The organism is Streptomyces sp. NPDC048462, assembly GCF_043200175.1.
Taxonomy (GTDB): domain Bacteria; phylum Actinomycetota; class Actinomycetes; order Streptomycetales; family Streptomycetaceae; genus Streptomyces.
Window position 1 is genome coordinate 1 of sequence record NZ_JBICXG010000014.1, and the last position, 56,535, is coordinate 56,535.

51 protein-coding genes and 2 pseudogenes (1 of these 53 only partly in view) are annotated in these 56,535 nt (G+C 70.0%); 36 read left to right on the forward strand and 17 right to left on the reverse strand.

Features of this window, described 5'->3' with window-relative positions; translation table 11 throughout:
- Positions 1-111: 111 nt before the first annotated feature.
- The 8 genes from ACGFU6_RS22925 (at position 112) to ACGFU6_RS22960 (ending at position 7,008) form a co-directional block, all read left to right on the forward strand.
- Positions 112-756 (forward strand): HAD family hydrolase, encoded by a 645-nt coding sequence (locus tag ACGFU6_RS22925; protein WP_393613387.1) that lies wholly within the window; start codon positions 112-114, stop codon positions 754-756.
- A 42-nt stretch (positions 757-798) separates the two neighbouring features.
- A complete protein-coding gene (locus tag ACGFU6_RS22930; protein ID WP_393613389.1) occupies positions 799-2,001 on the forward strand; it encodes an MFS transporter in 1,203 nt (400 codons plus the stop codon).
- Positions 1,970-3,142: an acetoin utilization protein AcuC gene (locus ACGFU6_RS22935; RefSeq protein WP_393613391.1), complete on the forward strand. Its 1,173-nt coding sequence runs from the start codon at positions 1,970-1,972 to the stop codon at positions 3,140-3,142. Before ACGFU6_RS22930 ends, ACGFU6_RS22935 begins: the two co-directional genes overlap by 32 nt.
- Positions 3,143-3,233: 91 nt before the next feature.
- Positions 3,234-4,049 carry a phosphatase gene (locus ACGFU6_RS22940; RefSeq protein WP_393613392.1) on the forward strand — a complete coding sequence of 272 codons (816 nt, stop codon included), beginning with the start codon at positions 3,234-3,236 and terminating at the stop codon, positions 4,047-4,049.
- Positions 4,050-4,177: 128 nt separating this feature from the next.
- Positions 4,178-4,390, forward strand: coding sequence for a helix-turn-helix domain-containing protein (locus ACGFU6_RS22945; RefSeq protein WP_158072253.1), 213 nt, complete (start codon positions 4,178-4,180; stop codon positions 4,388-4,390).
- Between the two features lie 110 nt (positions 4,391-4,500).
- Positions 4,501-4,599, forward strand: coding sequence for a 30S ribosomal protein bS22 (locus ACGFU6_RS22950; RefSeq protein ID WP_003948845.1), 99 nt, complete (start codon positions 4,501-4,503; stop codon positions 4,597-4,599).
- Positions 4,600-4,839: 240 nt separating this feature from the next.
- Complete coding sequence (locus tag ACGFU6_RS22955; protein WP_393613394.1) at positions 4,840-5,937, forward strand: NAD-dependent epimerase/dehydratase family protein; 1,098 nt, start codon at positions 4,840-4,842, stop codon at positions 5,935-5,937.
- 15 nt (positions 5,938-5,952) lie between these two features.
- Positions 5,953-7,008: a lysophospholipid acyltransferase family protein gene (locus tag ACGFU6_RS22960; protein ID WP_393613396.1), complete on the forward strand. Its 1,056-nt coding sequence runs from the start codon at positions 5,953-5,955 to the stop codon at positions 7,006-7,008.
- A gap of 149 nt (positions 7,009-7,157) precedes the next feature.
- Here ACGFU6_RS22960 and ACGFU6_RS22965 read toward each other — a convergent pair whose 3' ends face one another.
- The 3 genes from ACGFU6_RS22965 to ACGFU6_RS22975 form a co-directional block, all read right to left on the reverse strand.
- Positions 7,158-8,369, reverse strand: coding sequence for a DUF5667 domain-containing protein (locus tag ACGFU6_RS22965; protein WP_393613398.1), 1,212 nt, complete (start codon positions 8,367-8,369; stop codon positions 7,158-7,160).
- A 224-nt stretch (positions 8,370-8,593) separates the two neighbouring features.
- On the reverse strand, positions 8,594-9,370 hold the full coding sequence (locus ACGFU6_RS22970; RefSeq protein WP_024490754.1) for an ECF subfamily RNA polymerase sigma factor, BldN family: 777 nt from the start codon (positions 9,368-9,370) through the stop codon (positions 8,594-8,596).
- 330 nt (positions 9,371-9,700) lie between these two features.
- Positions 9,701-10,654 carry an HAD family hydrolase gene (locus ACGFU6_RS22975; RefSeq protein WP_393613400.1) on the reverse strand — a complete coding sequence of 318 codons (954 nt, stop codon included), beginning with the start codon at positions 10,652-10,654 and terminating at the stop codon, positions 9,701-9,703.
- A 148-nt stretch (positions 10,655-10,802) separates the two neighbouring features.
- Here ACGFU6_RS22975 and ACGFU6_RS22980 point away from each other — a divergent pair, with 148 nt between their 5' ends.
- The 11 genes from ACGFU6_RS22980 to ACGFU6_RS23030 all read left to right on the forward strand — a co-directional run bounded on the left by ACGFU6_RS22980 (position 10,803) and on the right by ACGFU6_RS23030 (position 26,589).
- A complete protein-coding gene (locus ACGFU6_RS22980) occupies positions 10,803-11,078 on the forward strand; it encodes a glutaredoxin family protein (RefSeq protein ID WP_393613401.1) in 276 nt (91 codons plus the stop codon).
- Positions 11,079-11,350: 272 nt separating this feature from the next.
- On the forward strand, positions 11,351-12,121 hold the full coding sequence (locus ACGFU6_RS22985) for a redox-sensing transcriptional repressor Rex (protein ID WP_123525295.1): 771 nt from the start codon (positions 11,351-11,353) through the stop codon (positions 12,119-12,121).
- Complete coding sequence (locus tag ACGFU6_RS22990; RefSeq protein ID WP_393613402.1) at positions 12,118-13,608, forward strand: glutamyl-tRNA reductase; 1,491 nt, start codon at positions 12,118-12,120, stop codon at positions 13,606-13,608. The genes ACGFU6_RS22985 and ACGFU6_RS22990 overlap by 4 nt, the downstream gene beginning before the upstream one ends.
- Positions 13,605-14,591 carry a hydroxymethylbilane synthase gene (hemC, locus tag ACGFU6_RS22995; protein WP_393613404.1) on the forward strand — a complete coding sequence of 329 codons (987 nt, stop codon included), beginning with the start codon at positions 13,605-13,607 and terminating at the stop codon, positions 14,589-14,591. Before ACGFU6_RS22990 ends, hemC begins: the two co-directional genes overlap by 4 nt.
- A complete protein-coding gene (locus ACGFU6_RS23000; RefSeq protein WP_393613405.1) occupies positions 14,588-16,255 on the forward strand; it encodes a uroporphyrinogen-III synthase in 1,668 nt (555 codons plus the stop codon). Before hemC ends, ACGFU6_RS23000 begins: the two co-directional genes overlap by 4 nt.
- A 120-nt stretch (positions 16,256-16,375) precedes the next feature.
- Positions 16,376-17,371, forward strand: a complete 996-nt coding sequence (hemB, locus tag ACGFU6_RS23005) for a porphobilinogen synthase (protein ID WP_393613407.1) — start codon at positions 16,376-16,378, stop codon at positions 17,369-17,371.
- Positions 17,372-17,722: 351 nt separating this feature from the next.
- Positions 17,723-18,394: a hypothetical protein gene (locus ACGFU6_RS23010; protein WP_393613409.1), complete on the forward strand. Its 672-nt coding sequence runs from the start codon at positions 17,723-17,725 to the stop codon at positions 18,392-18,394.
- Positions 18,391-20,475, forward strand: a complete 2,085-nt coding sequence (locus ACGFU6_RS23015; RefSeq protein ID WP_393613410.1) for an N-6 DNA methylase — start codon at positions 18,391-18,393, stop codon at positions 20,473-20,475. Before ACGFU6_RS23010 ends, ACGFU6_RS23015 begins: the two co-directional genes overlap by 4 nt.
- Positions 20,476-20,513: 38 nt before the next feature.
- Positions 20,514-22,124, forward strand: coding sequence for a type I restriction-modification system subunit M (locus ACGFU6_RS23020; protein WP_393613411.1), 1,611 nt, complete (start codon positions 20,514-20,516; stop codon positions 22,122-22,124).
- Positions 22,124-23,347, forward strand: a complete 1,224-nt coding sequence (locus ACGFU6_RS23025) for a restriction endonuclease subunit S (protein WP_393613412.1) — start codon at positions 22,124-22,126, stop codon at positions 23,345-23,347. Before ACGFU6_RS23020 ends, ACGFU6_RS23025 begins: the two co-directional genes overlap by 1 nt.
- A complete protein-coding gene (locus ACGFU6_RS23030) occupies positions 23,344-26,589 on the forward strand; it encodes a type I restriction endonuclease subunit R (RefSeq protein WP_393613413.1) in 3,246 nt (1,081 codons plus the stop codon). Before ACGFU6_RS23025 ends, ACGFU6_RS23030 begins: the two co-directional genes overlap by 4 nt.
- Before the next feature lie 193 nt (positions 26,590-26,782).
- Here ACGFU6_RS23030 and ACGFU6_RS23035 read toward each other — a convergent pair whose 3' ends face one another.
- The 4 genes from ACGFU6_RS23035 to ACGFU6_RS23050 form a co-directional block, all read right to left on the reverse strand.
- Positions 26,783-28,756: a transglycosylase domain-containing protein gene (locus tag ACGFU6_RS23035; RefSeq protein WP_393613415.1), complete on the reverse strand. Its 1,974-nt coding sequence runs from the start codon at positions 28,754-28,756 to the stop codon at positions 26,783-26,785.
- Between the two features lie 110 nt (positions 28,757-28,866).
- On the reverse strand, positions 28,867-29,397 hold the full coding sequence (locus ACGFU6_RS23040) for a HEAT repeat domain-containing protein (RefSeq protein WP_393613417.1): 531 nt from the start codon (positions 29,395-29,397) through the stop codon (positions 28,867-28,869).
- A gap of 49 nt (positions 29,398-29,446) precedes the next feature.
- Positions 29,447-29,842, reverse strand: coding sequence for a hypothetical protein (locus ACGFU6_RS23045; RefSeq protein WP_393613418.1), 396 nt, complete (start codon positions 29,840-29,842; stop codon positions 29,447-29,449).
- A 145-nt stretch (positions 29,843-29,987) separates the two neighbouring features.
- Positions 29,988-30,758 (reverse strand): DUF4232 domain-containing protein, encoded by a 771-nt coding sequence (locus ACGFU6_RS23050; RefSeq protein WP_393613420.1) that lies wholly within the window; start codon positions 30,756-30,758, stop codon positions 29,988-29,990.
- A 330-nt stretch (positions 30,759-31,088) separates the two neighbouring features.
- On the opposite strand from ACGFU6_RS23050, the gene ACGFU6_RS23055 reads away from it, so the two are divergent.
- Together ACGFU6_RS23055 and ACGFU6_RS23060 are read left to right on the forward strand one after the other, a co-directional pair.
- Complete coding sequence (locus ACGFU6_RS23055; protein WP_393613421.1) at positions 31,089-32,480, forward strand: helix-turn-helix domain-containing protein; 1,392 nt, start codon at positions 31,089-31,091, stop codon at positions 32,478-32,480.
- 405 nt (positions 32,481-32,885) lie between these two features.
- Entirely contained in the window at positions 32,886-33,917 is a 1,032-nt protein-coding gene (locus ACGFU6_RS23060) for a MarR family transcriptional regulator (RefSeq protein ID WP_393613423.1), read from the forward strand.
- A 29-nt stretch (positions 33,918-33,946) separates the two neighbouring features.
- On the opposite strand, the gene ACGFU6_RS23065 is transcribed toward ACGFU6_RS23060, so the two are convergent.
- Complete coding sequence (locus ACGFU6_RS23065; protein ID WP_393613424.1) at positions 33,947-34,429, reverse strand: MarR family winged helix-turn-helix transcriptional regulator; 483 nt, start codon at positions 34,427-34,429, stop codon at positions 33,947-33,949.
- Positions 34,430-34,515: 86 nt separating this feature from the next.
- Between ACGFU6_RS23065 and ACGFU6_RS23070 the strand changes: the two genes are divergently transcribed.
- On the forward strand, positions 34,516-35,388 hold the full coding sequence (locus ACGFU6_RS23070; RefSeq protein ID WP_393613426.1) for a haloalkane dehalogenase: 873 nt from the start codon (positions 34,516-34,518) through the stop codon (positions 35,386-35,388).
- A gap of 37 nt (positions 35,389-35,425) precedes the next feature.
- Here ACGFU6_RS23070 and ACGFU6_RS23075 read toward each other — a convergent pair whose 3' ends face one another.
- Entirely contained in the window at positions 35,426-36,223 is a 798-nt protein-coding gene (locus tag ACGFU6_RS23075; protein WP_393613428.1) for a DUF4253 domain-containing protein, read from the reverse strand.
- A 232-nt stretch (positions 36,224-36,455) separates the two neighbouring features.
- Between ACGFU6_RS23075 and ACGFU6_RS23080 the strand changes: the two genes are divergently transcribed.
- Positions 36,456-37,673 carry an MFS transporter gene (locus tag ACGFU6_RS23080; RefSeq protein ID WP_393613429.1) on the forward strand — a complete coding sequence of 406 codons (1,218 nt, stop codon included), beginning with the start codon at positions 36,456-36,458 and terminating at the stop codon, positions 37,671-37,673.
- On the opposite strand, the gene ACGFU6_RS23085 is transcribed toward ACGFU6_RS23080, so the two are convergent.
- Together ACGFU6_RS23085 and ACGFU6_RS23090 are read right to left on the reverse strand one after the other, a co-directional pair.
- Positions 37,651-37,890 carry a DUF397 domain-containing protein gene (locus tag ACGFU6_RS23085; RefSeq protein ID WP_393613431.1) on the reverse strand — a complete coding sequence of 80 codons (240 nt, stop codon included), beginning with the start codon at positions 37,888-37,890 and terminating at the stop codon, positions 37,651-37,653. The two genes, ACGFU6_RS23080 and ACGFU6_RS23085, sit on opposite strands and share 23 nt — an antisense overlap.
- Positions 37,887-38,495 (reverse strand): annotated as a pseudogene (locus ACGFU6_RS23090) (DUF5753 domain-containing protein); the annotation flags it as partial. The pseudogene ACGFU6_RS23090 and the gene ACGFU6_RS23085, both read right to left, overlap by 4 nt.
- Between ACGFU6_RS23090 and ACGFU6_RS23095 the strand changes: the two are divergent.
- The 3 genes and pseudogenes from ACGFU6_RS23095 to ACGFU6_RS23105 all read left to right on the forward strand — a co-directional run bounded on the left by ACGFU6_RS23095 (position 38,470) and on the right by ACGFU6_RS23105 (position 40,020).
- On the forward strand, positions 38,470-38,793 hold the full coding sequence (locus tag ACGFU6_RS23095) for an ATP-binding cassette domain-containing protein (protein ID WP_393613433.1): 324 nt from the start codon (positions 38,470-38,472) through the stop codon (positions 38,791-38,793). The pseudogene ACGFU6_RS23090 and the gene ACGFU6_RS23095 sit on opposite strands and share 26 nt — an antisense overlap.
- 20 nt (positions 38,794-38,813) lie before the next feature.
- Positions 38,814-39,473: pseudogene (locus ACGFU6_RS23100) on the forward strand (ABC transporter permease); the annotation flags it as partial.
- 301 nt (positions 39,474-39,774) lie between these two features.
- Positions 39,775-40,020, forward strand: coding sequence for an ABC transporter permease (locus tag ACGFU6_RS23105; RefSeq protein WP_393613659.1), 246 nt, complete (start codon positions 39,775-39,777; stop codon positions 40,018-40,020).
- Between the two features lie 66 nt (positions 40,021-40,086).
- On the opposite strand, the gene ACGFU6_RS23110 is transcribed toward ACGFU6_RS23105, so the two are convergent.
- Positions 40,087-41,511, reverse strand: coding sequence for an ATP-binding protein (locus ACGFU6_RS23110; RefSeq protein WP_393613435.1), 1,425 nt, complete (start codon positions 41,509-41,511; stop codon positions 40,087-40,089).
- A 253-nt stretch (positions 41,512-41,764) separates the two neighbouring features.
- Here ACGFU6_RS23110 and ACGFU6_RS23115 point away from each other — a divergent pair, with 253 nt between their 5' ends.
- From ACGFU6_RS23115 to ACGFU6_RS23125, 3 genes are all read left to right on the forward strand, one after another.
- Positions 41,765-42,376: a DUF6232 family protein gene (locus tag ACGFU6_RS23115; protein ID WP_393613437.1), complete on the forward strand. Its 612-nt coding sequence runs from the start codon at positions 41,765-41,767 to the stop codon at positions 42,374-42,376.
- Complete coding sequence (locus ACGFU6_RS23120) at positions 42,373-42,720, forward strand: DUF5955 family protein (RefSeq protein WP_393613439.1); 348 nt, start codon at positions 42,373-42,375, stop codon at positions 42,718-42,720. Before ACGFU6_RS23115 ends, ACGFU6_RS23120 begins: the two co-directional genes overlap by 4 nt.
- Before the next feature lie 113 nt (positions 42,721-42,833).
- A complete protein-coding gene (locus tag ACGFU6_RS23125; protein WP_393613440.1) occupies positions 42,834-44,102 on the forward strand; it encodes a phosphatidylserine/phosphatidylglycerophosphate/cardiolipin synthase family protein in 1,269 nt (422 codons plus the stop codon).
- A gap of 38 nt (positions 44,103-44,140) precedes the next feature.
- Here the strand turns inward: ACGFU6_RS23125 and ACGFU6_RS23130 are convergent, their stop codons facing one another.
- Positions 44,141-44,557: an ATP-binding protein gene (locus ACGFU6_RS23130; RefSeq protein ID WP_393613442.1), complete on the reverse strand. Its 417-nt coding sequence runs from the start codon at positions 44,555-44,557 to the stop codon at positions 44,141-44,143.
- A gap of 171 nt (positions 44,558-44,728) precedes the next feature.
- Between ACGFU6_RS23130 and ACGFU6_RS23135 the strand changes: the two genes are divergently transcribed.
- On the forward strand, positions 44,729-45,157 hold the full coding sequence (locus tag ACGFU6_RS23135) for a hypothetical protein (protein ID WP_393613444.1): 429 nt from the start codon (positions 44,729-44,731) through the stop codon (positions 45,155-45,157).
- Between the two features lie 328 nt (positions 45,158-45,485).
- Positions 45,486-45,806, forward strand: coding sequence for a hypothetical protein (locus ACGFU6_RS23140; RefSeq protein WP_393613445.1), 321 nt, complete (start codon positions 45,486-45,488; stop codon positions 45,804-45,806).
- A 108-nt stretch (positions 45,807-45,914) separates the two neighbouring features.
- On the opposite strand, the gene argS is transcribed toward ACGFU6_RS23140, so the two are convergent.
- On the reverse strand, positions 45,915-47,696 hold the full coding sequence (gene argS, locus ACGFU6_RS23145) for an arginine--tRNA ligase (protein ID WP_393613447.1): 1,782 nt from the start codon (positions 47,694-47,696) through the stop codon (positions 45,915-45,917).
- A gap of 134 nt (positions 47,697-47,830) precedes the next feature.
- On the opposite strand from argS, the gene lysS reads away from it, so the two are divergent.
- Positions 47,831-49,588 (forward strand): lysine--tRNA ligase, encoded by a 1,758-nt coding sequence (gene lysS, locus ACGFU6_RS23150; protein WP_393613660.1) that lies wholly within the window; start codon positions 47,831-47,833, stop codon positions 49,586-49,588.
- Positions 49,589-49,668: 80 nt separating this feature from the next.
- Here the strand turns inward: lysS and ACGFU6_RS23155 are convergent, their stop codons facing one another.
- On the reverse strand, positions 49,669-50,607 hold the full coding sequence (locus ACGFU6_RS23155) for an ACP S-malonyltransferase (RefSeq protein WP_123525324.1): 939 nt from the start codon (positions 50,605-50,607) through the stop codon (positions 49,669-49,671).
- 334 nt (positions 50,608-50,941) lie between these two features.
- Positions 50,942-51,955, reverse strand: a complete 1,014-nt coding sequence (locus tag ACGFU6_RS23160; RefSeq protein ID WP_393613448.1) for a UbiA family prenyltransferase — start codon at positions 51,953-51,955, stop codon at positions 50,942-50,944.
- A 326-nt stretch (positions 51,956-52,281) separates the two neighbouring features.
- On the opposite strand from ACGFU6_RS23160, the gene ACGFU6_RS23165 reads away from it, so the two are divergent.
- The 3 genes from ACGFU6_RS23165 (at position 52,282) to ACGFU6_RS23175 (ending at position 54,838) form a co-directional block, all read left to right on the forward strand.
- Positions 52,282-53,007: a 4'-phosphopantetheinyl transferase family protein gene (locus ACGFU6_RS23165; RefSeq protein WP_393613450.1), complete on the forward strand. Its 726-nt coding sequence runs from the start codon at positions 52,282-52,284 to the stop codon at positions 53,005-53,007.
- 66 nt (positions 53,008-53,073) lie between these two features.
- A complete protein-coding gene (locus ACGFU6_RS23170) occupies positions 53,074-54,180 on the forward strand; it encodes a sensor histidine kinase (RefSeq protein ID WP_393613452.1) in 1,107 nt (368 codons plus the stop codon).
- Entirely contained in the window at positions 54,164-54,838 is a 675-nt protein-coding gene (locus ACGFU6_RS23175; protein ID WP_393613454.1) for a response regulator, read from the forward strand. Before ACGFU6_RS23170 ends, ACGFU6_RS23175 begins: the two co-directional genes overlap by 17 nt.
- Positions 54,839-54,880: 42 nt before the next feature.
- On the opposite strand, the gene ACGFU6_RS23180 is transcribed toward ACGFU6_RS23175, so the two are convergent.
- A complete protein-coding gene (locus ACGFU6_RS23180) occupies positions 54,881-56,281 on the reverse strand; it encodes a PLP-dependent aminotransferase family protein (RefSeq protein WP_393613456.1) in 1,401 nt (466 codons plus the stop codon).
- A 107-nt stretch (positions 56,282-56,388) separates the two neighbouring features.
- On the opposite strand from ACGFU6_RS23180, the gene ACGFU6_RS23185 reads away from it, so the two are divergent.
- Positions 56,389-56,535, forward strand: the beginning of a protein-coding gene (locus tag ACGFU6_RS23185) for a nucleotide sugar dehydrogenase (RefSeq protein WP_393613458.1). 1,194 nt of this gene lie beyond the right edge of the window; only the first 147 of its 1,341 coding nucleotides appear in the window; the start codon lies at positions 56,389-56,391; its stop codon lies off the right edge, out of view.

Genomic DNA, 56,535 nt, shown 5'->3' on the forward strand with positions numbered 1-56,535 from the left:
AGGGGGGACCCTGTGGGAGAGTAGGACGCCGCCGAACTCCTTTTAATAGTTAAGCCCCGTGCCCTTGTGGCACGGGGCTTTTCTGCGTTCCCGACAGTTTAAGGTCGACACATGCGCTACGAACTGGTCATCTTCGACAACGACGGTGTGCTCGTGGACAGCGAGCCGATCTCCAACACCCTCCTGGCCGCCTACCTCACCGAGCTCGGCCACCCCACCACGTACGAGGAGTCCCTCCGCGACTACATGGGGGCCGCCATGCACCGGGTGCACGACCTCGTCGAGGAGCGCGGCGGGGAGAAGCTGCCCGCGGACTTCGACGACACGTTCCACTCGCGGGTGTTCGCCGCGTTCCGGCAGGAGCTGCGGCCCGTACCCGGCGTCGAGGAGGTGCTGGGGGATCTCGTCGCCGAGGGGGTTCCGTACTGCGTCGCCTCCTCCGGCAGCCACGAGCGGATCCGGGTCGGGCACCGGACGACCGGGCTCGACCAGTGGTTCGAGGAGGAGTGGATCTTCAGCGCCGAGGACGTCGGGCGCGGCAAGCCGGCCCCCGACCTGTTCCTGCACGCCGCCGACCGGATGGGGGTGCCGCCGGAGAGGTGCGTCGTCATCGAGGACAGCCCGCTCGGGGTGGAGGCGGCCAGGGCAGCCGGCATGGACGTGTACGGGTTCACGTCGATGATGCCCGCGGACCGGCTGGCCGGGGTGACCGGGCATTTCTCCGACATGGGCCAGCTGCGGGAATTGCTCGCCTGACGCATCTACCCATGGGTAGAAAGTGGCTCTACGCTCGCGCCCATGACAGATCCACGTTTGCGGCACGGCAGGGCTTCCCTCGCGTTGAGCTTCTTCGTGCAGGGCGTCACCTTCGCTTCTCTCGTGACGCGGATCCCCGCCATTCAGGACCGGTACGGGATATCCGACGGCCTGCTGCCCGTGTTCCTCGCCGCCGTGCCGATCCTGGCCGGTGTGGGCAGCGTGGTCACCGAGAAGGTGGTCGCACGGGTACGGCCGCGCGTGGTGTTGAGGTGGACGCAGCCCGTCGTACTGCTCGCGCTCCTCGGCGTCGGTGCCGGGAGCGAGCTGTGGGCGGCGGCCCTGGCGCTCGGCGTGTTCGGGCTGGCCGTCGGTGCGCTGGACGCGTCCACGAACATGATGGGCGTCAGCCTTCAGCGGGCGTACGGGCGTTCCATCATGCTCGGCTTCCATGCCGCGTACAGCCTGGGCGGGATCGCCGGGGCGTCGATGGCCTGGGCCGGGGCGCACTGGGATCTGTCGCTGCTGGTCTCGTACCTCCCGGTCGTGGTGGTGCTCCTGCCCGTCGCGTTCGTCGGGAGCCGGTGGTACGTCGAGGGGAAGCTGGAGGACGAGGGGCAGGTCGCGGAGAAGGGCAAGGCCGGCTCCGTCTCGTTCAAGCTGCTGATGCCGCTCTGCCTGGTGATGAGCTTCGCGTACATCGGGGACTCGACCGTCTCCAACTGGAGCGCCAAGTACCTGCAGGACGTGCTGGGGAGTTCGGAGCAGCTGTCGACCCTTCCCTACAACGTCTACATGGTGACGACGCTGCTGGGGCGGGCCGTCGGGGACCTCGGGGTGCGGCGGTTCGGGGCGGTCGCCGTGGTGCGGTGCGGGAGTGTGCTGGCCGCGGCCGGGTTCGGTGTGGTGGCTGTCGCCGGCGGGGCCTGGACCGGGATGCTCGGGTTCACCATGCTGGGGTTCGGTCTCTGCGTGATCGTGCCGCAGACCTTCGCGGCCGCGGGGCGGCTGTTCCCCGGTGACAGTGACACCGCGATCGCCCGGCTGAACATCTTCAACTACGTGGGGTTCCTGGTCGGATCACCGCTGGTGGGGGCCATCGGGGACGCCTGGAGCTACCGGGGCGCCATGCTCGTACCGATGGTGCTGGTGCTCGCGATGCTCGTGTACGCCAAATCGTTCGGTACGGAGCCCGCCCGATACGGTGGCGGGCATGAGCGGCCGCGCACAGCTGATGTGGGATGACGCAGTAACGGGATACGACTTCGGGGACAGCCACCCCATGGACCCGGTCAGACTCGCGCTGACGATGGGCCTGGTGCGGGCGTTCGGCCTCGACCGTGCGGTGGACGTGGTGTCGGCCAAGCCCGCCGGGGAGTCCACGCTGCGGCTCGTGCACCGCCCGGACTACCTGGCGGCCGTGCGGGCCGCCTCGGCGGACCCGGTCCACGCCGACCAGAACTACGGACTCGGCACGGTGGACGATCCGGCGTTCGCGGGCATGCACGAGGTGTCGTCGCTGATCGCCGGGCAGTCGGTGGCCGCGGCGGAGGCGGTGTGGCGGGGGCGGACCGGGCACGCGGTGAACTTCACCGGCGGGCTCCACCACGCCATGCCCGCCGCCGCGTCGGGCTTCTGCATCTACAACGACCCGGCGCTCGCCATCGCACGGCTGCTGGAGCTGGGCGCGGAGCGGGTCGCGTACGTCGACGTGGACGTACACCACGGGGACGGCGTGCAGGCGGCGTTCTGGGAGGACCCGCGGGTGCTCACCGTCTCGCTGCACGAGCACCCCCGCACCCTCTTCCCCCAGACCGGCTGGCCGGAGGAGACCGGCGCCGGGCCAGGCGTGGGCGGTGCGGTGAACGTGGCGCTGCCGGCCGGCACGGGGGACGCCGGGTGGCTGCGGGCGTTCCACGCGGTGGTGCCGGAACTGCTCGCGGACTTCAGGCCGCAGGTCCTGGTGACGCAGCACGGGGCCGATACGCACTTCGAGGACCCGCTGGCCCATCTCGCGGTGTCGCTGGACGCCCAGCGGTCGGTGATGGCGGCCTGCCACGACCTCGCCCACGAGTACGCGGACGAGGGGCGCTGGGTGGCGCTCGGCGGCGGCGGTTACGCGGTGGTGGACGTGGTGCCGAGGTCCTGGACCCATCTGGTGGGGATCGCCGCCCACGCGCCCGTGGACCCGGAGTCGGTGATCCCGTCGTCCTGGCGGGACGAGGTCTACGCCAGGACCCGGCAGCTCGGGCCGGCCCGGATGACCGACGGCCGTACCCCGGCGTGGAAGTCGTGGGAGGAGGGGTACGACCCGGCGGACCGGCTGGACCAGGCGGTCCTGGCGAGCCGCCGGGCGGCCTTTCCGCTGCGGGGACTGCTGACCTGACGCCCGGCCGCCGGTGCGGCCGTTACGCCAACTGTGGGGCGTAACCCGGCTTTTGACCCCCGGGCGGTGCGGGTACGGGAGCATCGGCAGGGTGTTGAGCACCGGAGCGCTGCGCGCGCATCTGCTGGCGGCCCGGCTGGCCGGGCCCGTGGCCACCCCGCGGGAGGTGAGTCTGCGAAGCTATCGGCTGTTCGCGGCCAGGGACCCCCGGGTGACGCTCGGGCTCGACCCCGGACGGGGCTGGGGGGAGCTGGACCTGCTCCGTCTCATGGCCGCCAAGTGCGGGGTCTCGGCCGATCCCGCGCACGTATCGGGTCTTGATGTGATCGATCCGGAGCGGACGCTGGCGGGGCTGGACGCCTTCGCGGCCCGGCTGTCGGACGCGGCCCGGCGGCGGGCGCCGGTGCTGTTCGGCACCGGGCATCCGCACCGGCTGCTCGGTTTCTACGCAGCACTGGCAGACGCTTTGTCGTCGGTCGGGTGCACCGTACTCACTCCCGCGCAGGGCCGATGTATCGACATAACGACCCGGTTCGGCGTACGCACGTACAACCTCGACTACGTACGGGGAGTCGCGCTGGTGCGCGAACCCGGCGTGCGGGTGCCCGGTGGTGGTACCGGCGCACACTCCCACTCACCGCTGCCCGTCAGGGTGGTTCTGGAGGCCGTCGCGGAGGGCCGGGGACCGCTGCCGGAACTCGTCGTCGGGGACCACGGCTGGGTCTGCGGGGCAGGTCAGCTGGGCATCGAGGCGATCGGGCTGGCGGATACGGACGATCCGGCGCTGTTCGTCGGTGAGGCCGAGGGGAGGGTCTCGGTCGCCGTACCGGTGGACGACGCGGTGCGGTCCGCCTACTACCTGCCGCTCACGCGCTATGTACTCAATCGGGCGTGTCTGTCACAGTAGGCGGCCGATCGTCTCTCCTCTTCCCCACTCGCATCACCCGCCCCTAATCTGGGGAGTGAGCGCACATCGACGAAGAGTCACCGGAGGGGAAGCCGGTGCGCGTCGCGTGCGGAAGGTACAGGTGGATCATGGCTGCTGACAGCGAGAGGCCTCTCAACGAGGTCAAGTTTCTGACCGTGGCGGAAGTCGCCTCGGTCATGCGAGTGTCGAAGATGACCGTGTACCGCCTGGTGCACAGCGGTCATCTGCCGGCGATCCGGGTGGGCAGGTCCTTCCGGGTGCCGGAGCAAGCGGTTCACGAGTATCTCCGGGAGTCCTTCGTGGGGGTGGGGTCGGCCTGACATTCCCCTCGGATTACGTCCCTCACCCGGTGGCGGGTAGGCTAGGCCGACGTAGGTCGTGTGGGCCCAGACGCCCCGCACCAGTGAAGAAGAAGTGAGCGAGGGTAGTCGTGGGCTCTGTCATTAAGAAGCGGCGCAAGCGGATGGCCAAGAAGAAGCACCGCAAGCTGCTCAAGCGCACGCGCGTTCAGCGTCGCAACAAGAAGTAAGCGAACGCAGTTCGTGAAATCCGCAGCCCTTCCGCCGACAAGGCGGGAGGGCTGCGGTGCTGTGCGGGCGGGGCTCCGCATTCGCCGGGCTTCCGGCACACATTCGGGCCAAGACGCGGGAGAAGGCCGCCGCGCGGGCATCACAGGACAACGTCCACCCGCTACGGTGACCACCGGGGGAGAACCTCTTCGAGGACTCCTCCGACTCACTTCACGGGAGACCGACGGAAGGCGCTGATCTTGGGGAAGGTCGTGCTCGTCACGGGAGCGGCCCGGCAGCTGGGCGGCCGTTTCGTGCGGCGCATCCAGCGTGATCCGGACGTGGACCGGGTGATCGCGGTCGACGCGGTCGCGCCCGGCCATCAGCTGGGGGACGCCGTCTTCGTGAGGGCGGACATCCGCCAGTCCGCCATCGCCAGGGTCCTCGCCGAGCACTCGGTCGACACGGTCGTCCACCTGGACGTCAGCGCGATGGGCCTCGGCGCCCAGGGCCGCACCGCGGTCAAGGAGACCAACGTCATCGGCACCATGCAGTTGCTCGGTGCGTGCCAGAAGGCCCCGGCCGTCCAGCGTCTGGTGGTCAAGTCCAGTACGGGCGTCTACGGTTCCGCGCCGCGCGATCCGGCTGTCTTCCACGAGACCACCCCGCCCAAGTCCCTGCCGAGCGGAGGCTTCGCGAAGGACGCGGTGGAGGTCGAGGGGTACGTACGGGGCTTCGCGCGCCGCAGGCCGGACGTGGCCGTGTGCGTGCTCAGGTTCGCGAACATCCTGGGGCCCGAGGCGGATTCCCCGCTCGCGGACTATCTGTCGCTGCCGGTGCTGCCGACGGTGTTCGGCTACGACCCGAGGCTCCAGTTCGTGCACGAGGACGATGTCATCGACGTACTGGTCATCGCCGCGAGCGAGCCTCGGCGCTCCACGCTGAACAGCGGCACCTTCAACATCGCCGGGGACGGGGTGCTGCTGCTCTCGCAGTGCTCGCGGCGGCTGGGGCGGCCGACGATGCCGGTCCTGCTGCCCGCGGTCACCTGGGTCGGCCAGGCGCTGCGTACCGTCGGGATGACGGACTTCTCGCCGGAGCAGATCCGGCTGCTCACCCATGGCAGGGTGGTCTCCACCGTCCAGATGCGCGAGACCCTGGGCTTCTGGCCCCGGTTCACCACGGTGGAGACGTTCGCGGAGTTCGCCCGCAGCCGGGGACCGGGTCTGCTGCCGCCCGAGACGGTGGGCCGGGCCATCGGCAGACTGGCAGCGATGCCGTTCGCCGGGGGGACCGGCGGGGCCCCGGGCATCACCGGGGCCGGCGACGACACACACCCGACCCCGAGCGGCAGGTAGAGGAGCGCACCGACGATGGCGGATGCCAAGGTCATTCCGTTCGACGACGACCGTTCGCGGTCGGGGGGCTCGCCGCGTGCCGCGCGGCGGCGCGGACCCGGACGCGGCAACGGGTCCGTGAGCGCCCTGCCGGGGCAGCCGGGCGCCGGGCCGCCGTCGGAGAGGCCGGAGGGGCAGGGGGAGCCGGCTGAGGCCGAGGAGGCCGCGGTGGCGGCAGAGGGTGCGGGCCGGGGCGGCTGGGAACGGCGGATCGCGGGCGGACTGGCGTTCCTGCGCCGGCGGGTCACGGGCGACTACGACGTCGACGAGTTCGGCTACGACGAGGAACTCACCGACCAGGTGCTGATGTCGGCGCTGCGGCCCCTGTACGAGAAGTACTTCCGGGTCGAGGTGAAGGGCATCGAGAACATCCCGTCGGACGGCGGGGCGCTCATCGTGTCCAACCACTCCGGGACACTGCCGCTGGACGGGCTGATGCTCCAGGTCGCGGTGCACGACAACCATCCGGCGGGGCGGCATCTGCGGCTGCTCGCGGCGGACCTGGTCTTCATGCTGCCGGTCGTCAACGAGCTGGCCCGCAAGGCCGGGCACACCCTCGCCTGCGCGGAGGACGCGGAGCGGCTGCTGCGGCAGGGCGAGGTCGTCGGGGTGATGCCGGAGGGCTTCAAGGGCATCGGCAAGCCGTTCAGCGAGCGGTACAAGCTCCAGCGCTTCGGGCGTGGCGGATTCGTGTCGACGGCGCTGCGCGCCGGGGTGCCGATCGTGCCGTGCTCGATCGTGGGGGCGGAGGAGATCTACCCCATGATCGGCAACTCCCGGACGCTCGCGCGGCTGCTGGGCACGCCGTACTTCCCGATCACGCCGACGTTTCCGTGGCTGGGGCCGCTGGGGGCGGTGCCGTTGCCGACGAAGTGGACGATCCAGTTCGGTGAGCCGATTCCCACGGACGGGTATCCGCTGGAGGCGGCGGAGGATCCGATGCTGATGTTCAATCTGACGGATCAGGTGCGGGAGCAGATTCAGCACACGCTGTACAAGTTGCTGGTGCAGCGGCGGTCGGTGTTCTTCTGAGTGTGCGTGGGCGCCTGGGCGCGCCCGGGGAGCCGCTCTGTCCTCAATCGCCGGCCGGGCTTGATTGGACGGGCTCGGGTGGTCCGGGGCTGAGGCGTTGTCCTCAATCGCCGGACGGGCTTTGCCTGTGTGCCCGTCCGGCGGGTGGGTCAGGATTCGTTCTTGCTGTCGATCCCCAGGCCTCCGATCAGGCCGGGGATCAGTGGGGGCAGCGTGATGTCCGGCGTGGGCGGCGTGCTCGGGGTGTCGTTCGACGGTTCCGTGGCGTCCGGTGACGGCGGGTCGAAGAGATCGTCCGTGCCGCCTCCGATCAGGCCGTCCGCCGGGGTGCTGCCCGAGTCCGAGGGGCGGGGCGAGGTGCTGCTGCCCTTGCTGCCCTCGTGCGCACCGGCGGCCGAGGAGGACGACGGCGACGGCTTGTGCGACGAGGGTGCCGTACCCGTGCCGTTGCCGGTGCCCGGGTCGGTGGAGCCGGACCGCTGGGATCCGCCGCTCTTCTCCGGGGCGCGGGGGAACAGCGACTGCAGCGGCGCGACTTCCTCGTCTATGGCCGCGAAGACCGAGCTCACCTGGTCACCCAGTTCGGTGAGCTGGACGGGCAGCCGGTCGCGGAGACTGGTCCAGCTCTCGCGGTGCGACCGGGAGAAGGAGTCCAGGGTCTGGATCGGGCCGATGGCGCCGTCCCGCTGGTAGGCGGCGTGGAGCAGCCGGTGGCCCTCGGTGGCGTCGTGCGTCATGCCGTTGAGCGTGCGCCTGACCTCACCGAGCTGTTCGTGGTCCAGATCGCCGGAGCGGCCGCGCTCCATCAGCCTGCGGGCCTCGCTGAGCCGGGTCGATGCCTGGTCCAGGTAGACCTCGCCCCGGCTGGTGTCGCTGCCGGCCAGATTGAGGTGGATGTCTTCCATGCCGCGCTTCAGCCCGTAGAGCGAATCGCCCGGGAGGGCGTCGGAGCTGGCCGCGGCCACTCCGCCGAAGGCTCCCGCGGCCACGCCGACGGTGAGTCCGCCGGCCGCGAGGCCCTTCGTCCAGCGCGATCTGGGGCGCAGTTTGCGGAGTGGGGAGGCCCGGTGGGCCCCCTTGCCCCGTTGTTCGGGCACTGTAGGGGCCGCGGGCGTGCCGCCCGCGGCGAACATGGCCTCCATGGCGGCGACGAGCTGGGCTCGCTGCACCACTTTGACCTCGGGATCCAACGCCGGCTTCGGTAGCTCACCGAGGCCGTTCGCCAAGGCCAACAGCGGTCCGCGGTCGGCCGGTTCGGCCGGTTCCTCGGGCTGTACGGCCGCCGCACCGCGGAGCGACTGCTCCTCCAGGGCCTGGGCGAAGGCGTTCGCCCGCCGGTGTGCCGAGACGTTTGCGATCACTGGCGGCACCTCCTCTCGTCATGACGGTCGACTCCCCTGAGGGTCCGGAAGGTTGCACACCTTGAGCGCATCCACACGATTGAGTGAGTGTCTGCGGACAAGGGGTGACGACAGGGGGCCTGCAACCGGCACAACGAGTGGCGCGGCACTTGGGTTACGCACGAAGGATGATCGGACCAGTGCGTGATGAACGTATCGCCGAGAGTGATTCGGCTCGGGTGGGATCAGCGGGCATCGTCCGGAAGGAGCCGGGCGAGAGTGCGGACGGCGCGGTACTGCAGGGTCTTGATCGCGCCCTCGTTCTTGCCCATCACCCGGGCGGTCTCGGCGACCGAGAGCCCTTGCAGGAAGCGCAGGGTCACGCACTCCTGCTGCTGGGGGTTGAGTCGGCGCACGGCTTGCAGCAGTGCGGCATTGGAGAGGGACTCCAGGACGGAGTCCTCGGGGCTGCGCTCGACCTCGTTGGCGTCGAGCATTTCGCCGGTGGTCACTTCCAGCCGGAACCGACTGGATTTGAAGTGGTCGGCGACCAGGTTTCGAGCGATTGTGACCAGCCAGGCGCCGAAGTCTCGGCCCTGCCAGGTGAACGTGGAGATACGCCGCAGGGCGCGCAGGAAGGTCTCACTGGTGAGGTCCTCCGCCGTCGCCTTGCCGCCCACGCGGTAGTAGATGTAGCGGTACACGGTGTCGCTGTACTGGTCATAGAGGCGGCCGAAGGCGTCAGCCTCACCGGCCTGTGCGCGCTCGACGAGATCCATCATGCGCGCGCTGTCGCTGTCAGCTGTCGGCCGACGAACGGTGGACGTGGTCGTTGCGCCGCGGTTGCTGCGTCTTCCGACCGCCGCACCGCGTTCGGCCAGGGCGTAGCAAGGGCCGGCAGGTGCAGGGGTGGCAAAGGCGGGTACGGCGTACGCGGTGGGGACGAAGCCGCGCAAGCGGTCGCCGACCGTTGCGCGCAGCGTAGCCAGGCCCGAGGCGTCAACCCCGACGTGTGGGTACACGGGACTCCCAGAGGCAGAGCTTCCATCACGTGCAGTGCGAAACCGTCACTCGTCGTAGTGAGTGGCGGGTTCCGGAATGCGTCTGAGGAGAATAACGCTTCGTACAGGCAGTGCTACACCCAGTTGCTCAAATCACCGGTTACGTCGCTTCCGTAGCGACTATTCGACACATCAAGTAGCACATCGTGACCGGTTATTGATCGAATTATTTCGAGATCTGCCAGGAGCCGCGACAGGTTGTGGTCGCGCCGGAGCGCCCGGCCGACAGGGGTGATCCCGGGCCGCGGGGCGCCTCCGGTCGGTGCCTCCGGCCGGCGGTGGCGGCCGGGGTCAGCGGCGGCGGCGGTGCAGGGCGACGGCGGCGGCGGTGCCGCCCGCGAGGGCGCCCACTCCGGCCGCGGCCGGGATGCCGACCTTGGCCGCCTTGCGGCCCGTCCGGTAGTCGCGCAGCCGCCAGTCGCGGGCCCGCGCGTACTTGCGGAGCTTGGTGTCGGGGTTGATCGCGTACGGGTGTCCGACCAGGGACAGCATCGGGATGTCGTTGTGCGAATCGCTGTACGCGGCGCACCGCGCCAGGTCCAGGCCCTCCGCCGCGGCCAGGGCGCGTACCGCCTCGGCCTTCGCGGGGCCGTGCAGCGGTTCGCCCACCAGGCGCCCGGTGTAGACGCCGTCCACGGATTCCGCGACGGTGCCGAGCGCGCCGGTCAGGCCCAGGCGGCGGGCGATGATCGTGGCGGTCTCCACCGGCGCCGCGGTGACCAGCCAGACCTTCTGGCCGGCGTCGAGGTGGGCCTGGGCCAGCGCGCGGGTGCCGGGCCAGATGCGGTCGGCCATGTACTCGTCGTAGATCTCCTCGCCGATGGACATCAGCTCGGAGACGCGGTGGCCCTTCACGATGGACAGGGCGCTGTCGCGCGCGTCCTGCATGTGCTCGGGGTCTTCGACGCCGGCCAGCCTGAACCAGGCCTGCTGCCAGGCGAACCGGGTCAGTTCGCGGCGCTCGAAGAACTTCCGCTTGTACAGGCCCCGGCCGAAATGGAAGATCGCGGCGCCCTGCATCACGGTGTTGTCGAGGTCGAAGAAGGCGGCTGCCCGGTCGTCGCCGACGACGGGGAACTCGGGTTCCTCGGCCTGCGCGCCGGGCGTGGCGCCGGCTTCGCTGTCAGCGGGGCGATCGGCGTCGAGCGACGACTTCCGCGCGGCCTCCGCCGCTGCCTCGCCTGCCAGCACGCTCCGTGCTGTCGCGGAGCGCCTACGGGGTGTGAGCCATCCAAGAGCGGCCATGTCGTGAGCATAGCCAGTCGGTTCGGCCCTTCCCGACCTGCCGGGATGCGGCGGCGTGAACTCTTTGGGGCCGAACCGTTAAACGGGTGATTCCGGGCGCCGGCGGAGCGGGGCCGGGCGGCTTCGCGCGCGGAGCAGAATGAAGGGCATGAGCCCCTTGCTGCGCCGTACCAAGAAGAAGCCCGCCGACCGGGTGGTGACCCTTGTCGGAAAACCCGGGTGTCACCTCTGTGACGATGCCAGGCTGGTGGTGCGGAAGGTCTGTGAGGAGACCGGCGCGTCCTGGGAGGAGAAGGACATCACCGTGGACGATGAGCTGTACCGGGAGTACTGGGAGCAGATCCCCGTGGTGCTCATTGATAACGAACAGCACACGTTCTGGCGGGTGGACCCGGCGAGACTGCGCAGTGCGCTGCTTTCCTGAGTGAAACCCGGTTACCATCATGGGCGTTTTGAGTGGCCCCGGGGGTGTAGTCGTGAGGAGTGTGTACCACCTTGCCCCCTTCGGGCCTGCAACGGGCTGATGCGATCTGTGGTTCCTGGATCGCGCGACGGATGTGCGTGACCCCGGTCACTTTGACCGGACAAATCGGACACTATCTTTGTGCACGCGTTCACAAAGACATAGCCTGCATTCGACGGGGCGGCCATGGAACATGCGGCCGCCTGCAGCCCCGCTCATCCCGCAGGAGCACCGTGGCAACTGGCCGAAACCACCGACCGGCGACCCGTAGCCGAGGAATTCCCGAGGCCACCGTCGCCCGACTTCCGCTGTATCTCCGTGCGCTGACCGCGCTCTCCGAGCGCTCGGTCCCCACGGTCTCCTCCGAGGAGCTCGCCGCGGCGGCGGGGGTCAACTCCGCCAAGCTGCGTAAGGACTTCAGTTATCTGGGGTCGTACGGGACGCGCGGCGTCGGCTACGACGTCGAGTATCTCGTCTACCAGATCTCCCGCGAACTCGGCCTCACCCAGGACTGGCCGGTCGCCATCGTCGGCATCGGTAACCTCGGCGCCGCGCTCGCCAACTACGGCGGTTTCGCCTCCCGCGGCTTCCGGGTCGCCGCGCTGATCGACGCCGATCCGGCGATGGCGGGAACGCCCGTCGCCGGCATCCCCGTCCAGCACGCCGACGACCTGGACCGGATCATCAGCGAGAACGGCGTGTCGATCGGTGTGATCACCACCCCGCCCGGCGCGGCGCAGCAGGTCTGCGACCGCCTCGTGGCCGCCGGTGTCACCTCCATCCTGAACTTCGCCCCGACCGTGCTCTCGGTGCCCGACGGTGTCGACGTGCGCAAGGTCGACCTCTCCATCGAGCTGCAGATCCTCGCCTTCCACGAGCAGCGCAAGGCCGGTGAGGACGCCGCCGCGGACGACGGCCCCGACCCGGCCGCACCGCCGGTGCGCGCCGCGACCACCAGCCGGAAGGGACCCGACGGGGACATGCCCGCCGTGATGCCGGCATGAGTCTCCTCGTCGTAGGGCTGAGCCACCGCAGCGCACCCGTCTCCGTGCTGGAGCGCGCCTCGCTGGCCGCCGACGCCCAGGTCAAGCTGCTGCACGACACCCTCGCCGCGGAGCCCGCGGTCGAGGCCGCCGTGCTGGCCACCTGCAACCGCATCGAGCTGTACGCCGACGTGGACAAGTTCCACGCGGGCGTCGCCGAGCTGTCCACCCTGCTCTCCCTGCACAGTGGCGTCGGTCTGGACGAGCTCACTCCGTATCTCTATGTGCACTACGAGGACCGGGCCGTCCACCACCTCTTCTCGGTGGCCTGCGGGCTGGACTCGATGGTGGTGGGCGAGGGCCAGATCCTCGGCCAGATCAAGGACGCGCTGGCGCTGGGGCAGGAGCTGCACACCGCGGGCCGGCTGCTGAACGACCTCTTCCAGCAGGCCCTGCGGGTCGGCAAGCGCGCCCACAGCGAGACCGGGATCGACCGGGCCGGGCAGTCGCTCGTCACCTTCGGTCTCGAGCAGCTGGCCGAGGGCCGCGACCCCGGCGTCTGGGCGAAGGGCAAGCGCGCCCTGGTGATCGGCGCCGGCTCGATGTCCTCGCTGGCCGCCGCGACCCTGGCCCGTACCGGTGTGGCGGAGATCGTCGTCGCCAACCGCACCCGGGCCCGCGCCGACCGGCTGGTGGAGATCCTCGGCCAGACCGGTGCTGGCTCGGTGGCCGCGCACGCCGTGGAGATGGCCGACGTCTCCGGCGAACTGACACGTGCCGATGTCGTCGTCTCCTGCACCGGTGCGACCGGTCTGGTGCTGAGCGCCCAGGACGTCGCCGGTGCGCTCGGGCTGGACTTCGCCCCTCGGGACGCGCCCGCCGCGCCCGTCGCCGCGCCGCCCGTCGAGCTCGACCTGCACGCCGCGTGGGTGGAGAACGGCTCCGTCGCCGCGCAGGCGCAGGCCGTCCGCCGGGTCACCGTGCCCGCCCAGTCCACCGGGCCGGTCCGGCTCGCGCTGCTGGACCTCGCGATGCCCCGCGACATCGACGGGGACGCCGCAGGCCTCGACGGTGTGCGCCTCGTCGACATCGAGTCGCTCGCCGAGGCGTCCGCGGACGCCCCGATGGCCGCCGATGTGGACCAGGTGCACACCATCGTCGCGGACGAGGTCGCCGCCTTCGGTGCCGCCCAGCGCGCCGCCCACATCACTCCCACCGTCGTCGCCCTGCGCACGATGGCCGCCGGAGTGGTCGCGGGCGAGATCGCACGGCTGGACGGCCGCCTCCCCGACCTGGACGAAAAGCAGCGCGCCGAGATCTCGCAGACCGTGCGCCGCGTCGTCGACAAGCTCCTGCACGCGCCCACCGTGCGGGTCAAGCAGCTCGCCAGCGAGCCCGGCGGCGCCGGGTACGCCGACGCACTGCGGGAACTCTTCGACCTCGACCCGCTGACGGTCGCCGCCGTCTCCCGGGCAGACCTGAACGACCCGAATCGAGGGCGGTCATGACCGACTACTCACCCCTGGGCGCGGGGGCCACCGAGCCGCTGCGGCTGGGGACCCGGCGCAGCAAGCTGGCCATGGCCCAGTCCGGCCTGGTCGCGGAGGCTGTCAGCGAGGTGACCGGGCGGGCCGTCGAGCTCGTCGAGATCACCACGTACGGGGACACCTCCAAGGAGCAGCTTTCGCAGATCGGCGGGACCGGCGTGTTCGTCGCCGCGCTGCGCGAGGCGCTGCTCCGCGGGGACGTGGACTTCGCCGTCCACTCGCTGAAGGACCTGCCGACCGCGCAGCCCGAGGGGCTGGTGCTGGCCGCGGTGCCGGTGCGCGAGGACCCGCGTGACGTGCTGGTGGCGCGGGACGGGCTGACCTTCGGGCAGCTGCCGCCCGGCTCCCGGATCGGCACCGGCTCGCCGCGCCGCATGGCGCAGCTCAACGCGTACGCCCGCAGTCACGGCCTCGGTATCGAGACCGTGCCGATCCGCGGCAACGTCGATACGCGTATCGGATTTGTACGAAGCGGTGAACTGGACGCGGTGGTACTCGCCGCGGCCGGACTCAGCCGTCTCGGCCGGAGCGGTGAGGTGACCGATTTCCTGTCGGTCGACACCGTTCTGCCCGCTCCCGGCCAGGGAGCACTGGCGATCGAATGTGCTGCCGGCAGCACTGACCTCGCCGCAGCGCTCGCGGAGCTCGACGACCCGTACACCCGGGCCGCCGTGACCGCCGAGCGTGCCCTGCTCGCCGCCCTGGAGGCCGGCTGCTCCGCACCTGTGGGTGCGCTGGCCGACCTCCTGGCCGACGGTCAGGCTGTCAACGAACTGCGCCTGCGCGGGGTCGTCGGGTCCACCGACGGTTCCTCGCTGGTACAGCTGTCCACCACCGGTCCCGTCCCCACGTCGCACGACGACGCGGCGGCCCTCGGTCGCGAACTCGCGGCCGAGATGCTCGCCAAGGGTGCGGCCGGTCTTATGGGGGAGCGAGCACTTTGAGCCCCAACGGCCCCGCCGCATCCGATTTTCCTGTCCTGTCCGCAGGGCACGTCACCTTCCTCGGCGCCGGTCCCGGCGACCCGGGACTGCTGACTCTGCGCGCCGTCGAGGCGCTGGCGAGCGCGGACGTTCTTGTCGCCGAGCCGGACGTTCTCGGCGTCGTCCGCTGTCATGCGCGGGCAGGCGTAAGCACGCCTGAGCTGACGGTTGTTGACGCGCAGTCAACAGCCGTCGGTGTTCCCGTTCTCAGGGATGCGGCCAATCTTGTCATGGAGGCCGCGAAGGGCGGCAGGCGGGTCGTCCGTGCCGTCGCCGGTGACCCCGGCCTGGACGGTTACGCGGGCGGCGAGATGCTGGCCTGCGCAGCCGCCGGGATTCCCTTCGAGGTCGTACCGGGTGTCGCCAACGTCGTGGGGGTGCCCGCGTACGCCGGGGTGCCGCTGCGTGACGCGCAGGGTGCGGACGTCCGGTTCGTCGATGCCCGTACCGCTTCGGACCGTTGCTGGGGCGAGGTCGGCGCGAGCGACGCGACGTGTGTCATCTCGACGACGCTCGACGCGGTGGCCGCGGCCGCCGGTGAGCTGGTGTCGGCGGGCCGTAAGCCCGACACCCCGCTGACGGTGACGGTCGGCGGTACGACGACCAGGCAGCGCACCTGGACGGCGACGCTGGGCACCATCGCCCAGCTGTTCAAGCAGGCCAAGGTCCTTCCCTCGCCGGAGGGGCACCGGCCCGTCATAGCCGTGGTCGGGGAGCGCAGCTCCGCCGCCCAGCGCGACCAGCTCGCGTGGTTCGAGTCCAAGCCGATGTTCGGCTGGAAGGTGCTCGTGCCGCGTACGAAGGAGCAGGCGGCGTCGCTCTCCGACCAGTTGCGTTCGTACGGCGCGGTGCCGCACGAGGTCCCGACGATCGCCGTCGAGCCGCCGCGTACGCCCCAGCAGATGGAGCGTGCGGTCAAGGGCCTGGTCACCGGCCGCTACGAGTGGATCGCGTTCACCAGTGTCAACGCGGTGAAGGCGGTCCGGGAGAAGTTCGAGGAGTACGGGCTCGACGCCCGTGCCTTCGCCGGGATCAAGGTCGCGGCCGTCGGCGAGCAGACCGCCGCCGCGCTCGTCGACTTCGGCGTGAAGCCGGACCTGGTGCCCTCGGGCGAGCAGTCCGCCGCCGGGCTGCTGGAGGACTGGCCGCCCTACGACCCGGTCTTCGACCCGATCGACCGGGTCTTCCTGCCGCGCGCCGACATCGCCACCGAGACGCTGGTGGCCGGTCTCATCGAGCTCGGCTGGGAGGTCGACGACGTCACCGCGTACCGCACGGTCCGCGCCTCGCCGCCGCCCGCCGACACCCGTGAGGCCATCAAGGGCGGCGGTTTCGACGCGGTGCTCTTCACCTCGTCCTCGACGGTGCGCAACCTGGTCGGCATCGCGGGCAAGCCGCACAACGTGACCGTCATCGCGTGCATCGGCCCGGCCACGGCGAAGACCGCCGAGGAGCACGGGCTGCGCGTGGACGTCCTGTCCCCGGAGCCGTCCGTGCACAAGCTCGCCGAGGCGCTCGCCGCCTTCGGCGCGCAGCGCAGGGACGCGGCGAAGGAGGCCGGCGACCCGGTGACCCGGCCGAGCGAGCGCCGTCCCGGTGCGCGCAGGCGTCGTACGACGACCTGAGCGGACGCGAGGCAGTCCAGGGGTCCGGTCCGCTCAGGCGGGCCGGGCCCCTGGTTTTTCCCGGGTTTCCCGGCAGAGGTGTCGGTAAGAGCGTGATGTGTGCGGGTCTAGTCTCGAAGGATGACTGTGTACGGAAACTTCCCCGGCTCTCGCCCCCGACGGCTGCGGACGACCCCCGTGATGCGGCGGATGGTCGCCGAGACACGGCTCGACCCGGCGAACCTGATCCTGCCCGCGTTCGTCCGTGAGGGCATCGACGCGCCGGTCGCCATCTCGGCCATGCCCGGTGTGCAGCAGCACACCCTGGACACCCTGCGGAAGGCCGCGGTCGACGCGGTCTCGGCGGGCGTCTCGGGGATCATGCTGTTCGGTGTGCCGCTGGACGAGAAGAAGGACGCCCGCGGCACTGCGGGCACCGACCCGGACGGCATCCTCCAGCTCGGTCTGCGCGCGGTGCGCGAGGAGGTCGGTGACGATCTCGTCGTCATGTCCGACCTCTGCCTGGACGAGACCACGGACCACGGCCACTGCGGGGTGCTGACCGAGGACGGCCGGGTCGACAACGACGCGACCCTGGAGCGGTACGCGGAGATGGCCCAGGTCCAGGCCGACGCGGGCGCCCATGTGGTGGGCCCCAGCGGCATGATGGACGGCCAGGTCGGCGTGATCCGCGACGCGCTGGACCAGACCGGCCACGAGGACGTGGCGATCCTCGCGTACACGGCGAAGTACTCCTCCGCCTTCTACGGCCCCTTCCGCGAGGCCGTCGGCTCCTCGCTGCGGGGCGACCGCAAGACCTACCAGCAGGACCCGGCCAACGCCCGCGAGTCGATGCGCGAGCTGGCGCTCGACCTGGCCGAGGGCGCGGACATGGTCATGGTCAAGCCGGCCGGACCGTACCTGGACATCCTGGCCAAGGTCGCCGAGTCGGTGGACGTGCCGGTCGCCGCGTACCAGATCAGCGGCGAGTACTCGATGATCGAGGCCGCCGCCGAGCGCGGCTGGATCGACCGGGACGCGGCGATCATGGAGAGCCTGACCGGCATCCGGCGGGCGGGCGCGCAGATGATCCTGACGTACTGGGCGACGGAGGTCGCGCAGCGGCTGGGGCGTTGATTCTAGAAGCTACGGAAGCGGGTCACGACAGGTCGTGGCCCGCTTTTCACTGGGGTTAGCAGTCGCGTGCTACTGGTGAGAACCCCGCTTCTCACCAGTAGCACGCTCCGCGCGCTTCACATTTGGTGGCGGAGGCGCTAGGTTTAACTCATCGCAGTGAGGGGGCGTCAGCTCGACTCTCACAGCGGGAAACAGCGACGCCCTGCACTGCCTAATTGAGGTGGGCAGTACAGGGCGTAACACCAGGCTCTGCCCTGGGCTGTGTGCTATGCGGCGAAGCAAGCGGTGACAGGACTCCAAGGCGTACTCCGGAACCGTAACACGGGCACCGGACGGAAGGAAGTGCAGGCGATGACGGAGAGCAGCGAGGAGCAGTTAGTGGAAGCCATCTCTCCGGAGCGGTTTCGGCCGTTCCTGGAGGAGTGCCACGGCGACGTGGTGGTGGCACTGCGGCTGTACGCCTGGGACGCGGAGGCGGCCCGGGCGCTGCACAGCCCTCTGCGTGACCTGGAGGTGAGCCTGCGCAACAGGATTCACCGGCAGCTCACCGGCAAGTTCGGCCGGAGCGACTGGTGGAACCTACGGCGTGCGGAGCCGAACCGATGGGCCATGGAGGACATCCGTGCGGTCGAGGACAAGCTGAGGCGGCGCGGAAATGGCACTGCTCCGTGTGATGTCGTTGCCACTCTGTCATTCGGTTTCTGGGTCGGCCTGGTCAGCACGGGCGGCCACGGCAACTACGACATGAGGTACTGGTACCCGGCGCTGCGGCACTGCTTCAAGGGCGTGCGCCGCACGGATCTCCATAAGCAGCTGGAGGTCATGCGAACCCTGCGCAACCGCGTCGCTCATCACGAGCGTATCTACCACCGCCGGTTGGACGAGGACTTCAGGACCGCCGTCGAGCTGACGGCCCTGGTCGCTCCGGCGCTGGCGGCGCGCCACGAGAAGTACAGCCAGGTTCCCGCCGTCCTGGCCCGCAAGGCCCGGGTCCTCTCGGGTGAGGAGGAGATTGTGCTGTGACGGAGCGGCGGCGGTACGAGCCGGTGACCCTCGGCGAGATCAAGGAACTCGCCGAGGTCGGCCGGCCCACGGTCAGTAACTGGCGACGCAGGCACGCCTCCTTTCCCGAGGCGGTCGGCGGCTCCGAGAGCAAGCCGCTGTTCGACGCTGAGGAGATCGCGGGCTGGCTGGACGAGCGGCCCGTGCCCGACGGCGAACGGCATCCGGACGGCACCCTGCCGACGTACGGCGAACGCTTCCGTGAAGGTCTCCGGTTGCGGCGGTTGGTCGCGCTCGGGCACGGGACGGTGCTCCCGGATGAACTGATCGTCCGCGCGCTCGCTGTCGCGGCTATGGAAGGGGAGGGAGGAGGCACCCTCGAAGCCCACCTCCCGGCCGGGCTGCCGGCTGATTTCGACGCTGCCGACGCGGAGCTGCTGCGTACTGTGCGCGAACTGATCGAGGAGTCGGGAAGTGCGGGGGCCGCGGCCGAGGCTGTGCTTCGTCTGGCCGGGCGGCTGGAGTCCGACCTCATGATGGACGCGACGCCCAAGCCCGTGGTCGAGCTGATCGATGCCCTGGCCCAGCCTGTCCTGTCGAAGGCCGGCTCCGTGACGATGCTCAATCTGTGCGCCGGTACGGGGGACGTCCTGCTGGGGCTCGCCGCCGATGACGGCGAGAACGTTGTCGCGGTCGTGGAGCCGGACGCGCTGCGGCGGACGGTGCTGAGGTACCGGCTGCTCGCGCACTGGGCGGCTGGGGAGACCCTGGTCTGCTCGGATCCGGCTGAGTTGAGTGCCCAGGGATTCCCGCAGGCCGACTTGGTGGTGGCCGATCCGCCCTATGCCTCCGGTGAACGCGAACGGGACGAGGACGGCCCGCTGCGGTGGGCGGTGGAGGCGGTCGGGCGTCTGACCGAAGACGGCAAGGGGCTGCTCGTCGTTCCCTCCTGGACGCTGTCCCGGCCCCGCGGCGGGACCGGAACGGCCAACACCCTGATGCGGGAGAACCTGCTCAAGTCCGGTGTGGTGGAGGCGATCGTCCAGTTGCCCCGTCGTATCCATACCTTCCGGACGGGCGCCGAACACGCCTTGCTGGTGTTGCGGGGCTCTGCGGTCCCGCGTCCGGAGGCTGATGTGCTGCTGGTCGACGCGGACCGCCTGGCGCGCCGGGTGGGCGACGAGTGGCAGCGGAACGTGGTGGCATTGCTGGGCAGCACTGGGACGCCTGTGCCGCAGGAGGCGCAGCGGGTGTCCGTGGCTACTGCGGGGCCAGGCAGTTCGTACCTGTTGGACGGCCGGTCCCTGTTGCCCGCCCACCGGCTCGCGTCACCGGAGAAGGGGCTCGACCATTTCGCGGCCACTGTGGAAGCGCGACAGAACGCGTACGTGGCGCTGCCCCATCTGAAGCAGTGGATCGGCGATCTCGGCGTGGGGAAGAGGGAGCACCGTGCCGAGCATTTCAAGGTCGGTGGGCAGCTGAGGGCCGGGCAGCTCAAGCTCCTGCCCGGCCACCGCATCAAGGAGAGCGATATCGGTGATGCGGGCGTTCCGGTGATCGGCAGGGAGGAGATGCTGGGCGCCCTGCCGATCGGGGAGCGACGCATCATGCTGGAGGATCTCGCCGCCTACCCGCAGAGCCAGATGACCGAGCAGGGCGACGTCTACCTGCTCACCGAGCACGGTGTCCGCACGCGGGTGGACGACGCGGGCGGCTGCGTCCTGCTGGCGCCGGTGCAGGGGCTGCGGATCGCCGCGTACCGGAAGTACCTGATGGATCTGGCCGCGGGTGAAATGGTCCGTCCGGAAGGTCTGTGGATGCGTCCGCATGCGTTGGCCCGCTTGCTGGCCGCACCTCGCAACCAACAGCGTGGCAGCGGGTCGCTCGTACGACGGGTGAGCGTGAAGGACATGGATCTGCCACAACTGCCGCCGGAGGAGATCGCCGACCTCGAAGCCGTGCTGGCCGAGACGGAACGGCACCGCGCGGAGGTACGGGGACAACTGTCGGCCCTGGACACCCTGTCCGAACGGCTGTCGGCGGGTGTCGCGGACGGCGACCTGCGGCTGCGCAAGAGAACCGGTCCGGGCTCTCGGGCCTGATGCATCCTTTGACGAACCAAGAGAGAAGAGAGTGCCGCGTGCCACCCCGTAAGAAGACGACCGAACCCGCCGACATGAAGCAGATCCTGTGGCAGGCCGCGGACAAGTTGCGCGGCAGCCTGGACGCCGCCGCCTACAAGCACTTCGTGCTGGGCCTCGTCTTCCTCAAGTACGTCTCCGCCGCCATGAGCGAGAAGCGCGAGCAGATGGAGGCCGAGCTGCGGGAGGAGGGCGGCTGGAGCGAGGCCGACATCCTCGCGACGCTGGAGGAGCGGCGCGAGTACACGGGCGCCGGCATCTTCTACGTACCCCCGTCGGCGCGCTGGGAGGCCGTGCTTGAGCGGGCCGGCACGACGGTGGAGGGCCAGACGGTCGGTGAGGCGATCGACGCGGCGATGGTGGCGATCGAGGCGCAGAACCCGGCGCTGAAGAAGACGCTGCCGAAGATCTACGCCAGCGGCCAGGTGGGGGACGAGCGACTCGTCGGGCTGATCAGGCTGCTGGACCGGCTGGCCTTCCAGGAGCAGTTGGGCGACGACGGCCGGCGTAAGGGTGCGCGGGACATCATGGGGGAGGTGTACGAGTACTTCCTGGCCGAGTTCGCGCTGAAGGAGGGCCGCAAGGGCGGGGAGTACTTCACCCCGGAGAGCGTGGTCCAGCTGCTGGTGGAGGTGCTGGAGCCGCAGCAGGGCGAGCGGGTTTACGACCCGGCCTGCGGCTCGGGCGGCATGTTCGTGCAGGCGGAGAAGTTCATCGAGACGCACGGTGGCAATCCGCTGAATGTGTCCGTGTTCGGCCAGGAACTGAACCAGACCACCTGGCAGTTGGCCCACATGAACCTGGCCATCCACGGGGTGGAGGCCAACTTGGGTGACGAGCCGGCCGACACCTTCCGAAACGACCAGCACCCGACGCTCAAGGCGGACGTGGTGATGGCCAACCCGCCGTTCAACATCTCCGACTGGGGCGGCGAGATGCTCGGCATGGACAAGCGGTGGGTGTACGGGGCTCCGCCCGTCGGCAACGCGAACTACGCCTGGCTCCAGCACATGATCAGCAAGCTCGCGCCGAGTGGCCGCGCGGGGGTTGTCCTGGCGAACGGCTCCATGAGCAGCAAGCAGTCCGGTGAGGGCGACATCCGCCGGGGCATGGTCGAGGACGACCTGGTGATGTGCATGATCGCGCTGCCGGGCCAGCTGTTCCGGTCGACGCAGATCCCGGCGTGCCTGTGGTTCCTCGCGGAGGGCAAGGGACGGCACTCGGGGTGGGTGCGGGGGCGCAAGGGCGAGGTGTTGTTCATCGACGCGCGCGAGTTCGGCGTGATGAAGAACCGGACGCTGCGGGAGCTGACGCCGGAGGAGATCGTCGGCCGCATCGGGGATGTGGTGCGGGCTTGGCGGGGCAAGGAGGGGGCGGGTGCGTACGAGGACGTGCCCGGGTTCTGCGCGAGTGTGGGGCTGGGCGCGATCGCGGAGCACGACTTCGTGCTGACGCCGGGGCGGTACGTGGGTACGGCCGAGGTAGAGGTTGATCCGGACGCGGAGCCGGTGGAGGCGAAGATCGCGCGGCTCACGGCGTTGCTGCGGGAGCAGTTCGCGGAGTCGGAGCGGTTGGCGAAAGTTGTGGACGAGCAGTTGGGGAGGGTGTGATGGGGGAGTGGAAAGAGCACGCCTTGGGTGAAGTTCTGACCGTGGAGCACGGCTATGCCTTCCCGGGCCCCGAGATGAGTGAAGATCTCACTGGTCGACCTATTGTCGTCAGCATCGGAAACTTTTCGTACTCGGGTGGATTTCGCTTCGATCGCACCAGGGTGCGCGAACTCAAGGGGGACGCGCCTCCGCGTTTTGTGCTGAAATCGGGCGATTTGGTGGTCGTGATGACGTGCCAAACGCCGGGGGGTGAAATCCTTGGACTTCCGGCAGTCGTACCGAATGACGGAAGATTCTATCTTCATAATCAGCGGATCGGGAAGGTGGTTTGTCGGGAAGACGCCCTCGATCCGCATTTTGCCTACTACCTCTTCCTGTCTGACTCGGTAAACCGTGCGCTTGCGGCGTCAGCGTCGGGGACGAAGATCTTGCATACGTCCCCAGAGAGAATTGGAGCAGTGAGATGTTTCATCCCTCTCCTGGCGGAGCAGCGGGCCATCGCCGAGGTGCTCGGCGCGCTGGACGACAAGATCGCGCTCAACGAGCGGATGCGTTCAACTGCCCTGCGCCTCGCCAGTACGTGTTACGAAGCGGCCGGAACCAGCAGTGAAGCCGAGGTTATTGGCCGTATTGCAGACCTCTTCGACGGTCCACACGCCACCCCCCATAAAACTCCGGCCGGTCCCTGGTTCCTCAGCATCAGCAGCCTCAAGAACGGCTATCTGGATCTGGCCGACTCGGCTCACCTCTCCGAGGACGACTTTCCGCGCTGGACCCGGCGCGTGCAACCGCACGGCGGGGACGTGCTCTTCTCCTACGAGACGCGCCTCGGTGACGCCGCGCTTATGCCCCCAGGGGTGCGTGGCAGCCTCGGGCGTCGCATGGCTTTGTTGCGCAGTAAGGCGCCGTCCGTGAGCGGGGCATTGCTGCTGCACGCCTATATGTCTCCATCGTTCCAGGAGGAGATCAAACGGCGCACCATTTACGGTGCGACCGTCGATCGGCTGCCGCTCAAGGAGATGCCCGCCTGGCAAATCCACTTGCCGGCCATGGGAGTGCGTGAGCAGCTCTCCCAGAAGCTCGATGCACTGCACGCCACGGTGGTGCAGACGGCAAACGAAAGCCGCACCCTCGCCACCCTCCGCGACACCCTCCTCCCCCAACTCATCACCGGCAAGCTCCGCGTCAAGGACGCGGTCCGCATCGTGGAGGACGAGGTATGACCGACGCCGGGCCGCAGGCGCACCCCATAGGTGAGCCCCCTGTCGACCGCCTCACCGAGCAGGAGCTGGAGCTGCACGCCCTCGGTGTGCTCGGGGAGATGGGGTGGCAGCACGTGCCCGGGGCCGAGTTGGGGCCCTCGTACGGGGTGCGGAAGGGGTGGGGGGACCTCGTCCTGTACCCCAACCTCCGCAAGGCGATCCGGCGTCGTTACCCCCAGCTCCCCGAGAGCGTCGCCGATGACGTCGTACCCCTGCTCCTCGCCCAGCTCACCCAGAACGACCTGCGCGAGAACCACCGGTTCCACGAGCGGCTGACCGGCGGCGTCTCCGTCCCCTACGACGACGCCTCCACCGGCGACACACGCCACGCCGTCATCCGGCCCGTCGACTTCGGCGACCCGCACGCCAACGACCTGATCGCGGCCAGCCAGGTACGGATCAAGAGCGTCAAGGACCGCACGTTCATATTCGACATCGTCCTGTACGTGAACGGGCTGCCACTCGCCGTCATCGAGCTGAAGAAGGCCGACAGCAACGACAGCGCCCACACTGCCTACGAGCAGCTCCAGGGCTACCGGCGCGAGCTGAAGCAGACCGGTACGTTCGCCACGTTCCTCGTCATGCTCGCCTCCGACGGGATCACCGCCCGGATGGGCACGCCCTTCACGCCCTGGCAGCACATGGCCCCCTGGCATGTGGACGACCAGGACCGCATGTTGCGCAAGCATCAGCGTGAAGATGGGCGGGCGCTGGAGCGCATGCTGTACGGGGCCTTCGAGCCGGCCCGTCTGCTGGACCTGATCGGTAACTTCCTCTCGTACTCCGCCGAGAAGTCGGGCGACGTCAACACCGTCAAGCTCGCCAAGGCGCACCAGTACATTGCCGTGAACGCAGCCGTCCGCGCCACCGAGGCGGCCCTGGCGACGGATGGCAGGGCTGGTGTCGTCTGGCACACACAGGGTGCGGGGAAGAGCGAGGAGATGCTCTTCTACGTCGGGAAGGCCGCCTCGACACCCGAGCTGTCCAGCCCGACCTTCGTCATGCTGACGGACCGGATCGACCTCGACGACCAGCTGTACCGGACGTTCGCCGCCAGCGACACCCTGCGCAGGAGGACGAAGGAGGAGCCGCAGACCGCCGACGACGCGGGGAAGCTCCGTGAGCTGCTGAACAGTCCGAAGAGCAACGGCGGGGTCATCTTCGCGACCCTCCAGAAGTTCCGGCTGACCGAGGCCGAGCGTCAGGCAGGCGTCCGGCACCCGCAGATCTCGCCGCGCCGTGATGTGATCGTCGTCGTCGACGAGGCGCACCGCAGCCACTACGACTTCATCGACGGCTACGCCCGCAACCTGCGCGACGCCCTCCCGAACGCCACCTTCATCGCGTTCACCGGCACCCCCATCAACAACCACACGGGCAGCACGCAGGGCGTATTCGGCGGGAACATCCACACCTACGACCTCACCCAGGCCGTGGACGACGGGGCTACCGTGCCCGTCTTCTACGAGCCGCATCTCGTCAAGGTCGACCTGATCAAGGACGCGGACCTCGACGATCTGGACGCCCGTGCGGAAGGCCTGATCGAGGGGCTGGGCGAGGACGAGAAGCGCGCCGCGCGGCAGCTGTTCGGGCGGTACGAGGCTCTGATCGGGTCTACCGCCCGTATCCGCGAGCTGGCCGGGCATCTGCTGGAGCACTGGGACGCCCGCAGCGAGCAGATGGCGAAGCTGACGGGCCACAAGGGCAAGGGCATGGTCGTCTGCGCCTCCCGAGCCATCGCCGCGCGGTTGTTCGAGGAAGTCATCCGCCGGAGGCCGGACTGGGCGGGGGAGCGCGACCCGAAGTCGGAGTTGCTGACCGACACGACCGGGCGCATCCGCGTCGTCTTCACGGGGAACGCCGCTTCGGACGGCGAAGAGGTGGCCGACTACATCCGTACGCCCACCCAGCTGAAGAAGATCCAGGCGCGGGTGACCGACCCCGATGACGAACTGGAGCTGGTGATCGTCCAGTCCCTGTGGCTGACCGGCTTCGACGCACCGCCCCTGCACACCCTCTACCTGGACAAACGCATGCGCGGGGCCGCCCTCATGCAGGCCATCGCCCGTGTCAACCGCACCTGGCCCGGCAAGCCCTCCGGGCTGGTCGTCGACTTCCAGGGCGTCATACGGGAGATCAAGGAAGCCCTCGCCGAGTACTCCGAGCAGGACCAGGCGGACCCCATGCTGGGCGCCGACCTCGCGGGTGCGGTCCAGATCGTCCGGGAGAGCCACCAGCAGATCGCGGACATCCTGCATGGGTGCCAGTGGAGGAACACACTCGCGGCAGGCGGCCCCCGCTCCTACCGCGAGGCACTTGTCGAGGTGCTGGAGTTCCTGATCGCGCCGGAGCCGGGCCTGGAGCCCGAACAGGCCACGCGCAAGCAGCGGTTCATGTACCACTCAGGACTGCTACGGCAGGCCTTCTCGCTCTGTCCGACCGATCAGCGGGTACAGGACCTGCTGCCCGACATCCGGTTCTTCGAGTCCGTGAGGAAGTCGCGGGAGAAGTACACGGAGGAGGAGCGGAAGGAGCAGGACCCCACCACAACGGCTGACAGAGAGCTGCTCATCGACCAGCTCCACGCCTCGGTCATCGCAGCCGACGGCGTCGTGGACATCTATGACGCCGCCGGCCTGACCAAACCGGACCTGTCGCACCTGGATGAGTCCCTCCTGCGGAAGCTTCAGGCGTCCAAGCATCCGAACCTGGCGATCGAGGCGCTGCGGCGGGCCCTGCTCAAGGAGATCCGGGATGCGCACCCACGCAACCTGACACGGCAGGAGGGCTTCACGAGCCGGGTACGCGCCGCGATGAACCGGTACACGAACGGTCTCCTGACCGCGGCCGAGTTCATGAAGTTCCTTATCAAGCTGGCGCAGGAGGTGTCCGCCGACCGCGGCCGGGCCAGTGATCTCGGGCTGAGCGAGGAGGAGCTGGCCTTCTACGACGCGCTGGCCGCCGACCCGTCGGCCGCTGAGCAGATGGAGGACACGGTCCTCGCGCGGATCGCCCACGAGCTCTACGAGCAGATCCGTAAGGACGTCACCGTGGACTGGAAGCTGAAGGAGCAGGCCAGGGACCGGATCATGGCCCGGGTCCTCAGGCTCCTGCGGAAGTACGGCTATCCGCCGGACAAGCAGCCGGCGGCGATCGAGCGGGTGCTGAAGCAGGCGGAGGACCTGGCCGAGGCGCTGGCCTGAGCCGGGCGCCGCGGGCCGGCCCCGCAATGCTTGGGGTAGATGGTCTCGCCCGTGCCTGGAGCCCTGGTCTGGATTCGGTGCTCCTTGTCCCGTCGGCGCCGTATGAGCCTTTCTGCGGGCGGCCGGTGCCTTCCCGGGCGGGCTGTTTCACGGCCACCGCAGGGGCATCGACGCCCCCGTCACGCGGTGGGGCCTACTTCCCGGTGGTGTAGGAGGTCCAGATCCGGAGCGGGAAGACGTTGCCGCGCTCCGAATCGTCTCCGCCCACGCCCTGCATTCCCAGCAGCCGGGGGGTGCCCGGCTTGTTCCGGAACATCGTCACGGCCGTGGTCAGCCCCTTGGCGTGGCCGATGAACCAGGCCGACCTCATCCGGTCGTCCCCGTCGGTCGTGCCCGCCGAGAGATCGTTCATCGGTCCTTCGCCGACGAGCTTGTTGAGCTTCCTGTCCCGCGACAGCGAGGTCCAGGCCGTGATCCCCAGGGTCTCCTTCACATCGTTCGCCACGGCGGCGTCCATCGCGCGCCGCCGCTCCGGTTTCCCGAATCCCTCGACCGCCTCGCCGTCCCGCGTCATCCCGGTCACCGAGTAGGGGTCGGCCCTCATGCCGGCGTTGTTGAAGGCGGTGTACGCGTCCGCCATCCTGACCGCGCTCGGTGTGGAGGTGCCCAGGGGGAAGGACTTGTCCAGGCGGGCCAGGCTCTCCTCGTGCAGCCCGGACGCGACCGCCAACTGCTTCACCTTCTTCAGCCCGATGTGCTTGCCGAGCCGTACGAAGGTGAGGTTGGTGGACCTGACCAGGGCGTCGCGCAGGGTCGCCTCCGGCATGATCCGCGCCGGGACGGGGCCGTTGCCCGGTGAGCGGGTGGGCAGGGCCGCGAGAGGGCTGTTCGTGATCAGCCGACCGGCGCTGTCGTAGCCGCTGTCCAGGGTGATCCCGTGGCCGTTCTGCAGCGCGGCGGCCAGTACGAAGGGCTTGAAGGCCGAGCCGACGGGGACGCCCGAGGTGTCGGCGTTGTTGGCGAAGCGGGTGGTCGCGTCGGCTCCGCCGTACACCGCGACGACCGCCCCGTCCTCGGGCCGGACGGATGCGGCGCCGACCTCGACGTACTTGTCCTGGGGGCGCTTGGCGGGGTCGAGGTCGTGCTTGCGCACGCTCCGGACGGCCCGCTCCAGCTCCCGCACCTTGTCCTTCTCGAAGGTGGTGTGCACCCGGTAGCCGCCCCGGGCGAGGTCCTTGGCGGTGAGGCCCGAGCGCTGCCTGATGTACTTGTTGGCGATGTCGACGAGGTAGCCGGTCTGGCCGCCGAGGCTGGTGGGCTTGACGGTGTCCCGCGGTTCGGGGAACTTCGTGTACTCGGCCCGCTCGGCCTTCGTCATCATGCCGTTCTCGACCTGTCGGTCCAGAACCCACTTCCAGCGTGCGACGGCCCGTTCGTGGTTGTCCTTGCCGCCTGCGGGGTCGTACTGCTCGGCCCCCTTGAGCAGCGAAGCGAGCATCGCCGTCTGTCCGGGGTCGAGGTCCTTCGCGGGGACGCCGTAGTACGTGACCGCCGCCGCCTGGATGCCGTAGGCGCCCCGGCCGAACCAGCTGGTGTTCAGATACCCCTGGAGGATCGCGTTCTTGCTCTGCTTGTTGCTGAGCTTGAGCGAGATGAAGAACTCCTTGAACTTCCGCTTCGCCGACTGCTCCTGGCTGAGGTAGGTGTTCTTCACGTACTGCTGGGTGATGGTGGAGCCGCCCTGGGTCTCACCGCCCTCGACCATGCTGACGGCCGCGCGGGCGATTCCCTTCACCGAGACTCCCGAGTCTGAGTAGAAGGTCTCGTTCTCGGCGGCGATGACCGCGTGTTCCATCGAGTCGGGTATGTCCTCCAGCGTGACGTTCTGCCGGTTGACCGCGCCGACGCTCACCAACTGGCTGCCGTCCGCCCAGTAGTAGACGGTGCCCTGTCTGCGCGCCTCGGCGTTCTCGTCCGGGATGTCGACGGACGCGTACATCGCGGCGAACAGCCCGGCCAGCGCTCCGGCTCCGAGCAGGGCCACGCTCAGGACCTGCCGCCACGAAGGGGTCCAGCGACGCCAGTTGGTCCTGTCCCGGCGGGGGTAGTCGATCCGGCGCCCGCGAAGGCGTATCGGGCCGATGGGGCGGATGGGGCGTCGGGCCATGCTCCAGCTCCTCGTTCACCGTCCACGGCGGGGGCGCGGACTTGTGAGAGGAGATGTTCCGGATCACGATCAGGTTGTCTCGGAGCCCCGCGCGGCGCCTTCCGGCCGGTTCAGAGCGCCGGTTCGCCGCCCCAGGCCGTGAGGATACGGGCCGCCTCCCGGCCCAGAGTCCGGTCGTCGGCCAGCTGGTGCAGCACCTCGGCGCGGCCCTCGCTCGGGCCCGCGTGGCTGAGCGCGGCCAGGGCGTTGTCCCGGACGAGCGGGTCCTCGTCCGAGAGGACGGCGGCCGCCATCGCGTCGTGGACCTCCGGGTCGTCCGCGTAGGGGCCGAGCGCCATGGCCGCGTACTGCCTCACCAGGTCCTCGTCGGGCCCGCGCATCACGGCCAGCAGCGCACGGGTGGCCCGCCGCCGGTGCGTGGCGTCCGTGGGCGGCCACAGCCGCAGGACCGTCGTGGCCTCGATCCTGGCGAGCTCGTACTCCTCGGTGTCCTCGGTCACGGCGGCGAGGAACGCCAGGGCCGCCGGGTGGTCGGGCCGGTCCGCGAGTATGTCCCTCAGTTCGGTGACGAGTGCACGCTTCTCGTCGCTCTCGGCGGGCAGCGCGCGGAACTGGTCGATGAGGCTCTCTGTCCGGTCCATGCTGTGTGGGCTTCCCCGTGGGCGGCCGCGCATTCCCGGACCGGCTGCTTCAGGGCGTATCGAGGATGCCGACGAACAGCAGGAGGTCGAGGCCGACCGTGACGGGTGCCAGCAGCGCGAGGAGGACGCGGGGCGCGACCCGGTCCGGCCGGCGTGGCAGGCACCAGCTCACGACGAGCAGGATGAGTGCCAGCACCAAGCCGCACACCAGGACCGGAAACGCGATATCGAAGCTTGCTTCGAACCGGTCGGCCTCGGCTTCCAAGCAGGAGTCGCACGCCATGGGCGAGAACATGCCCCAGATCATCGTGTAGAACGCGAACGGCAGGGTGACGACGGTGGACATCAGCGGCGCCACCCAGCCGCCCGGGTCGTTGGACGTAATGAACTCATCGTCTGCGTCTGCGTCTGCGTCTGCGTCTGCGCCTGAAGCTGTATCGGCCATGTGTGCTATCCAATCCCGTTTCGGACCGGGGCACATGGGTGTCCGTACTCAGATGCTCGGACCCACCGGAGCGCAGGAGCCCGGCCCTCCGGCGGTCCGGCCGTCCACTGGGACGGCGGAGGGCCGGAGGGCCGGGCGGACGGGCTCAGTAGGTGAGGGCGTCGGCCATCTCGGCCTGCCAGTAGGTGACGAAGCCGTTGTCGTCCCAGAAGGTGTGGGCCGGGAGCTTCAGCTGGGCCGGGGTGCCCGTGGAGCCCTGGGGGTTCCTGCCGGAGAAGTTGACCTGGAGGTGCTTGGACTCGCGCGGGGCCGGGCCGTCGCCGGGCTCGCCGACCAGACCGATGGCGGCGTACGCGGACTGGCCCGGGTCGAGCGTCACCACGGCCTGCGGCCGGCTGTCCTCAAGGATGCGGAAGACGGCCTGCGCGTCGTCGAAGCGGAGCTTGGGCGCGTAGTACGCGTAGCAGGTGTGCTTGCCCGTGTTGGTCAGCGTCAGCAGCAGGTGGTTGATGGGGCGGGTCACCTTGCTGACGCTGGTCTTGGTGTTCGAGCCCTCGCAGGTGACGGTCTTGCCGGACTTGGTGTTGGCGGTGTTGGCGGTATTGCCCGTGGAGCCGCTGGAACCCGTTCCGCCGGTTGTGCCCTTGCCGCTCCTCGCCGCGGTCGGTGTGGTGCTGTTCGACGTGTCGCCCGCCTGGGCGCCGGTGTCGGTTTCTGCGTCGGTGCCGTCCTTGTCCGGTGCGGCGGACGTGGACGTGGTCTGCTCGACGGCGGTGTTCGCCGCCGGAGCGGACGCTCCCGCCTTGCCGTTGTCACTCTTGCCGTTGCTGTCGGCGCCGCCGCACGCGGTGAGCGAGAGGGCGGCCAGGAGGGCGGTGGCGGCGAGGGCGGTGGTGCGGATGCGGTTGCTGCGCATGGTGGTACTCCCCGTGAAGTGGTCGCGGATCAGCGGAAGCGGATCAGCGGAAGTGGGTCAGTGCCGGCCGATGAGGATCATGACGACTGTGCCCGTCACGATCACCACACCGATGGCCAGGACATCGATCAGCTCGATGCGGAAGAGGGTTCGCAACTCTCGTCCCCCGTGGTCTCTGCGGTGTGTTCACAGATTGCGGGGCGACGGATTCCGGCCGCAACACCTGCAGATCCATTGGGGATGCTGGAATGCCTGCGCGTAGTGTGACCTGGGCAGATTCCACGTCCCTGGAACGGTATTCCGGGACGAACCAGGAGGGGGAACGCTGCAGTGGCGACGCCGGAGGCCGAGGATTTCGCGGCCCTGCTCAAGGAACTGAAGGGCCGTTCGGGACGTAGTTACGGGGTGCTCGCCGGGAAACTGCACGTCAGCACGTCGACGCTCCATCGGTACTGCAACGGGGACGCCGTCCCCAACGAGTACGGGTCGGTGGAGCGGCTGGCCCGGCTGTGCGGGGCCACGTCCGACGAACTCGTGGAGCTGCACCGGCGGTGGATCGTCGCGGAGGCGGCCCGGCGACGCGGGAAGCCGGAGAGCGGGGCGGCTCCCCCGGCTCCCGTCGCTCCCGTCGCTCCTTCTGTTCCGGTAACCGCTTCGGAGCCCGAGGCCGCCCCTGAGCCCGAGCCCGAGGCGCCCCCTGAGCCCGCGCCCGTGCCCGACCCCGAGCCCGCGCCCGATCTGGACCGGGAGCACCCGGCCGTGCCCGTCGCCGCCCCGGGCAACCGCTGGCGGCGCGCGTCCGCCCGCACCCGGGTGCTGCTCGCGGCTGCTGCGGTCGTCGCGCTCACCGTGCCGACCGCCGTCGTCGCCAACCAGCTCGCCGGGTCGAGCGAGGACGCCGCCGTGGGCGCCGCCCCGGACGCGTCGGCGCACGGGGACGGGAAGAAGGCGGAGGCGGTGTCCGGTGCCTCGGAGAGCGCGTCCGCGTCACCCAGCCCGTCACGGAAACCGAGCGCGTCCGCGACCACCGGGTCCGCCACCCCGTCCGTGACGCCGTCGAAGGATGCCCCGCCCGCGGCGGGGAGCGAGCCGAAGCCCGGCACCGGCCGGCCGCCGACCGTCACCATCAGCTCGTACAACTGGGAAGAGCCCTGCGGGCAGTACTACCTGTTGGACGAGCCCGCGGCCAACGTGCCGCCGCCGCCCGTACCGCAGGACACCCGTGGCTGGGCGAGGGCGCTGGGCGGGGTGGACGGCGGTCAGATGAAGCTCGAACTCACCTTGCAGGGCACGTCGGAACAGGCGGTCGTCCTGAAGGACCTGAACGTGCGGGTGCTGAACCGCAGCGCGCCCCTGAAGCGGTCCGCGTTCTCGATGGGCGAGGGCTGCGGGAGCGGGATCGAGCCCCAGTCCTTCGACGTCGGCCTGGACGACAGCCGCCCCACCCTCACCCCCGTGGCGGGGCGGCAGGGTGACAAGAAGGTCCCGGCGAAGGACTTCCCCTTCCGCGTCTCCTCCAAGGACGTGGAGGTCTTCGACCTGGACGCGCACGTGGAGGGCCACGACGTGACGTGGTACCTGGAGCTGGAGTGGAGCAGCGGCGGCCAGACGGGCACCATGCGCATCGACGACGGCGGCCAGCCGTTCCGTACGAGCAGCATCGCGGGACGGCCGGAGTACCGCTACAACCGGGACAGCCTGAAGTGGGAGATGGCCGACTGACGCTCCGGAGGCCGGAAGCTCGGGTCTCGGGGCTCGGGGCTCGGGGCTCGCGGCTCGGGTCCCGAGCTTCGGGCTTCGGGAGGGGTGGTTCACTCGTTCGAGCGTACGCAGGGGTGGGTGCGGCCCGGGGCTCGGAGCTTGGGACCCGAGCTGCGAGACACGAGCTCCGAGATTCGAGCGCCTTCTTTTAACCGGTAGGGGAAGAAGGGTGGTTGGGAAAACCTCCCCACCTCCCCGACCCGTCCCCCGGCCCACCCCCTGGCCCGTCACGGACAGCAAATATGACTAATGGTGACGGCTTGCGACGGAGCGTGGCGACTGTCTACGGTGCGAGAAACTAAACGACCCCGACGCGGTGTTCCAACACCGGCCGGGGTCTGACCTCAAGATCGGGAAAGACGATCCGTGGCTGTTCAGAACTTTAGTCCCGCCCTGCCCGCGTCCGTTGTGTCGCCCCCGTACCCGATGTCCCATCCCGGTTACGGCAAGCGCACCGTGCCGGACGAACTCCCGCCCCGTGCTGATGATTTCGCGCTGTTGCCGTTGCGGGAGCGCTATGTCGCCGGGTTCATCGAGCGGCTGCCCGAGGGCGCCACGATGAGTGTGAAGTGCCTCGCCAAGCAGATCCCGCTCTACGGGCAGCAGGCCGTCGGCTCGGCGCTGACCGCGCTGTCCGTGGCCGGTCACCTGCGGCGCGTACGGTGCGCGGTCGGCGAGGGCGACCAGGTGCGGTGGGTGTTCAGGACCTACTGGTCACGGACCCCCCGGGGCGATGAGTGGTGGGCCGCGCACCTGACCTCCGGGAGCGTGATCCAGGAGGACTGCGCACCCGTACCCGTGGCGGTGGCGGTGGCGGTGGCGGAGGTTGAGCCCGTGGAAGCTGCGGTGGCGGTGCCCACGCAGCGACCCCCCGAGCCGGAACGGCCCGAAGCGGAACCCGCACCCGCACCCGTGCCCGTACCTACGTCCCCGTCGTCCCCCTCGCCCGCGTACCTCGCGCTCGCCGGGCTCGGGCGGGTCGACGCGCGCCTGGCGCTCTCCGCCGCCGACTGCACAGCCCTGGAAGCCCTGGCCCAGCGGTGGTTCGCACGCGGCGTGGACGCCGACTACCTCACCCGTGCCCTCACCGCCGGACTGCCCGCCCACGTCGACTCGCCCCTCGGCCTGATCCGCCACCGCCTCACCACCAAGATCCCGCCCGCACTCCCCACCACCCCCACACCACCGCCCGCAGGAACCCCCACCCGCCGCGTGATGATGGAGTGCACCCAATGCGGCACCCCCGGCCGCCCCGAAGCACTCCCCGACGGACTCTGCCACCCCTGCCGCGAACCCGCGACAGCCATGGGCACCCCCGCTACCCCGACGAGCCAGCCCGCCGAACGCGACGTCACCACCCTCGTCGCCGGACTCCGCGACCTCCTCAAAACCCCCTGAAGCGTGCGGAGCGGTAGCCGAAGCCGTGGTCAGGCGTTCCGGCCGTGGTGATCCACAAGGGTGGCGAGGAGCCGGGCCAACTGCTCCCGTTCCGGCGGGGTCAGTGGTGCGAGCACCTCGTCCTCCACCTCGGTGAGCAGTCTGTCCAGCTTCAGCAGTTGCCGGTGGCCGTGCTCGGTGGGGGTGACGATGTTCTGCCGGCGATCGGCGGGGTTGGGTGAGCGTTCCACCAGCCCGCGATCGGACAGCTCGTTGATCACCGCGACGATGTCGCTGCGGTAGATCCCGGTGCGGCGGCTCAGCTCCGCCTGACTGGCGGGACCGAACTCCTCCAGTGTGGCGAGCACCGCGTAATGCCACTTGCGGGCGTCCGCGCGTGCCAACTTCTCGTTCACCAGGCGATCCGACTGAATCGCGGCCAGTGAGAGGAGCCGGGTCCCCAGATTCCGCAGCCGCGCGGCACCGGCCTGCCGGTCGGCCGGGCTCGCCGGGTCGGGCGTGCTGTCGCTCATGCCAGGATCGTACGTTGCGTTAGTCCCACTAACAAACTATGTTCGCTGCCGAGAGAACGTTAGTCGGACCAACGATATGGGGCCTCATGCCGGTGACGAACGTGCTGGACTCGACGATGTTCCACGAAGAGACCGGCAACGGAACCCCCTTCGTCTTTCTGCACGGCAACCCCAGCTCCTCGCACCTGTGGCGGAAGGTGCTGCCCGCAGTCGACCTGCCCGCCCGCCTGCTCGCTCCCGACCTGATCGGCATGGGCCGCTCCGGCAAGCCGGCCCTGCCTTACCGGTTCGCCGACCACGCGCGCTACCTGGACGCCTGGATCGACCGGATGGGCCTGGACAGGGTGGTGCTCGTCGGTCACGACTGGGGTGGCGCACTCGCCTTCGACTGGGCGGCCCGCAACCCCGGCCGGATCTCCGCCATCGCCTTCTTCGAGACCATGGTGCGGCCGATGGCCTGGAGTGAACTGGGCGACGGACCCCGCTCACGCGCCCTGGCCATGCGCGGTCCACAGGGCGAGGCGCTGGTGCTCGACCAGAACGCCTTTGTGGAGTCGGCCTTCACCGGTGGGGTGCTGAACCCGGTGGACGAGGAGGACCTGCGTGCCTACCTGGCGCCGTATCCGACGCGGGAAAGCCGTCGCCCGGTGCTGGAATGGGCGCGCTCGCTGCCGCTGGACGGGGAGCCGGCCGACGTGGCCGAACGGATCGCGCACTACGGCACATGGCTGGCGGGCAGCCAGGGCGTCCCCAAGCTGCTCCTCACCTTCGACTCCTCACCGACCCTGCTGATCGGCAAGGAGATGACCGACTGGTGCGCGGCGAACATCGCCGCGCTGGAGATCCGGCACTGCGGCCCGGCCGGTCACCACGCGCCCGAGGACCAGCCCCGGGCCATCGCTGACGCGATCGGCGCATGGGCCCGGCGACAGGCGCTGACCGGTGACCGGCCACGCTGACCGCCGCCTTGCACCCCGCAGCGGCGTCCCGCGGGGCTCAGTCCCACCAGAACGCCCAGCTCTCCTGGTTCAGCAGCGCCTTCTCCGCGTACGCCGGGAGTGTGTTGAGCATCGACTGCTGGATGTTGTCCGGGCAGAACGCGAAGTGCTCCGCCGCCAGCGCCTCGGGCTCGGCGGTCGTGGTGGGCGGACGGCTCACGGAGACGACCATCGTGTCGAAGCCGAGCACCACGACCCGGGCGCCGAACCGGTCCTCCCAGGAGCGCAGCACCGCGCAGAGCCGGGCCACGTCGTTCTCGTGGTTGAGCGGTCCCGACCAGCCGATCGCCGCCGGTATGTCCGCGCTGCGCCGGGCGGGCACCAGTGCGGCCCGCATCCCGGCGGGTGCGAAGCCCATGTCGATCAGCTGGTCCGCGATCTCGCCCGCCAGCCCGTCCGGGGTGTCCGGCCCCGCCTCGGCGGGCGTGGGGGCCGGTCCCGGCCAGGCGCTCGCGGAGTCGTCGAGGTCGAGCTCGTCGGCGGCGTAGGCCTCCCACGCCTCGCTCAGCACGTCCTCGGCGTCATGGTCCCCGGGGTACGTCGTCCGGGCCGGGCCGAGGTCCCACCGCTCGGGCCACTGGGCGCGCGCCCCGCCGTCGATCAGCACCGGCAGCAGCCCGACGGGCCGGCCCACTGTCCGCAGCGCGGCCCACGACCCGGGGGACGCGGGCTCGTCCCCGTACCAGAGCAGTGGTTCGTCCCATGTGCCGTCGATCGTGTCGGTCACGAGTGTGCCGGGCGGGAGTTCCAGACCTGCGTCGGCCGGGGAGCGGAGTGGATTCGGGAGCGTCGCCATGTCGGTGACCCTAAACGCCCCCACTGACAGCCGGGCCCACCGCATGGGGGATGGCGGTGCCGGCCGGCCGCCCCGGCTCGAAGACCGCTGATCGCAGCCGACGGTCCGGGGCCGCATCCTCACTCGCCGCGCGAGATCCTCGGTGCCCAGGTCTCGCCTCGAACCCCCTTGACTTCAGGCGTGCTTGAACCTGCATTCTGGCCGGGTGCCCCTCCCGACGACGATCCGCCTGGTGCCACGGACGTATCAACCGTTCTTCGCCCATGGCGAGTTCCGGCGGCTGATGCCGGCTCTGGTGGCTTCGGACGTCGGTGACGGGATGAGCGTGGTCGCCGTCGCCTGGCTGGCCGTTCTGATCGCGCCCGACGGCCGGTCCGGCCTGGTCGTCGGTGCCGCCGTTGCCGCGTACGCGCTTCCCGGCGCTGTCGGTGCGCTGGTCTTCGGCCGTTGGCTGCGTCGTCTGCCTGCCCGGCGGCTCATGGCCGTGGACGGCTGGCTTCGCGCGTCGCTTCTCGGCTGTGTGCCCCTGGCCTGGGCGGCGGGAGTGCTGCACCCGGCTGTGTATGTCGTCCTGCTGGCGGGTTCTTCGGTGCTGCATGCCTGGGGAAGTGCCGGAAAGTACTCCCTGCTCGCCCAGATGCTGCCGCCGGAACAGCGGCTGGCCGCGAACGCGCTGGTCAGTGCGAGCGCCTCGGCTTCTGTCATCGTCGGTCCCGCACTCGCCGGATTCCTTGCGGCAGCCGTCAGCCCGGCCTGGATCGTCGGAATCGACGCCCTGTCCTTCGCCGTCCTCGCTGTCCAGGTCGGCCGGGTGGGCGGCGTGGCCGGAGCCGTGGGAACGGCTGGGCCGGTCGACACCGGCCGGTCGGCAGCCGGTCTGCACCTGTTGCGCCGGCAGCCCGAACTTCTCGGCGTTCTAGCGCTGACGTGGTTCTTCAACTTCCTCTATGGGCCGGTAGAGGTCGCGCTGCCCCTGCATGTCACCGATGATCTCCACTCGGGTGCGGGTCTTCTCGGGCTGTACTGGACTGTCTTCGGAGTAGGTGCCGTCGTGGGCGGCCTGACCGCCGGAGCCCTGCGCAAGCTCCCGCTCTGGCCGGTCACGCTGGGGATCGTCGCCGGCTGGGGCCTGATGCTGATGCCCTTCGGCCTGGGTGTGCCCGTCAGCGTCTCTCTCGTCTGCTTCGCTCTGGGCGGCATGATCTACGGGCCCTTCACGGCCCTGTCCTTCACGCTGTTCCAGGAGCGCACCCCGGCTGCCTGGCTGACCACGGTCCTGGCTGCCCGAGGTGCCGCCCTTCTCACATCCGCGCCCCTGGGCACCGCGCTCGGCGGCCCCTTGGTTGCCGTCATGGGGCCCCGGCAGGTGCTGGCCGCTTCGGGAGGCGCGACCCTCGTCCTCGCCGTCGTCGCCATCGCCGTACGCCTCAGCGGCCCACGTGCCCGGTGAACGCGGCCCAGGTGGTGGGGGCGACGCTGAGGGCTGGGCCTTCGGGGTTCTTGGAGTCGCGGACGTGTACGGCGCGGGGGTGAGCGGCGACCTCGACGCACTCGCCGCCCTCGCTACCGCTGTAACTCGACTTCTGCCAGTCGTAAGCGACTTCGAGGCATTCACCGCCGTCGCTGCCGCTGTAGCTGGACTTGAACCACACGCGTGCGGTGCTCATAACTCTCCTAGCAGCCGGTCCAGCAGGCGCTTCGTATCCTCGACGTTGAGTGCCTGCGTCCGCAGCATCGCATATTTTTGCGCGAGGATGCTGACCTCGTCAGGGTCGGAGATGAGTTGGCTGCCACGCTGCGTCTCGGTGTAGGCGAGACGCTGGTAGTCCGGCGTTTCCAGCAGAATGAAAGGGCCGTCGAGGGCCGCGTGCGTGGGGCGGTCCAGTGGCATGATCTGGAGCGCGAAGCCCGGGATGTCGGCGCATGCGCGCAGGTGGCGCAAGGTCTCCCGGTGCACTTCGGTGCCGCCCAAGGGCATCCGCACGATCGCCTCGGAGATGATGAAGCTCGTGGTCGGAGGGTTCTTGCGGTGCAGGATCTCCTGACGCTCCAGCCGGTTGCTGACGTGGGTGTCGATCTCCTCCGGGCTGAACGCGGGTACGCGGCTGTTGAACACCGCCCGCGCGTACGACTCCGTCTGAAGCAAGCCCGGCAGGACCTGGTTCGCGAAGAACGACAGCGCCAGCGCCGTCCTCTCCAGGTCCATGTACTCCTCGGCCCAGGCCGGGATCAGGTCGATCTCCGGCATGTTCTCCACCGCCGCGCGCCAGGCACTGGAGCGGGTGGGGGTCGGGCACCGGTCCGGCTTCCGGCCCGACCGGCTGTCCGGCGGAGAGCGCCAACGCGTCGCCATCGCAAGGGCGTTGATGGGTGACCCGGCGCTGCTGCTCTGTGACGAGCCCACCGGGAACCTGGACAGCGAGAACACCCTGTCCGTTCTGGAACTCTTCGACGACCTGTGCGCCCAGGGCATGACCCTGGTCCTGATCACCCATGACGAAGCGGTCAGCCGCCGGGCCGGGCAGCGGGTCCGGATCACCGACGGCGGCCTCACCCTGGAGACCACGTGACGCCCACGGCCCGTCCCCGGATGGACCCCAGAGACCTGTGGACGGAGGCCCTCGCCGGGATCCTCGCCCGCCCGGTGCGGTCCGCGCTGACCACGCTCGGCACGGTGCTCGGCATCACCACGCTCGTCATCACCATCGGGGTGGCGTCCACCGCCGGCAACCAGATCGTCGGCCGGTTCGACGCGCTCACCGCGACCTCGGTGGCCGTGAAGGTGCCGGCGGCACCGCCCGGCGAGGACGACGACGGGCCCTTGGTGCCATGGTCGGGCACCGACGCGGTCCGGCGCCTGGCCGGAGTGGAATCGGCGGCCGCCCTCGCGGACTCCGCCGCGACCAACAGCGTCCAGGTGCGGTCCAACGACGTGAACGCGCCCGGCGACGCCTCCGGCCAGACCCTGGCCGTCATCGCCGCGTCGGACGGCCTGCCCGCTGCCGTACGCGGCACGATGACCGAGGGACGGTTCTACGACACCGGCGACATCGACCGCCGCGACCAGGTGGCCGTGCTCGGTGACCAGGCGGCGAAGCTGCTCGGCATCAGCCGGGTGGAGGACGCGCCCGCGGTCTTCTTCCAGGGCCAGTCGTACACCGTCATCGGCATCCTCGGCGGCATCAAGCGTGAGCGGCGCCTGTCCGCCGCCGTGATACTCCCGCCCACCGTCGCCGCGGACCGCCTCGCTCTGCGCGACGTCAGCCTCGTCCTGGTCAACACCGCGCTGGGAGCGGCCCGGCAGGTGGCGCGCCAGGCGCCGATCGCCCTGGCACCCGGACACCAGGACTCACTGGGCGTCGAGGCGCCGCCCGACCTGTCCAAGGCCCGCGACGGCATTCAGAGCGACGTCAACGGCCTCTTCCTCGTCCTCGGCCTGGTCTCGCTCGTGGTGGGCGCGATCGGCATCGCCAACGTGACCCTGGTGACGGTGATGGAACGGGTCGGGGAGATCGGGCTGCGGCGCGCCCTGGGGGGCTTCGAGGCGGCAGGTGGCCGGCCAGTTCCTGCTGGAGTCGACGACCATCGGCCTGCTCGGCGGCATCGTCGGCGCGGCCCTGGGCATCGCGATCGTGGTGTGCGTGGCCGTGGTCAAGCAGTGGACGCCGGTGCTGGACCTGGGCCTGGCCTTCGGCGCCCCGCTCGCCGGAGCCCTCGTGGGCCTGCTCGCCGGCCTCTACCCGTCGCTGCGCGCCGCCCGGATGGAGCCGGTCGACGCCTTGCGTGCGCCGTCGTAGCGGGGCCGGGGTGTTGTGCGGGCCGCCGAGGGCGGGCTCGGCGGCGGTGCGCCACCGGTCACGGAGTCAGGTCCAGGCGTGGTGGAGGTCCTCGGGTGTGAGGCTGGGGACGTCGGCGGTGCAGCCGCTGCGGGTGACGGCGAGCAGGGGCGTGGCGTCGTCGGCGCCGGGAAGCTGGGAGCGGTGGGCGACCAGGCGGGCGAGGTCGCGGTGGTCGAAGGGCTTCTTCTCCAGCCACTTGACCGAACCCACGAGCGTGATCTTCTTCGCGATGGGGGCGCGGTCGGCGCCGACGATGTCGATCTCCGGGTCGTTGGTGCGGGTCCAGTAGCCGCCGATCGCATCGGTGCCCGCAGGCAGCTGCCCTTCGTCGGAGCCGAGCCGCCACAGGGCTTCGCGGATGACGGGCTCGATGGCCCGGCCCCGCCAGGACGTCCAGCGGGCACGGATGGTGTCGAGGACGCGGTCTCCCCGGCCGCGTTCGATCGCGGGGATTCCCGGGCCGATGAAGGAGAGCCAGAAGCGCAGGTACGGGTCGGCGATGCGATAGCGGGTCTCGCGGCTGGGTCTGGTGGACAGCGGTGTTTCCGCGGCGACCATGCGGCGTGAGGTGAGGAGCTCCAGCGAGCGAGCGACCGAGCTGGAGTTGATGCCGCCGGCGGCTCTGCCGATCAGGGTGAAGGTGCGTTCGCCGTGACCGATGGCGCCCAGGACGGTGCGAGCCTGCGCCTCGGCGGGGAACTCGGCTGACAGGGACCGCTCGCCGCTGACCAGGAGTGCGGAGGTCGGACTGCGCAGGGCCACTTCGAGGTACTCCCACAGCCCGGCGCCCCGTGGCCACTCCTCCAGGATGAGCGGAAGCCCACCGGACACCAGATAGGCGTCGAAGGCGTCGGCGGGCGGCAGACCGAGCATCAGCGCGACCTCTGCCGGGTTCAGCGGGGGCACGACCATTTCCGTACCCCGCTGGTAGAACGGCCTCCCGTAGGTGTTGAGCTGTTCCATCATGGCGATGTCGGAGCCGATGAGGACGAGCAGAACGGGCAGTTTCGACAGGGTCCGGTCGAATGCCTTCTGCAGTGTCCCCTCGAAGCTGGGGTCCTCGCGTACGAGGTAGGGCATCTCGTCGAGGACCACCACGCTGGGGGAGTCGGTGGGCAGCGCCGAGGCGAGCATGCTCAGCGCGGCGTCCCAGGTCAGCGGGGCCGTGAAGGCACTGAACCGGGCCGCGTCCGGGAGCGGGGAGGCGGAGACCTCGGCGGCGAAACCTGCCAGGTCCGCCTCGCGGGAGCCGCCGACGGCGGTGAAGAACACATGCGGCAGCCCCGCCCGCGTCAGGAACTCCTCCACCAAGCGGGACTTGCCCACCCGGCGGCGCCCGCGGATCAGGACGGCCCGTCCCGGACGCCCGCTGCGGCCGCCGGTCCGCACCGGACGCAGCAGGTCGTCCAGCAGGCCCAGTTCGGTGCGGCGCCCGATGAATCCGTCCATGGCAGTCCACCTCCGGCTGTGGTCCAGATACTTCCACCCATAATACTCTCATGAATGGAAGTATCAGAGACATACGGAGAGTGACGTCCGGTAGTGGCTTGTGCGGCCGGAATCCAGGTCCAGCCGTGGTGGAAGGTGATTTTCCGCCAACTCCGGTGCACTAGAGCGCTGTTGAAGGATTCTGGCTTGCGTTGACCGAAGGCGCGGCGCTTAATTGGTCCTTCGCGCCGAGCCGATCATCCGAGGGGGAGCCATGGAGCCACCGGCCGTACCGCCGCGCCCCATGGGCGCGCCCCCGCCGCCGCCCCTCGTGCAGGCGGTGGATCTCAGGGTCAGCAAGCGGCTGCTGTGGGTCGGGCCGGCCGCGTACCCGCTGGAGAACATCGCCCGGGTGTTCACCTTCGTGCTGCGCCCGCGCCGCAAGGAGGCCATCACGCTCTTCTGCAAGCGCGTGGCCCTGACGCTCGCGATGGCGATCGCCATGACCGTGCTCATCCTGCTGGTCGACACGGTGGCGTCCATCGGCGCGGGCGAGAGCAGCGCCGGACCGTTCGTCACCATCGTGTGGCTCGGCACGCTCGGCGCGCTCGTCTACTACCTGCTGGAGCTGACGAAGGTCCTGTCGGCGCCCTCGCACTTCGTGCTGGCCGTGGAGACGTCGGGGCCGTCCACGGCGATGGTGACCAGCCACGACCCCGGGCATCTGATCCAGCTCGTCGGCCGCATCGCGCACGCGATAGACCACCCGGAGAGCGAGTTCACCGTCCGGGTGGAGGGCATCAGCGTGAGTCCCCAGATCTACCACTTCGGGGACAACGTCAACATGTACGGCGGAACCGGGAACGTGGGGATTGCGAATTCATGAGCGGCGACAACGTCAACATGTACGGCGGCTCCGGCAACACGGGCATCCAGAACAACCACTTCGCGCAGCCCGCCGCCGGACCCGCCTCCCCGGAGCTGCGGGCGGCGGTGGGGGAGCTGCTGCGGCTGGTCGGTGAGTTGCGGGAGCGGCTCCCGCCTTCCGGCGCCCGCGCCCTGGACGACAACCTGCCCGCCCTCACCGGTCAGGCCGACGCGCCGCAGGCCGCACAGGAGCGGCACCGCGCGCTGCTGGCGGTCGCCGGGATCGCGGCCACGGTGTCGACGGTCGGGGAGCCGGTCGTCGAGGCGGTGCGCAAGGTGCTCGGACTCCTGGGTGCTGTCTGAGTCGTCACACCGGGGTGAACGCTTGGACGCCGCAGTCGTGGGAAGGTGCGCGGGGCCGCTTCCGCGGGGAGCGGCGGCACGGACCACCCAGTGACGACCGTCGGAGGCGACGCATGACCAGCACCGTGGACGGCAGACCGGAGCGCGTCGGCCCGGAGCCGTCCGGCGCTCCCGCCACCGAGGCCCCTGCCGGCGGTGTCCCGGACGAGCAGGAGGGCGCGCTCCTCGATGAACGCGCGCTCAGGCTGCGGCGCCGGCTGGAACGGCTCATCGGGATCGCCGCGACCGAGGGGAACGAACTGGTCCCGCTCCGCAACGGTGACGCGATCTTCGCCGCGATGCTGGAGAGCATCCGGGGCGCCGAACACACCGTGGACATGGTGACCTTCGTCTACTGGCGGGGCGACATAGCCGGGGAGTTCGCCCGGACGCTGGCGGACCGGGCTCGGGCCGGGGTCAGGGTCCGGCTGCTGCTGGACGGGTTCGGCAGCCGGCTGATCGAGAAGGACCAGCTCGCGGCGATGGAAGCGGCGGGCGTCCACGTGGCGTGGTTCCGCAAGCCCCTCCACCTCTCGCCGCTGAAGCAGAACCACCGGTGCCACCGCAAGGTCCTCGTGGTCGACGAGGAGACCGCGTTCACCGGCGGCGTCGGGATAGCCGAGGAGTGGTGCGGGGACGCCCGCGACGAGAACGAGTGGCGCGACACCCACGTACAGGTGCGCGGGCCTGCCGTGGACGGGCTGGCTGCGGCGTTCTCGCAGAACTGGGCCGAGTGCCACGACGAACTGTTCGACGACAGCGACCGGTTCCTGCGTATCCAGCAGTGTGGCGAGGCGGTCGTCCAGGTCGTACGCGGATCGGCCGCCTTCGGCTGGCAGGACATGCAGACGCTGCTCCGCGTCGTACTGGAGTCCGCCGAGGAGCGGGTGCGGCTCACCACTGCCTACTTCGCGCCCGACACCTACTTCGTGGGGCTGCTCTGTGCCGCCGCGCGGCGCGGGGTCGAGGTGGAGATCCTGCTGCCGGGACCGCACACCGACAAGCGGGTCTGCCAGCTGGCCGGGCAGCTCCACTACGAGGACCTCACCGCCTGCGGCGTGAAGATCTTCCAGTACCAGCCGACGATGATCCACACCAAGGCCATCACCGTCGACCGCGTCGCCTCGCTGATCGGCTCGACCAACTTCAACCGCCGCTCGATGGACCACGACGAGGAAGTGATGCTGGCGGTGATGGACCGTACGTTCACCGCGACGCTGGACGACCACTTCGATCAGGACCTGAAGTCGAGCGTCCTGATCAAGGGCGGGCGCTGGAAGCGGCGGCCGGTCCTGCAGCGGCTCCGGGAGGCGTCCGTCGTGCCGTTCCGCCGCTTCCTGTGACCGCTCTCCGCGACGGCGGCCCGTGACCGGTGAACCGGTCAGCGCGCCAGCGTCGCGAGGATGGTCTTCCCCCGGCTGCCGTGGCGGTGGACGGTCACGCTGCTGGCGAGCCGGAGGACCATCGGCCAGCCGAAGCCGCCCGACTGGCCGGTCAGGTCCGGGACGCGGCACTGCGGATGGGCGGGGCTGGGGTCCACGACCCGTACGTGCAGCGCGCCGTGGTTGGCGCCGAACGACAGGGCGGTGACACCTCCGGCGTACCGGATGGCGTTCGTGACCAGCTCGGAGGAGAGCAGGACCAGGTTCTGGACGGCACGGGCGGAGGGCGCCGGATTCAGCCGGGCGACGAAGACGGCGGCTGCCTCGCGGGCCTCGGCGGCCCGCAGCGGCGGGGGCGCGGGCTCCGAGCGGACTTCCTCGGCGGAGAATTCGGGTGCGATGCCTACGTCGGTCATGTGGTTCACCCCAGAAGGAAAGACGCGGTGGCCGGTCCCCGCTGCGTGTACCCGGGCTGTCGCCGGATATCCGAAATTGGCCCGTACGGGTGACCGTCCGCTCCCAGGCGTGCGGCGGCCTCCTCGGGGCAGGTGAGCGGGACCAGACCGTGCGGCGAAGGGAACAAACCCATGAACGAGTCCGTCGACCTCGCACCGGACTCGACCGCGGTGATCACCGAGGCGGTGCCCGATCTCCAGCTCCAGCTGCTGATCCAGCTCCTCGACCGGGAGACCAGGTCCGGTCTGCCGCTCACGCTGACCATCCCGGCCGGTGTGCTGCACGGTGACGTGATCGGTCACGAGGCCTGGAAGGCGGAGTGGTCCAGGAGCCTGCGCCAGGTCGAGGGCGAGGGCGCCAACCTGATCGCGGAGTTCCCCGAGACGGTGGACCAGGGCATCAGGGAGCTCCGCGCCGACCAGGACGCGCAGCAGCTCCCCCGCTGGATCCACCTGCGCGACGCCACGCTCGTGTTCGGCGGCATGGCTCCCCTTCGGCTGCCGCTGTGGCGCGGGCGGCTGTCGGACGTGTCCGGGTGGGCGCTGGGGCGGCCCGAGTAGTACGAGTACGGGCCCGGTGGTACGGCAGTGGTGACTCTGCGCGGCGAATGCGCCCCCGTCGAATAACTGTCCGTAATCGATTTTCGGCTGGCTGTCCGTCAGTCATTCCTGCGATCCGGGGCTTCGGCGCCCGCCCATGAGGGCGCTCGTGCCGAGGCCCCGGGCCGTCTCCACCGGGGTTCGCACTCGCCCGGACTCGTTTCGTCCGGACGGGGGCGATATGACGCTTTCGGCCAGTTGGTCCGGGTGCTCTGGTGGATCAGTGCGGAGGACGATCAGGCTGAAATCGGACTGATCGCTTCTGTCTGATCCTCAGAGGAGACGAAACGTGCGTAGTCACCACCGAGTCGCGGCTGCCGTCGCATCCCTCGCGCTGGCCGGCGGGGGGCTGCTGGGCCTGGCCCCGGCCGCCGCCGCATCCCCGGCAGGGCTCTCCTGCAGCACCCCCAGGCTCCTGACCGGGAGCGGGGGGCACCACGGCGCCTCCGTCAGCTGTACGGGCGGGGCGTTCACCGAGTTCATCGACTGCTACAAGGCCGGCTACGGCACCTACCGGCACTTCGGCAACCGCGCGGTGTCCGGTGGGACCTCCACCACCTGGTGCGACATCGGCGCCGACGTCACGGGGGTGGGGGTCTCGCCCTCCTGAGAGATCACCGTGCCGGGGCCGTGCCCGGCCGGACGCGCGAAGGGCCGCCGACAGCACTCCTGGCCGGGAGGTGTCAGCGGCCCTTCGTCGGCCGGGAAGGCGTGGTGCTCAGAGCCGGTCGGGCGTCCGGATGCCGAGCAGCGCCATGCCCCGGTGAAGGGTGCGGGCGGTGATGTCGCAGAGGAACAGCCGGTTCTCCACGACCTCGGCCGGGTTCTCCTCGCTCAGGACGTGGCACTGGTCGTAGAACGTCGTGTAGTGCGAGGCCAGCTGGTAGAGGTACGCGGCCAGCTTGTGCGGCTCGTAGCCCGCCGCGACCTCGGACAGGACCTCGCCGAACTGGTCCAGATGCAGGCCGAGTGCCCGCTCGGCCGGGGCGAGATCCAGCTCCGGGTGCGCGACCGGCTTCGCGTCGCCGGCGTTGCGCAGGATCGACCGGATACGCGCGTACGCGTACTGGAGGTAGACCGACGTGTCGCCGTGCAGCGCCACCATCTGGTCCAGGTCGAACTTGTAGTCGCGCACGGCGGAGGTCGACAGGTCGGCGTACTTCACGGCGCCGATGCCGACGTACCGGCCGTTCTCGACGATCTCGTCCTCGGTCAGGCCGACCTTCTCGGCCTTGCCCCGGACCACGGACGTCGCCCGCTCGACGGCCTCGTCGAGCAGGTCCTCCAGCTTGACCGTGACACCCTCACGGGTCTTGAACGGCTTGCCGTCCTTGCCGAGGATCGTGCCGAACGCCAGCTGGTGCGCCTTGACGCCGTCGTTCAGCCAGCCGGCCCGCCGTGCCGTCTCGAAGACCATCTTGAAGTGCAGGGACTGCCGCACGTCCACCACGTACAGCAGGCTGTCCGCCTTGAGGTTCCGCACCCGGTCGCGGATCGCGGAGAGGTCGGTGGCCGCGTAGCCGTAGCCGCCGTTCGTCTTCTTGACGATCAGCGGGGTCGGGTTGCCGTCCGGACCCTTCACGTCGTCGAAGAAGACGCAGAGCGCACCCTCGGAGCGGACGGCGACGCCCGTCTCCTCCAGGATCCGGCAGGTCTCCTCCAGCATGTCGTTGTAGCCGGACTCGCCGACGATGTCGGGGTCGCTGATCTCCATGTCGAGCTTGTCGAAGACCGAGTAGAAGTAGACCTTCGACTCGTCGACGAACCGCTGCCACATGGCGAGCGTCTCCGGCTCACCGGCCTGGAGCGCGACCACCCGGTCCCGCGAGCGGGCCTTGAACTCCTCGTCGGAGTCGAACAGGACCCGCGAGGCCTTGTAGAGCCGGTTCAGGGACGACATGGCGGCTTCGCCGTCGGCCTTGCCGGCCTCGTCGCCCTCGTGGTCCAGCTCGTCGGGGTGCTCGATCAGGTACTGGATGAGCATGCCGAACTGGGTGCCCCAGTCGCCGATGTGGTGGCGCCGGACCACGGACTCGCCGGTGAACTCCAGGATCTGCGCCATCGCGTCACCGATCACGGCGGACCGCAGGTGCCCGACGTGCATCTCCTTGGCCACGTTCGGCTGGGCGTAGTCGATGACGGTCGTGCCGGCCGAGGCGTTGTGCGGCACGCCGAGCCGGTCCTCGTCGTCCGCGGCACGGGCGGCGAGCGTCTCGGTGATCGCCTTGTCGGAGAGCGTGATGTTCAGGAAGCCGGGTCCCGAGACCTCGATCTCCTTGATCAGGTCCGTCGCCGGGAGGGCGCCGGTGACCTGGGCGGCCAGCTCGCGCGGGTTGCCCTTGAGCTTCTTGGCGAGCGCCAGGATGCCGTTGGCCTGGAAGTCGGCCCGGTCGCTTCGGCGCAGCAGCGGGTCCGCGGTACCGGCATCCGGCAGGGCTGCCGTCAGGGCGTCCGCCAGCTGCTGCTGGAGCGTGGAAGCGAGGGAATTGACCGAGGCCATCAGCTGGCTGCCGTTTCCGTAGGGGTACAGGGGATGGCCCCAAGTATCCCACGGTGTGCAAAGCCGTTTTCGCGCTGTGGGCGGCACCTGGGAGAATGGGCTCCGCCCCTATGAGTCCTACAAGAGAGAAGGACGTGCCGACCGTGGCTCAGAGTCAGAGCAGCACCGAGACCGACTGGGTCTCCCGCTTCGCGGACGAGGTCATCGCCGAATCGGAGCGTCGTGCGCCTGGCAAACCGGTCGTCGTCGCCTCCGGCCTCTCCCCGTCCGGCCCGATCCACCTGGGCAACCTGCGCGAGGTCATGACCCCGCACCTGGTCGCCGACGAGGTCCGCCGCCGCGGGTACACCGTGCGCCACCTGATCTCCTGGGACGACTACGACCGCTACCGCAAGGTGCCCAACGGTGTCCCGGGGGTCGACGAGTCGTGGGCCGAGCACATCGGCAAGCCGCTGACCTCGGTGCCCGCCCCGGCCGGCTCGGCGCACCCGAACTGGGCCGAGCACTTCAAGGCCGCCATGACGGCTTCGCTGGACGAGCTGGGCGTCGAGTACGACGGGATCAGCCAGACGGAGCAGTACCTGGCCGGTACGTACCGCGAGCAGATCCTGCACGCGATGCGCCACCGCGCCGACATCGACGCCGTCCTGGACCGCTACCGCACCAAGAAGGACGGGGCGGCGGGAGCCAAGGGCAAGAAGCCGCAGCAGAAGAAGGCGGACGAGGCCGAGCTGGAGGCCGAGGCCGGTTCGGGCGCGGCGAGCGAGGACGACGGCAGCGGCGGTTCGGCCGGCTACTTCCCGTACAAGCCGTACTGCGGCAACTGCGAGAAGGACCTGACCACGGTCACGTCGTACGACGACGAGAGCACCGAGCTGAACTACACCTGCTCGGCCTGCGGCTTCGCCGAGACGGTCCGGCTGAAGGAGTTCAACCGAGGCAAGCTGGTCTGGAAGGTCGACTGGCCGATGCGCTGGGCGTACGAGGGCGTGATCTTCGAGCCGAGCGGCGTCGACCACTCCTCGCCCGGCTCCTCGTTCGTCGTCGGCGGCCAGATCGTCCGCGAGATCTTCGACGGCACGCAGCCGATCGGTCCGATGTACGCCTTCGTCGGCATCTCCGGCATGGCGAAGATGTCCTCCTCCAAGGGCGGCGTGCCGACCCCGGCCGACGCGCTGAAGATCATGGAGGCGCCGCTGCTGCGCTGGCTGTACGCGCGCCGCAGGCCCAACCAGTCCTTCAAGATCGCCTTCGACCAGGAGATCCAGCGGCTCTACGACGAGTGGGACGCGCTGGAGCGCAAGGTCGCCGACGGCTCCGTGCTGCCGGCCGACGCCGCCGCGCACACCCGCGCGACCGGGACGGCCGCCGGTGAGCTGCCCCGCACCCCGCACCCGCTGCCGTACCGCACCCTCGCCTCGGTGGCCGACATCACCGCCGGGGCCGAGGACCAGACGCTGCGCATCCTCAGCGAGCTGGACCCGCAGGACCCGCTGACCTCGCTGGACGAGGCCAGGCCCCGGCTGGACCGGGCCGAGAACTGGATCACCACCCAGGTCCCGGCCGAGGCCCGCACCATCGTTCGCGACGAGCCGGACAAGGAGCTGCTCGGCTCGCTCGACGACGAGGGCCGCGCGTCGTTGCGGCTGCTGGTGGAGGGTCTCGACTCGCACTGGTCGCTGGACGGGCTGACCACGCTCGTCTACGGCGTGCCGAAGACGCTGGCCGGCCTGGAGCCGGACGCCAAGCCGACGCCCGAGCTGAAGATCGCGCAGCGGTCGTTCTTCGCGCTGCTGTACCGGCTGCTCGTCAGCCGGGACACCGGGCCGCGACTGCCCACGCTGCTGCTCGCGGTCGGGGCGGACCGGGTGCGCAGGCTGCTCGGCGCCTGACGGCCGAACGACGCGAAGGGCCGCTCCCCGGCGGGGGGAGCGGCCCTTCGCGTCGCGCGTCCGGCCGGCCAGGACGGACCTCAGGCCGCGGGGACCAGGGAGGTGCGCGGGTCCGAGAACGTGTCGCGCGGCACCCGGGGGACGGTGGCCTTGGCCAGGCCCGTCAGGGTCCGGCCGGGACCGATCTCCATGAGGCGGTCGCAGGCCAGTTCGGCGGTGAGCGTGTGGAGCGTGTCCGACCAGCGGACCGGGGCCGTGAGCTGGCGGCGCAGCAGCTCCGCCCAGTGCGGACCGCCCCGGTAGGCGCGGGCGTCCACGTTGGCGACGACCGCGGAGTGCCCCGGCATGAAGCGGGCCGTGGCCAGGGCAGCCGCGAAGGGCTCGACCGCCCCGGCCATCAGCGGGGTGTGGAAGGCGCCGTCGACCGTGAGCGCCACCACCTTCACCGCCCCGGCCCGCAGCAACGCCGACGAGCAGCGCTCCACGTCCGCCGCCCGGCCCGCGATGACCGTCTGCTGGGGGGAGTTGAGGTTGGCCGGCCACACCTGGCCGCCCGCCGCGTGGACCTCGTCGACCACCTCCTGGACCCGGTCCGTGTCCAGGCCGAGGACCGCGGCCATCGTGCCGGCGGTGCGTTCGCAGGCCGTCCGCATCGCGTCGCCGCGCGCCATGATCAGGCGCACCGCGTCCTGCGGGTCCAGGATTCCGGCGGCGACGAGCGCGGAGTACTCGCCCAGGCTGTGTCCGGCGCACGCGCCGGGGAAGGTGGCCAGTGGGTGCTGGCGGCGCAGTTCCGTCATGGCGACCAGCGCCAGGGTGAAGGTGGTCAGCTGGGCGTTGTCGGTACGCCGCAGCGTCGCCGTGTCGGCGTCCAGCAGCAGGGTCTCGATGTCGCGGCCCGCGGCCTCGGAGACCTCCGCCACCACTGACCAGCCGGGGGTGTGGGTCCAGGGCAGGCCCATACCGGGACGCTGGGCTCCCTGGCCGGGGAAAGTAAGTGCCAGTCGGGTGCTCGTCATCGTCTTCCGTCTCCTTCCTGCGGCCGGGGCGTGTGCTGACACACGGTGAGGGGCGCGTTCCGCTCCACCGTTACGCGAGTATTTCCCACCTGTGTCAGCGAGACTTTCATTCCCGGATGCCGCGGTCCGGACCGCATTTTTGCGATCCGTTGCTTTTCTCCGGTGATGAAACCACCTCAACCACCGCGTACGGGCACTGCGTTGCACTTGAGTGGTGGGTGAATGTGCCTTTGGAACGGGGGTGGTGTTCCTTTGTGTTTCCAGGCCCGTTCAGGGAGTTGAACGAATGGCCCGGGCGGCCGCTCGAAGCCGCTGACCGGCGGCGACGCCCCGCTCAGGCGATGGCCTGGGCCAGCAGCGCCAGATGCGCGCAGTGCTGCGTGACCATGAAGTAGCGGTAGGGGCGCCGCCGTTCGTGGCGGCTGTCGGTGGCCCGGCCGGCGAGGGTCACGACGGAGAGTGCGATCGCGCCCGCCAGGACCACGCACGCGGTCGGCAGCTGCTCCGGTGCCCAGAGCAGCGCTCCGGCGGTGAAGCCGCCGCCGACGGTGCACGCGCCCACCGTGACCAGGACGCGGGTGCGCCGTTCGCCCAGCGCGACCGCCCACGTCCGGCGGCCCGCCGCCGCGTCGCCGGCGATGTCGGAGAAGTCCTTGGCCACCGCGCCGACCAGCGCCATCCACAGGGACATGGCGAGGGCGGTCAGCAGCAGCGCCGGGGACAGGGGCGGGACGCCGAGGGTGAGCGGACCGGCGGCGTAGGTGAGCAGCCCGGACACGAAGACCACGCCCATCACGGACGGCGTCCGGTTCTTCCAGGCGGTGTGCGGCGAGGAGTAGGCGTGGCCGAGCAGCAGCATGGCCGTGCACAGCACCAGCGGGCCGGGGCCGGCGCACGCGGCGGTCAGCAGGGCGGCGGCGGCCGAGCAGCGGGCCACGGTCAGTGCGGTGCGGCGGGACAGCCGGCCGCTCGCTATCGGCCGGGCCGAGCCGTTGACCCGGTCCTCCCGGTAGTCCATGCACCCGTTGTAGAGGTACGTGTAGAAGATGGCGCCGAACCATGCCACGGAACCGAATACCGCCTGGATCACCGACCGGCCGGTGAGGGCGGGGCCCGATGCGATCGCCAGGGCTATTCCGGCGAAATAGCGAAGCTGAAAGGCCGCCAGAACGACGGGGCGAGATTCTTCGAAGCAGAGCAGCAGAAGCCGGTGGAGTCGGGCGATCCGGCTGATCGGAGGAATTCGAGGAGTCCGGGGATTTCGCGGAATTCGGTGCTTCGGGACACTGGGTGCAGTCACAGGCAGTGGCCGTATCGTCGCCGTAGGCATGCCCAGGAGCCTAGGCATTCACAGTGCGCCCTGACTGTTCCGCAAATGAGCCATGGCTACCACTAAAGTGGCATGCAATACCGGCGGGTCGGATTCCGAATAATCCCAGGTCCCGCACCCCCGCGCCCCGGTGTCCCGCTCTCCCGGGCCGGGCCCGGCCCGCACCCCTCTGGTACGCCGGACCACCGCCGAAGTGGACCCCTCGACCGCCCCCCGCCCGCGCTTCGCTGGTGAGCGGCGGGCGCCGTCCTTTCCGGCACTCCGCTTCCCGTTAAGGGCCGTTGGCAGCCCTGGTCCGTTTCCGACCCCGGGAAGCCGTCATGCATACCCTTACGCCCCTGTCCTTGAGCCCGGCTGAAGCGGTGCTTGCGCCGGGCGAGATCCATGTCTGGTCCGTCCCTCTGGACCGGGTCCCGCCGGATGGCGCGGACGCCGTCCTCGACCTGGCCGAACGTGCCCGCGCGGCGCGGATCCGGCACCCCGTGGCGCGCTGGCGCTACCGGCACGCGCACCTCGCGCTGCGCAACGTGCTCGCCGGGTATCTCGGCGTGCCCGCCGGCCTGCCCCGCTTCGCCCGCCGCTGCCCCGAGCCGGAGGTGTGCGGCGACTGCGGCCGCGGCCGGCCCGTGCTCGTGGACGGGCCCTGGCCGGACCTCGGGTTCAGCCTGTCGCATTCCGGGGCGGCCGCCCTGGTGGGTGTGACGGGGCCGCCGGGACTGGTGGGGGTGGACGTCGAGCGGGTCCGTCCGGTGTTCGACTGGCGCCGGGTGCCCGAGGTGGGAAAAACAGACCGGATCAGTGGGTTCCGTATGTGGACCGCGATCGAGGCGGTGGGCAAAGCGGCCGGAACCGGACTGCGGACCCCGGTGTCGGTCGGCGAGCCCGGGGCGGGCGGGCTGCGGCGCGCACGTCGTTCGGGCGATCCGGGTGACTGGTACGTCCACGAGGTGGACTGCCTCGACGGATACGTCGGATCCGTCGCGACGGCGATGCCGGACGTCGTGGTAAGCGCATTCTCATGGCCACTGGAAGTCGGAGTCCGAGATGTGGGACGCGTGGAGCCGTGTTGACATTCTGTAACCGTACGATGATGATCCGAGGGGCGGTTTCTGGTGAGGGTGGGGACTCTTTTAGTGATGCATTCAGGATTTATTGAATCCGACACAGCCGAACAACTCCTGTCGCGGACGCCCGCATTACTGTCCGACTACCGGAGCCGGCTGCAAGAGATCAAAAGCCCCCTGGTAGCAAATGACGGTGCCTGGCATGCGTGCGCGCTGCAGGCCGAGCGGATCATCCGGGACTGCGCGGACAGCCTGCAGCACGGCCGGGCCGATGTGCGCGACACCCTGATTCAGCAGGTCGCGGGGCTGGGGGTGCAGCGCGCCACCCAGGGCATCGACGCCGTGCACTCCATCCGTGCCGGACTGATTCTTTTCGACATCGTCTTCGACGCGCTCGGCCTGGCGATCGTGAACTCGCCCTCCGCGTTCGGCGGTTTCCAGGCCGGGGTGCGTACCTTGCAGCGGGGGATCGGCAGACGGCTGGAAGCCGGCGCGATCGGCCACGACACCTATCTGCTGAACACCGTGCGGGAGGTCAACGCGGCCACCCAACGGCAGCTCGCCCGCGAGATCCACGACCACCTCGGCAATCATGTGAGCCTGGCCCTGCGCCGGATAGAACTGCACGAACTGACCTGGGAATCCCGCCCGGACGAGGTCGCCGCCCGGATCGGTGCCGTCAAGGACACCCTCACCGAGTCGCTCGGGATCATCCGTGACCTGGTCACCCAGCTGCGCAGGGCCGACCGCGAGGGCACGCTGGAATCGGCGTTCACCGCGTTCCTGGAGTCGATGGAGATCACCCCCTCCAAGGTGCGGATCCAGGTCAACGGCAGCGAGGAGTGGGCCCCGCAGGACGTGCTCGACGAGGTGTTCCTCGTGGTGCGGGAGTGTCTGCGCAACTCCCTGGCGCACGCCGAGGCCGAGCACGTGCTCGCCGCGATCGACATCGCCCCGTACAAACTGCAGGCCCTGATCGAGGACGACGGCTGCGGCTTCGACGTCTCGGCGGTCGCCGTGGCGGGCAAGGCCAACGGCATCGCCTCGGCCACCGAACGGGTCGAACTGCTCGGCGGAACGATCCTGTTCACCAGCACCCCCGATGCCGTCGGCACCCGGGTCACGATCACGATCCCCCTGATGGACCTGCCAGGTGATTCCGTTGAACGCGCGACCTGAAGTGATCCGCATCCTCGCGGCCGACGACCACACGCTGCTGCGCACCGCGCTGGCCGAACTGCTCGACGCGGAGGACGACCTCCAGGTCGTGGCCGAGGCGAGCAGCGGGCGGGGCCTCGTCGAGCTGGTGGAACGCCACCAGCCGCACGTGGTGCTGCTCGACGTGGAAATGCCGGACCACCACCCCCGGGCGGCGGTGCGCGGCCTCCTGGAGCGTTTTCCGTCCCTGCGGATCATCATCCTGACCATGTACGACGACCAGCCGCTCGTGCACGAACTGCTGCAACTGGGCGCCCGCGGCTACCTGCACAAGAGCGTGTCGCGTGCGGCGCTGCTGAGCGCGGTGCGCAACGCCGCCCGGGAGGACGACCAGATCACCATCCTGGTGCCGCGTTCGGGCTACACATCGGGCGGCTACCAGACGCAGGAGCAGGACGCCGGCCCGGTCTCGCCGCGCGAGCGCGAGGTGCTGACGTGCGTCGCGGAGGCCATGAGCAACCGGCAGATCGCGGCCAGGCTCGGCATCACCGAGGGCACCGTCAAGCGTCATCTGCGCAATATCTTCGACAAGTTGGAAGCGGTCTCGCGCATCGACGCGGTGAACAAGGCGCTGGCGCAGAAGCTGATCGCCGCCCCGCGCGGCCGCTCGATGCGCTGAGGCCTGCCCCGTAGCGCCTTTCGTTGGGCGGCCCCGCCGTGCTCAGCCTCGGGCGGCTTCCCGGTAGGCGGCGCCGATCGCCTCGACGGCGTCCGAGATGCCCGTGAGGGGCAGTGAGCCGTAGCCCAGGAGCAGGCCCGGTGCGCCCGGCATCCCGCTGAACCGGAACTGCCGGCCGCTGCGGACCAGCACCGAGCGGCGCTGGGCACCGTGCACCACGGCCGCCTCGTCCGTGCCGGGGGGCAGTACGGCGTAGCTGTGCAGGCCGGCCGCGCAGCCGATGAGCCGGGCCTCCGGCAGGGATTCGTGGACGGCCGCCGCCAGCGCCTCGCGGCGGGAGCGGTAGCGGGAGCGGACCCGGCGCAGGTGCCGGTCCAGCAGGCCGCTGCGCATCAGCTCGGCGAAGGCCAGCTGGGTGAGGGTGTCGGAGCCCTGGTCCTGGCGGGAGCGGACCCGTTCCATCAGCGGGTACAGCTTCGGGGGTATCGCCAGCCAGCCCAGCCGCAGCCCCGGCACCAGGACCTTGCTGGTGGTGCCCGCGTACACCACCCGCTCCGGGTCGCCCTCCTGGAGGGCGGTGGGCCTGGCCCCCCGGTCGAACCAGAACTCGCCGTCGTAGTCGTCCTCGATGATCCAGCCGTCGCGGGCCCGCGCCCAGGCCAGCAGCTGCTGCCGGCGCTCCGGCGACATCATGACGCCGGTCGGGAACTGGTGCGCGGGGGTGACCAGGACCGCGCGGGCGCCCGAGCGTTCCAGGGCCTCGACTATCAGGCCCTCCTCGTCCACCGGCACCCCGACCGGGGTTATCCCGGTGTCCAGGATGAAACGGCGCTGCCCGTTGTGGCCCGGCTCCTCGATGGCCAGTTCGTGGATGCCGAGGCGCTGCAGGGAGTCGGCCAGCAGCGCCAGGCCCTGCGCGAAGCCCGCGGTGACCATCACCTGACCAGGCTCGGTGTGCACCGAGCGCACCCGGCCCAGATAGGCGGAGAGTTCATTGCGCAACTCCGCGATTCCGGCGACCGGCGGGTAGTCCATCCCTTCCCGGCCGACATTCTGCAGCACCTTCGTATAGGAGTTGAGCCACTCCTGGCGCGGGAAATTCGACAGGTTCGCGATGCCGACCCGCAGATCCCAGCGGGCACTTGTGGCCGGACGGGAATCCAGCAGCGAGGTGTCGCCCGCGCTCTCCGGCAGCTTCCGGGCCACATGGGTGCCCGAGCCGCGGACCGCGTCCAGGTAGCCCTCGGCGATCAGCTGCTCGTAGGCCTCGACCACCACACTGCGCGAAAGCCCCAGGTCCAGGGCGAGTTGACGGCTCGAAGGCAACCGCGACCCGGGGTGCAGAACCCGGTCCTCGACCCGGCTCTTGATGGCGTTCTGGAGCTGTGCGGTGAGCGGTACAGCCGAGTCTCGGTCCACTTGGACCGACAGGTACCAGGCCATCTGGTCTGCTCCGTCTCCCCCGCAGTGGTCTGGGTGGTCCCCCTGGCCCACTGGCCTAATTGATCACGCCAACGGCCTTTATTTATAGCACTCAGAGGGAGAATCCCATGGCTGCAATGACTGGCGTAATCGCTCCCGCGATTCACGGGCGGGACGGCGCACAGGTCTTCGACGAGAAGATCGGGAGCCGTACCCTGCGCGTGGGAATCGTCGGACTCGGCTACACCGGTCTCCCGCTCGGTCTCGGTTTCGCC

Excerpts from the sequence above, each read along its gene's own strand:
- ACGFU6_RS22925 (WP_393613387.1), top strand. The coding sequence starts at position 112 with ATGCGCTACGAACTGGTCATCTTCGACAACGACGGTGTGCTCGTGGAC.
- ACGFU6_RS22930 (WP_393613389.1), top strand. The coding sequence starts at position 799 with ATGACAGATCCACGTTTGCGGCACGGCAGGGCTTCCCTCGCGTTGAGC.
- ACGFU6_RS22935 (WP_393613391.1), top strand. The coding sequence starts at position 1,970 with ATGAGCGGCCGCGCACAGCTGATGTGGGATGACGCAGTAACGGGATAC.
- ACGFU6_RS22945 (WP_158072253.1), top strand. The coding sequence starts at position 4,178 with ATGGCTGCTGACAGCGAGAGGCCTCTCAACGAGGTCAAGTTTCTGACC.
- ACGFU6_RS22960 (WP_393613396.1), top strand. The coding sequence starts at position 5,953 with ATGGCGGATGCCAAGGTCATTCCGTTCGACGACGACCGTTCGCGGTCG.
- ACGFU6_RS22975 (WP_393613400.1), bottom strand. The coding sequence starts at position 10,654 with ATGGCCGCTCTTGGATGGCTCACACCCCGTAGGCGCTCCGCGACAGCA.
- ACGFU6_RS22980 (WP_393613401.1), top strand. The coding sequence starts at position 10,803 with ATGAGCCCCTTGCTGCGCCGTACCAAGAAGAAGCCCGCCGACCGGGTG.
- ACGFU6_RS22990 (WP_393613402.1), top strand. The coding sequence starts at position 12,118 with ATGAGTCTCCTCGTCGTAGGGCTGAGCCACCGCAGCGCACCCGTCTCC.
- hemC (WP_393613404.1), top strand. The coding sequence starts at position 13,605 with ATGACCGACTACTCACCCCTGGGCGCGGGGGCCACCGAGCCGCTGCGG.
- hemB (WP_393613407.1), top strand. The coding sequence starts at position 16,376 with ATGACTGTGTACGGAAACTTCCCCGGCTCTCGCCCCCGACGGCTGCGG.
- ACGFU6_RS23010 (WP_393613409.1), top strand. The coding sequence starts at position 17,723 with ATGACGGAGAGCAGCGAGGAGCAGTTAGTGGAAGCCATCTCTCCGGAG.
- ACGFU6_RS23025 (WP_393613412.1), top strand. The coding sequence starts at position 22,124 with ATGGGGGAGTGGAAAGAGCACGCCTTGGGTGAAGTTCTGACCGTGGAG.
- ACGFU6_RS23030 (WP_393613413.1), top strand. The coding sequence starts at position 23,344 with ATGACCGACGCCGGGCCGCAGGCGCACCCCATAGGTGAGCCCCCTGTC.
- ACGFU6_RS23035 (WP_393613415.1), bottom strand. The coding sequence starts at position 28,756 with ATGGCCCGACGCCCCATCCGCCCCATCGGCCCGATACGCCTTCGCGGG.
- ACGFU6_RS23040 (WP_393613417.1), bottom strand. The coding sequence starts at position 29,397 with ATGGACCGGACAGAGAGCCTCATCGACCAGTTCCGCGCGCTGCCCGCC.
- ACGFU6_RS23045 (WP_393613418.1), bottom strand. The coding sequence starts at position 29,842 with ATGGCCGATACAGCTTCAGGCGCAGACGCAGACGCAGACGCAGACGCA.
- ACGFU6_RS23050 (WP_393613420.1), bottom strand. The coding sequence starts at position 30,758 with ATGCGCAGCAACCGCATCCGCACCACCGCCCTCGCCGCCACCGCCCTC.
- ACGFU6_RS23065 (WP_393613424.1), bottom strand. The coding sequence starts at position 34,429 with ATGAGCGACAGCACGCCCGACCCGGCGAGCCCGGCCGACCGGCAGGCC.
- ACGFU6_RS23070 (WP_393613426.1), top strand. The coding sequence starts at position 34,516 with ATGCCGGTGACGAACGTGCTGGACTCGACGATGTTCCACGAAGAGACC.
- ACGFU6_RS23075 (WP_393613428.1), bottom strand. The coding sequence starts at position 36,223 with ATGGCGACGCTCCCGAATCCACTCCGCTCCCCGGCCGACGCAGGTCTG.
- ACGFU6_RS23085 (WP_393613431.1), bottom strand. The coding sequence starts at position 37,890 with ATGAGCACCGCACGCGTGTGGTTCAAGTCCAGCTACAGCGGCAGCGAC.
- ACGFU6_RS23095 (WP_393613433.1), top strand. The coding sequence starts at position 38,470 with ATGTTCTCCACCGCCGCGCGCCAGGCACTGGAGCGGGTGGGGGTCGGG.
- ACGFU6_RS23110 (WP_393613435.1), bottom strand. The coding sequence starts at position 41,511 with ATGGACGGATTCATCGGGCGCCGCACCGAACTGGGCCTGCTGGACGAC.
- ACGFU6_RS23115 (WP_393613437.1), top strand. The coding sequence starts at position 41,765 with ATGGAGCCACCGGCCGTACCGCCGCGCCCCATGGGCGCGCCCCCGCCG.
- ACGFU6_RS23120 (WP_393613439.1), top strand. The coding sequence starts at position 42,373 with ATGAGCGGCGACAACGTCAACATGTACGGCGGCTCCGGCAACACGGGC.
- ACGFU6_RS23125 (WP_393613440.1), top strand. The coding sequence starts at position 42,834 with ATGACCAGCACCGTGGACGGCAGACCGGAGCGCGTCGGCCCGGAGCCG.
- ACGFU6_RS23130 (WP_393613442.1), bottom strand. The coding sequence starts at position 44,557 with ATGACCGACGTAGGCATCGCACCCGAATTCTCCGCCGAGGAAGTCCGC.
- ACGFU6_RS23135 (WP_393613444.1), top strand. The coding sequence starts at position 44,729 with ATGAACGAGTCCGTCGACCTCGCACCGGACTCGACCGCGGTGATCACC.
- argS (WP_393613447.1), bottom strand. The coding sequence starts at position 47,696 with ATGGCCTCGGTCAATTCCCTCGCTTCCACGCTCCAGCAGCAGCTGGCG.
- ACGFU6_RS23155 (WP_123525324.1), bottom strand. The coding sequence starts at position 50,607 with ATGACGAGCACCCGACTGGCACTTACTTTCCCCGGCCAGGGAGCCCAG.
- ACGFU6_RS23160 (WP_393613448.1), bottom strand. The coding sequence starts at position 51,955 with ATGCCTAGGCTCCTGGGCATGCCTACGGCGACGATACGGCCACTGCCT.
- ACGFU6_RS23170 (WP_393613452.1), top strand. The coding sequence starts at position 53,074 with ATGCATTCAGGATTTATTGAATCCGACACAGCCGAACAACTCCTGTCG.
- ACGFU6_RS23180 (WP_393613456.1), bottom strand. The coding sequence starts at position 56,281 with ATGGCCTGGTACCTGTCGGTCCAAGTGGACCGAGACTCGGCTGTACCG.